The 57,671-nt window shown below is 41.6% G+C and carries 58 protein-coding genes and 1 pseudogene (2 of these 59 only partly in view); 13 read left to right on the forward strand and 46 right to left on the reverse strand.

All coding sequences use genetic code 11. The features are described 5' to 3' along the window. A protein-coding gene (locus IGI50_RS14145; protein ID WP_438777373.1) for a hypothetical protein crosses the window boundary here: on the reverse strand, positions 1-868 show its 5' portion. It extends 161 nt beyond the left edge of the window; 868 of the gene's 1,029 nt are visible here — the first part of the coding sequence; its start codon is at positions 866-868; its stop codon lies off the left edge, out of view. A 261-nt stretch (positions 869-1,129) separates the two neighbouring features. On the opposite strand from IGI50_RS14145, the gene IGI50_RS14150 reads away from it, so the two are divergent. Further along, positions 1,130-1,540 carry a VOC family protein gene (locus IGI50_RS14150; protein ID WP_438777374.1) on the forward strand — a complete coding sequence of 137 codons (411 nt, stop codon included), beginning with the start codon at positions 1,130-1,132 and terminating at the stop codon, positions 1,538-1,540. Positions 1,541-1,601: 61 nt separating this feature from the next. Here the strand turns inward: IGI50_RS14150 and IGI50_RS14155 are convergent, their stop codons facing one another. The 3 genes from IGI50_RS14155 to IGI50_RS14165 are packed head-to-tail and all read right to left on the reverse strand — an operon-like array spanning position 1,602 to position 4,307. Then, a complete protein-coding gene (locus tag IGI50_RS14155; RefSeq protein ID WP_438777375.1) occupies positions 1,602-2,816 on the reverse strand; it encodes an ABC transporter permease in 1,215 nt (404 codons plus the stop codon). After that, positions 2,806-3,492, reverse strand: coding sequence for an ABC transporter ATP-binding protein (locus tag IGI50_RS14160; RefSeq protein WP_438777376.1), 687 nt, complete (start codon positions 3,490-3,492; stop codon positions 2,806-2,808). Before IGI50_RS14160 ends, IGI50_RS14155 begins: the two co-directional genes overlap by 11 nt. Beyond that, on the reverse strand, positions 3,489-4,307 hold the full coding sequence (locus tag IGI50_RS14165; RefSeq protein ID WP_438777377.1) for an efflux RND transporter periplasmic adaptor subunit: 819 nt from the start codon (positions 4,305-4,307) through the stop codon (positions 3,489-3,491). Before IGI50_RS14165 ends, IGI50_RS14160 begins: the two co-directional genes overlap by 4 nt. A gap of 280 nt (positions 4,308-4,587) precedes the next feature. On the opposite strand from IGI50_RS14165, the gene IGI50_RS14170 reads away from it, so the two are divergent. Then, on the forward strand, positions 4,588-5,130 hold the full coding sequence (locus IGI50_RS14170) for a biotin transporter BioY (RefSeq protein WP_010745270.1): 543 nt from the start codon (positions 4,588-4,590) through the stop codon (positions 5,128-5,130). A gap of 105 nt (positions 5,131-5,235) precedes the next feature. Beyond that, entirely contained in the window at positions 5,236-6,393 is a 1,158-nt protein-coding gene (locus IGI50_RS14175) for a macrolide family glycosyltransferase (RefSeq protein ID WP_438777378.1), read from the forward strand. A 22-nt stretch (positions 6,394-6,415) separates the two neighbouring features. On the opposite strand, the gene IGI50_RS14180 is transcribed toward IGI50_RS14175, so the two are convergent. From IGI50_RS14180 to IGI50_RS14215, 8 genes are all read right to left on the reverse strand, one after another. After that, a complete protein-coding gene (locus IGI50_RS14180; RefSeq protein ID WP_438777379.1) occupies positions 6,416-7,300 on the reverse strand; it encodes an ROK family protein in 885 nt (294 codons plus the stop codon). A gap of 46 nt (positions 7,301-7,346) precedes the next feature. Beyond that, complete coding sequence (locus IGI50_RS14185) at positions 7,347-8,246, reverse strand: ketose-bisphosphate aldolase (protein WP_028020028.1); 900 nt, start codon at positions 8,244-8,246, stop codon at positions 7,347-7,349. A gap of 23 nt (positions 8,247-8,269) precedes the next feature. Continuing rightward, entirely contained in the window at positions 8,270-9,121 is an 852-nt protein-coding gene (locus IGI50_RS14190) for a class II fructose-bisphosphate aldolase (protein ID WP_438777380.1), read from the reverse strand. A gap of 57 nt (positions 9,122-9,178) precedes the next feature. Further along, positions 9,179-10,264, reverse strand: a complete 1,086-nt coding sequence (locus IGI50_RS14195) for a PTS fructose transporter subunit IIC (protein ID WP_010745264.1) — start codon at positions 10,262-10,264, stop codon at positions 9,179-9,181. A gap of 38 nt (positions 10,265-10,302) precedes the next feature. Continuing rightward, positions 10,303-10,617, reverse strand: a complete 315-nt coding sequence (locus IGI50_RS14200) for a PTS fructose transporter subunit IIB (protein WP_438777600.1) — start codon at positions 10,615-10,617, stop codon at positions 10,303-10,305. Positions 10,618-10,641: 24 nt separating this feature from the next. After that, a complete protein-coding gene (locus tag IGI50_RS14205; RefSeq protein ID WP_438777381.1) occupies positions 10,642-11,136 on the reverse strand; it encodes a PTS sugar transporter subunit IIA in 495 nt (164 codons plus the stop codon). 1 nt (position 11,137) lies between these two features. Beyond that, complete coding sequence (locus IGI50_RS14210; RefSeq protein WP_010745261.1) at positions 11,138-12,607, reverse strand: BglG family transcription antiterminator; 1,470 nt, start codon at positions 12,605-12,607, stop codon at positions 11,138-11,140. A 322-nt stretch (positions 12,608-12,929) separates the two neighbouring features. Further along, entirely contained in the window at positions 12,930-13,556 is a 627-nt protein-coding gene (locus tag IGI50_RS14215; RefSeq protein WP_438777382.1) for a DUF1054 domain-containing protein, read from the reverse strand. A gap of 267 nt (positions 13,557-13,823) precedes the next feature. Between IGI50_RS14215 and IGI50_RS14220 the strand changes: the two genes are divergently transcribed. Both IGI50_RS14220 and IGI50_RS14225 read left to right on the forward strand, forming a co-directional pair. Further along, positions 13,824-14,831: an alcohol dehydrogenase catalytic domain-containing protein gene (locus IGI50_RS14220; protein WP_438777383.1), complete on the forward strand. Its 1,008-nt coding sequence runs from the start codon at positions 13,824-13,826 to the stop codon at positions 14,829-14,831. 213 nt (positions 14,832-15,044) lie between these two features. Then, complete coding sequence (locus IGI50_RS14225) at positions 15,045-15,776, forward strand: MIP/aquaporin family protein (RefSeq protein WP_010745258.1); 732 nt, start codon at positions 15,045-15,047, stop codon at positions 15,774-15,776. Positions 15,777-15,829: 53 nt separating this feature from the next. On the opposite strand, the gene IGI50_RS14230 is transcribed toward IGI50_RS14225, so the two are convergent. Then, positions 15,830-16,075 carry a hypothetical protein gene (locus IGI50_RS14230; protein WP_438777384.1) on the reverse strand — a complete coding sequence of 82 codons (246 nt, stop codon included), beginning with the start codon at positions 16,073-16,075 and terminating at the stop codon, positions 15,830-15,832. Between the two features lie 294 nt (positions 16,076-16,369). On the opposite strand from IGI50_RS14230, the gene IGI50_RS14235 reads away from it, so the two are divergent. Both IGI50_RS14235 and IGI50_RS14240 read left to right on the forward strand, forming a co-directional pair. After that, positions 16,370-16,621: an AbrB/MazE/SpoVT family DNA-binding domain-containing protein gene (locus tag IGI50_RS14235; protein WP_010745255.1), complete on the forward strand. Its 252-nt coding sequence runs from the start codon at positions 16,370-16,372 to the stop codon at positions 16,619-16,621. Further along, on the forward strand, positions 16,621-16,764 hold the full coding sequence (locus IGI50_RS14240) for a hypothetical protein (RefSeq protein WP_438777385.1): 144 nt from the start codon (positions 16,621-16,623) through the stop codon (positions 16,762-16,764). Before IGI50_RS14235 ends, IGI50_RS14240 begins: the two co-directional genes overlap by 1 nt. Before the next feature lie 499 nt (positions 16,765-17,263). On the opposite strand, the gene gltX is transcribed toward IGI50_RS14240, so the two are convergent. The 3 genes from gltX to IGI50_RS14255 all read right to left on the reverse strand — a co-directional run bounded on the left by gltX (position 17,264) and on the right by IGI50_RS14255 (position 21,978). Continuing rightward, positions 17,264-18,775, reverse strand: a complete 1,512-nt coding sequence (gene gltX, locus IGI50_RS14245; RefSeq protein ID WP_438777386.1) for a glutamate--tRNA ligase — start codon at positions 18,773-18,775, stop codon at positions 17,264-17,266. A gap of 310 nt (positions 18,776-19,085) precedes the next feature. After that, positions 19,086-20,462, reverse strand: coding sequence for a glutamate decarboxylase (locus IGI50_RS14250; protein WP_438777387.1), 1,377 nt, complete (start codon positions 20,460-20,462; stop codon positions 19,086-19,088). A gap of 37 nt (positions 20,463-20,499) precedes the next feature. Further along, positions 20,500-21,978, reverse strand: coding sequence for an amino acid permease (locus IGI50_RS14255; RefSeq protein WP_438777388.1), 1,479 nt, complete (start codon positions 21,976-21,978; stop codon positions 20,500-20,502). A gap of 449 nt (positions 21,979-22,427) precedes the next feature. Here IGI50_RS14255 and IGI50_RS14260 point away from each other — a divergent pair, with 449 nt between their 5' ends. Further along, complete coding sequence (locus IGI50_RS14260; protein ID WP_438777389.1) at positions 22,428-23,936, forward strand: helix-turn-helix domain-containing protein; 1,509 nt, start codon at positions 22,428-22,430, stop codon at positions 23,934-23,936. 533 nt (positions 23,937-24,469) lie between these two features. Here IGI50_RS14260 and IGI50_RS14265 read toward each other — a convergent pair. The 5 genes from IGI50_RS14265 to IGI50_RS14285 form a co-directional block, all read right to left on the reverse strand. Beyond that, the gene (locus IGI50_RS14265) at positions 24,470-25,309 is read right to left on the reverse strand and encodes a hypothetical protein (protein ID WP_438777390.1); all 840 of its coding nucleotides are present in this window, start codon (positions 25,307-25,309) and stop codon (positions 24,470-24,472) included. A 196-nt stretch (positions 25,310-25,505) separates the two neighbouring features. Then, complete coding sequence (locus tag IGI50_RS14270) at positions 25,506-26,255, reverse strand: MerR family transcriptional regulator (protein WP_438777391.1); 750 nt, start codon at positions 26,253-26,255, stop codon at positions 25,506-25,508. A 411-nt stretch (positions 26,256-26,666) separates the two neighbouring features. After that, positions 26,667-27,620 (reverse strand): Gfo/Idh/MocA family protein, encoded by a 954-nt coding sequence (locus tag IGI50_RS14275; protein WP_438777392.1) that lies wholly within the window; start codon positions 27,618-27,620, stop codon positions 26,667-26,669. A gap of 77 nt (positions 27,621-27,697) precedes the next feature. Next, complete coding sequence (locus tag IGI50_RS14280; RefSeq protein ID WP_438777393.1) at positions 27,698-28,312, reverse strand: TVP38/TMEM64 family protein; 615 nt, start codon at positions 28,310-28,312, stop codon at positions 27,698-27,700. 177 nt (positions 28,313-28,489) lie between these two features. Then, positions 28,490-29,362 carry an alpha/beta hydrolase fold domain-containing protein gene (locus IGI50_RS14285; RefSeq protein ID WP_010745246.1) on the reverse strand — a complete coding sequence of 291 codons (873 nt, stop codon included), beginning with the start codon at positions 29,360-29,362 and terminating at the stop codon, positions 28,490-28,492. 116 nt (positions 29,363-29,478) lie between these two features. Between IGI50_RS14285 and IGI50_RS14290 the strand changes: the two genes are divergently transcribed. After that, the gene (locus IGI50_RS14290) at positions 29,479-30,489 is read left to right on the forward strand and encodes an acyltransferase family protein (protein ID WP_438777394.1); all 1,011 of its coding nucleotides are present in this window, start codon (positions 29,479-29,481) and stop codon (positions 30,487-30,489) included. Positions 30,490-30,516: 27 nt separating this feature from the next. On the opposite strand, the gene IGI50_RS14295 is transcribed toward IGI50_RS14290, so the two are convergent. The 13 genes from IGI50_RS14295 to IGI50_RS14355 form a co-directional block, all read right to left on the reverse strand. Further along, positions 30,517-31,704 (reverse strand): iron-containing alcohol dehydrogenase, encoded by a 1,188-nt coding sequence (locus tag IGI50_RS14295; RefSeq protein ID WP_438777396.1) that lies wholly within the window; start codon positions 31,702-31,704, stop codon positions 30,517-30,519. Positions 31,705-31,910: 206 nt separating this feature from the next. Next, positions 31,911-32,663 (reverse strand): alpha/beta fold hydrolase, encoded by a 753-nt coding sequence (locus IGI50_RS14300; RefSeq protein WP_438777397.1) that lies wholly within the window; start codon positions 32,661-32,663, stop codon positions 31,911-31,913. Positions 32,664-32,761: 98 nt separating this feature from the next. Further along, positions 32,762-33,469 (reverse strand): purine-nucleoside phosphorylase, encoded by a 708-nt coding sequence (gene deoD, locus IGI50_RS14305; protein WP_222226044.1) that lies wholly within the window; start codon positions 33,467-33,469, stop codon positions 32,762-32,764. A gap of 51 nt (positions 33,470-33,520) precedes the next feature. Beyond that, the gene (locus IGI50_RS14310; RefSeq protein WP_010745241.1) at positions 33,521-34,339 is read right to left on the reverse strand and encodes a purine-nucleoside phosphorylase; all 819 of its coding nucleotides are present in this window, start codon (positions 34,337-34,339) and stop codon (positions 33,521-33,523) included. Positions 34,340-34,364: 25 nt separating this feature from the next. Next, positions 34,365-35,537: a phosphopentomutase gene (gene deoB / locus IGI50_RS14315; protein WP_438777398.1), complete on the reverse strand. Its 1,173-nt coding sequence runs from the start codon at positions 35,535-35,537 to the stop codon at positions 34,365-34,367. 493 nt (positions 35,538-36,030) lie between these two features. Then, positions 36,031-36,984 (reverse strand): ABC transporter permease, encoded by a 954-nt coding sequence (locus IGI50_RS14320; RefSeq protein ID WP_010745239.1) that lies wholly within the window; start codon positions 36,982-36,984, stop codon positions 36,031-36,033. Further along, a complete protein-coding gene (locus IGI50_RS14325) occupies positions 36,984-38,114 on the reverse strand; it encodes an ABC transporter permease (protein ID WP_438777399.1) in 1,131 nt (376 codons plus the stop codon). The genes IGI50_RS14320 and IGI50_RS14325 overlap by 1 nt, the downstream gene beginning before the upstream one ends. Beyond that, positions 38,107-39,642: an ABC transporter ATP-binding protein gene (locus IGI50_RS14330; protein ID WP_192926093.1), complete on the reverse strand. Its 1,536-nt coding sequence runs from the start codon at positions 39,640-39,642 to the stop codon at positions 38,107-38,109. The genes IGI50_RS14325 and IGI50_RS14330 overlap by 8 nt, the downstream gene beginning before the upstream one ends. 213 nt (positions 39,643-39,855) lie before the next feature. Then, a complete protein-coding gene (locus tag IGI50_RS14335; RefSeq protein WP_438777400.1) occupies positions 39,856-40,953 on the reverse strand; it encodes a BMP family lipoprotein in 1,098 nt (365 codons plus the stop codon). Between the two features lie 59 nt (positions 40,954-41,012). After that, positions 41,013-41,405: a cytidine deaminase gene (locus IGI50_RS14340; protein ID WP_222226046.1), complete on the reverse strand. Its 393-nt coding sequence runs from the start codon at positions 41,403-41,405 to the stop codon at positions 41,013-41,015. A 17-nt stretch (positions 41,406-41,422) separates the two neighbouring features. Further along, positions 41,423-42,085 (reverse strand): deoxyribose-phosphate aldolase, encoded by a 663-nt coding sequence (deoC, locus tag IGI50_RS14345; protein ID WP_010745234.1) that lies wholly within the window; start codon positions 42,083-42,085, stop codon positions 41,423-41,425. A 62-nt stretch (positions 42,086-42,147) separates the two neighbouring features. Beyond that, complete coding sequence (locus IGI50_RS14350; RefSeq protein ID WP_222226047.1) at positions 42,148-43,449, reverse strand: pyrimidine-nucleoside phosphorylase; 1,302 nt, start codon at positions 43,447-43,449, stop codon at positions 42,148-42,150. Between the two features lie 139 nt (positions 43,450-43,588). Beyond that, complete coding sequence (locus IGI50_RS14355) at positions 43,589-44,605, reverse strand: LacI family DNA-binding transcriptional regulator (protein WP_010745232.1); 1,017 nt, start codon at positions 44,603-44,605, stop codon at positions 43,589-43,591. Between the two features lie 151 nt (positions 44,606-44,756). On the opposite strand from IGI50_RS14355, the gene IGI50_RS14360 reads away from it, so the two are divergent. Further along, entirely contained in the window at positions 44,757-45,128 is a 372-nt protein-coding gene (locus tag IGI50_RS14360; protein WP_438777401.1) for a hypothetical protein, read from the forward strand. A 48-nt stretch (positions 45,129-45,176) separates the two neighbouring features. After that, the gene (locus tag IGI50_RS14365; RefSeq protein ID WP_438777402.1) at positions 45,177-45,944 is read left to right on the forward strand and encodes an alpha/beta hydrolase; all 768 of its coding nucleotides are present in this window, start codon (positions 45,177-45,179) and stop codon (positions 45,942-45,944) included. A 123-nt stretch (positions 45,945-46,067) separates the two neighbouring features. Here IGI50_RS14365 and IGI50_RS14370 read toward each other — a convergent pair whose 3' ends face one another. The 9 genes from IGI50_RS14370 to IGI50_RS14410 all read right to left on the reverse strand — a co-directional run bounded on the left by IGI50_RS14370 (position 46,068) and on the right by IGI50_RS14410 (position 53,522). Further along, complete coding sequence (locus tag IGI50_RS14370) at positions 46,068-47,294, reverse strand: zinc-binding dehydrogenase (RefSeq protein WP_438777403.1); 1,227 nt, start codon at positions 47,292-47,294, stop codon at positions 46,068-46,070. A 40-nt stretch (positions 47,295-47,334) separates the two neighbouring features. Then, on the reverse strand, positions 47,335-48,198 hold the full coding sequence (locus IGI50_RS14375; RefSeq protein WP_010745228.1) for a PTS system mannose/fructose/sorbose family transporter subunit IID: 864 nt from the start codon (positions 48,196-48,198) through the stop codon (positions 47,335-47,337). Positions 48,199-48,210: 12 nt separating this feature from the next. After that, positions 48,211-49,023 carry a PTS mannose/fructose/sorbose transporter subunit IIC gene (locus tag IGI50_RS14380; RefSeq protein WP_222226050.1) on the reverse strand — a complete coding sequence of 271 codons (813 nt, stop codon included), beginning with the start codon at positions 49,021-49,023 and terminating at the stop codon, positions 48,211-48,213. Positions 49,024-49,080: 57 nt separating this feature from the next. Then, positions 49,081-49,569: a mannose/fructose/sorbose PTS transporter subunit IIB gene (locus IGI50_RS14385; protein ID WP_438777404.1), complete on the reverse strand. Its 489-nt coding sequence runs from the start codon at positions 49,567-49,569 to the stop codon at positions 49,081-49,083. 1 nt (position 49,570) lies between these two features. After that, a complete protein-coding gene (locus IGI50_RS14390) occupies positions 49,571-49,984 on the reverse strand; it encodes a PTS sugar transporter subunit IIA (protein ID WP_438777405.1) in 414 nt (137 codons plus the stop codon). Between the two features lie 56 nt (positions 49,985-50,040). Then, positions 50,041-50,841 (reverse strand): SDR family oxidoreductase, encoded by an 801-nt coding sequence (locus IGI50_RS14395; protein ID WP_438777406.1) that lies wholly within the window; start codon positions 50,839-50,841, stop codon positions 50,041-50,043. Positions 50,842-51,045: 204 nt separating this feature from the next. Next, positions 51,046-51,519, reverse strand: coding sequence for a hypothetical protein (locus IGI50_RS14400; protein WP_222226053.1), 474 nt, complete (start codon positions 51,517-51,519; stop codon positions 51,046-51,048). 55 nt (positions 51,520-51,574) lie between these two features. Continuing rightward, positions 51,575-52,441, reverse strand: a complete 867-nt coding sequence (locus IGI50_RS14405; protein ID WP_438777407.1) for a helix-turn-helix transcriptional regulator — start codon at positions 52,439-52,441, stop codon at positions 51,575-51,577. 133 nt (positions 52,442-52,574) lie between these two features. Further along, a complete protein-coding gene (locus IGI50_RS14410; protein WP_438777408.1) occupies positions 52,575-53,522 on the reverse strand; it encodes a sugar-binding transcriptional regulator in 948 nt (315 codons plus the stop codon). A gap of 211 nt (positions 53,523-53,733) precedes the next feature. Here IGI50_RS14410 and IGI50_RS14415 point away from each other — a divergent pair, with 211 nt between their 5' ends. Beyond that, positions 53,734-54,855 (forward strand): NAD(P)H-dependent amine dehydrogenase family protein, encoded by a 1,122-nt coding sequence (locus IGI50_RS14415; RefSeq protein ID WP_438777409.1) that lies wholly within the window; start codon positions 53,734-53,736, stop codon positions 54,853-54,855. A 38-nt stretch (positions 54,856-54,893) separates the two neighbouring features. Here the strand turns inward: IGI50_RS14415 and IGI50_RS14420 are convergent, their stop codons facing one another. The 3 genes and pseudogenes from IGI50_RS14420 to IGI50_RS14430 form a co-directional block, all read right to left on the reverse strand. Beyond that, on the reverse strand, positions 54,894-55,493 hold the full coding sequence (locus tag IGI50_RS14420; protein WP_438777410.1) for a class I SAM-dependent methyltransferase: 600 nt from the start codon (positions 55,491-55,493) through the stop codon (positions 54,894-54,896). A gap of 4 nt (positions 55,494-55,497) precedes the next feature. Beyond that, complete coding sequence (locus tag IGI50_RS14425) at positions 55,498-56,079, reverse strand: SGNH/GDSL hydrolase family protein (protein ID WP_438777411.1); 582 nt, start codon at positions 56,077-56,079, stop codon at positions 55,498-55,500. Between the two features lie 54 nt (positions 56,080-56,133). Beyond that, positions 56,134-56,702: pseudogene (locus IGI50_RS14430) on the reverse strand (GrpB family protein). Between the two features lie 397 nt (positions 56,703-57,099). Between IGI50_RS14430 and coaA the strand changes: the two are divergent. Next, positions 57,100-57,671, forward strand: the 5' portion of a protein-coding gene (gene coaA / locus IGI50_RS14435; protein ID WP_010745216.1) for a type I pantothenate kinase. It continues 352 nt past the right edge of the window; 572 of the gene's 924 nt are visible here — the first part of the coding sequence; it begins with the start codon at positions 57,100-57,102; the stop codon falls past the right edge of the window.

Genomic DNA, 57,671 nt, shown 5'->3' on the forward strand with positions numbered 1-57,671 from the left:
CCGATATTCCTACATTTCTTTCAGGAGGACGAACTGCGATCGAACTTCCTGCTAACACATTCGACTCAGGGTTCTCTCCCCTTTTTGGTGCCGAAGCATGGTTCAATCCTTTAAATTCTTCTTTATTTGAATGTACTGGGCTCTTCTTTCGCTCATTCGCTTTTTGCATCGAACTGGTTCCTTTTTGCACATTTATTTTCTGTTCGCTTTTCACAAACGCGTCCTCATCAGCTTCTGAAGGCTCCTCTTGTTCTTCCACATAATGCAGATCCGGAGCGAGCGCATCTCGGAAAACCTCAACAAATTCAGTAAATTTTCGTACGCCATTTGTCTCAAAAATGGTCAGCATTGTTAGAATTTTTAATGCACCTACTAGTTCTTCTTCGTTTCTCACGGGATGTGCATTTTTTAGGGTCCAAATATGCTTTCGGTCATTCGCCCCTTTGAAGGTAGAACGAAGAATAAACTGGTGATTAGCTAATTCATCCGCTCTCATTGAGTCTTTTTCCTTTAAATATCCCTTGCTTGCTCGTGCTTCTGCAGTAGCAGCGAGATAGTCCTGTTCATCTTTATATAAACGGTCAACGACGTTTCTCCATTCTTCTTCGTCAAAATATGCTTCGAAAAAGACACTGAAACGGCGCATCGTTGTACAAGGCACTGCCGTCAGAAATAGTTCTCTGATTAATTCATGACACATAAAAGAGAAATCCGCGACAGACAAAGCATGTCGTACAAGGAGTGCAACTGCATACTCAATAACAGACGGTACATCCTTTGTTTCGCTGTATACTTGTAATATTCTTTTTTCTAAGTTTCCCTTCATCATATTCAGAAGCTGTCTTTGGCCTAATCGTTGTGTTTGCATAATTTCCACTCCTTAATTTTTATGGTGTGTTTTAAGTCATTTCAAGTCGCACTATTTTTTATCCTTCAATTAAAAATACGCTTTCATTTTTTGTTTTCTCTAAATTTTATAAATTAAAATTACCATTAAAAAGAGTCAAAAATGTTTGAGTCCTTCAGTACTATTTTTTTACCAGAAAATCAAAAACAGCTTCTATTCAATCAGGACTTTTTACTCTGCTATAATCAAAGAAAGAATCTGAAGTCAAAGGAGTGAATAAAATTGAAGGGAAAAGAGGTAAAGGTCGGTACTGGTTTATTAGTTGGCGATATGAAAAAGATGGTTCATTTCTACAGAGACCTATTGGGTTTTCAAACACAATGGACCGATGGAGATTTCGCTGAATTTGAAACAGCAAGCGGAGATTTGGCACTTTTTATGTATAGCCGCGAAGCCTTCGTGCAAGCTATCGATGAAAACTACATTCCACCAAAAGGAATCAATCAGACATTTGAACTAGCTCTATGGTTACCCTGCTTTGCAGATGTGGATGCCGAATACGAACGATTATCAAAACTGGGGCTTTCCTTCCCAACAGGAGCCCCCATGACCTTCTCTTTCGGTATACGTAATTTTTATGTCACAGATCCCGAAGGTAATCTACTTGAAATCGGGAGTACCAACGAACAGTAGCCGCAACAAATACCCCGACAAGACAATGATCATCTGACGGGGTACTCTTTCTAAATTTAAATCAGCGCAGCAAGGAGACGATATCCTTTTTTGCGGCACTCTTTGCCGGCAGCCAGCTGAAGACGATTCCGATCACGACAGACAAGCCAAAGGCCAGCGTCACCGTAAACAGATCTGGACGAACCGACAGAGGTGTAAACATACTGATGGCAAATCCTAACAGCATAGCGATTAGATAGCCAATCGTGCCACCCACTAAAGTCAACGAGATACCTTCAAGTAAGAATTGCATCATAATATTGCCCTTTGTTCCACCCATAGCTCGTCGAACACCGATCTCTTTGGTCCGTTCCGAGACAGAGATATAGATCATATTCATGACCCCGATCCCCGAAATAAATAGCGAGATACCACCAATCACTGAGATCAGTAAAGTAATACTAGTCAGCAGCATCCGTAATTGATCCACCTGTCCAGCCAAATCCTGACTCTTATAAGAGCCAAACTCTCGCCATGTTCCGTATTTTTTCAGCGTATCTTCGGCTTCTTTGGAGACATTCTTGATATTGGCCGTTTGGCTCATTTTGACTTGGATCATGCTGCGGTCTTCCGTATTAAAATAATGTTCGTAAACATTTTCAGGAACCTCAGCAACAACATAGTCCTCCGAAGTGGAAACAATAGAACCGCCGTTTCGATCTTCCATAATCCCGACTACCTCAAAGAGATGCCCGCCAATTTTTATGCTTTGGCCAATTAAAGCTTCTGTCTGTTCCCTTTTAATTGCCTTAGCCGCGGTTTGATCAATCACGACTACAGGATTTTCATTATAATAGTCACTATCTTGAATCGGTCGGCCATGAACAACCTTCGTTCCTTGGCCCTTTAATAGCTTAAAGCAATTCCAACGACCGTCATTTCCCACTTCATCAAAGGTTTGATCCGAATATTTGCTGCCGTTACGAGAATCATTGTAATAGTTCACCGATTGGACTCCAGGAATGCTCTCTAAGCGACTAATATCTTCTTCGGTAAAGGCATCTAATCCATTTCCATAGAACGAATCATTTTTTGGTGTATAAGTGTAACCAACACTACCATCAAATTGATCCAATCCAATGAATTCCGAGGCATAATTTTCAAAGGCACGCCCGATTGAAAAGACAGTAATTACCGCAGATACCCCAATTATCAAACCGATCATGGTCAAAAAGCTTCGCCGTTTGTTTTTCCCGATTGCCTTGAAGGAAGTCTTCCATACTTCACTAAACCGCATGTGGAACACCTTCTTCCACTATCTCGCCATCCTTCACCGTAATGATTCGTTGACAATAAGCCGCCGCATCAGGATCATGAGTGACCATCAAAATCGTTACTTTTTCTTCTTCATTCAATCGTTTAAATAATTGCATGATTTCTTCAGAGGTATGACTGTCTAATGCTCCTGTTGGTTCATCTGCTACGATAAATTTCGGGTTTCCGACAATCGCCCGAGCAATTGCCACACGCTGCTGCTGTCCGCCTGAAAGCTGCTTGGGCAGTTTGTTGTATTTATCCGCGATACCAACTTTTCGCAGTGCCTCCATTACCAAAGGCTTGGTTTGCTTTTGCTTCATTCCGCCATATAGCAACGGCATCGCCACATTCTCCATCACTGTATTATTATCAATCAGCTGAAAGGACTGAAAAACGAACCCTACTGACTTATTGCGTAAAGCTGAAAGCTTCTCATCATTGAAACGATAGGCATCTTGCGCTTCAAAACGATAGCTTCCTTCAAAATCTCCATCAAGAAAACTGATCGTATTAATCAACGTCGATTTTCCCGAACCCGATGGTCCCATCACCGCCACAAATTCGTGTTCCTCAATCGTCAAGCTGATTGCTTTTAGGACATGGATGCGTTCTTGATCGGCAGTGTAAAATTTATTGATATTTTCCATCACAATCATTCAACTGTCACATCCATCCCATCTTTCATGCTCTTCGCATCTTTGATAATTTTGTCGTTTTCATTCAAACCTTCATGTAGCAAATAATAGCCGTTTCCTTTTTCAACAGTCACTTCATGCTTTTCAGCCTTATTTTTAGCGACTGTATAAACATAGTATTTCCCGTCTTTTTCCACTACACTTTTCAACGGCAAATGAATCTCATTTCGCGGAATTAATAATTCTACAGAATAGCCTACAGGAATTGCTTCGTCAGGCACTGCTGTATAATTATAGGTGACCAAACTACTAGCATCTTCTTTTTCTGGTTCATTATTCATCTCAGCCAGAGAGGTTACTTTCCCAGTCACTTTCTTTTCATTGTTTCCATAAGTAATTTCTATCGGCTCATTCAAAGCAACCTTCGAGCGATCATATTCCGTTACTTCTCCTTTGATAGCAGATTCTTCGCTCTTCAAAACCATCAAAGACTGCTGCGGATCGTTTTTTGCATCCTCATTTAAAGCGGTCACAACGGAATCATTCGCCGCACGAATGACTTCTCCCCAACGATAGGTCACTAAAATTTGATTTCTTGTCACATGATCCCCTTCACTTACATGAATCGTCTGGACAGGACCTTTTTCCGTATCCACTAGAACCGTTTGTTTTTTCGTTGATTGAACTTGCCCCTTTAAATGCAACGGCGTTTGCTTGTTGACTTGATACATTTCTACTGATGTATCCGCTTTTGCTTTTGCCTGCGTGTTTTGATAGAGAAAAAAGCCTGCCCCCGCAACCACTAACACACCTATACCTATAAATATTTTTTTCATTTCCGACTCCATTCCCTCCGTTATAAAATTAGTGCATTTGTTCTTTACTCTATAAATTTTAGAGGAAAGACCTGTCTGCTACTTCCAACGAAAGTACAAAATCTAGATAGGACTTTAGCCCGAAGAACATTTGTTTTTTTACTAAACAGTGTTTCATGTATTTAACTATGAAAATGTTTAATCGAGAAATTACAAAAAAATTCTCTTTACATCCTGTTAACCATCCAGTATACTTTCGTTAACCAAAACAAAATATTAAGTTAACGAAAGAGTGAGTATAGTGAAATTAACAAGTCGAGAAATTGTTTTAGCCGGATTATTTGCCGCAATCATTGGAATTTTATCTCAATTTACAATTCCTTTTGGACCGATTCCATTAACCCTGCAAACCTTTGCTGTTGGGTTTGTCGTGACGATCTTAGGAAAAAAAACTGGAACCATCGCTGTTGCGATCTATCTGTTAATGGGGATGATCGGCTTACCCGTATTAGCTGGCGGTTCTGCCGGAATTGTTCATTATTTTGGACCAACAGGCGGTTTTTTAGTTGGATTTATCTTTCAGGCCTTCTTTACTGGGTTGATTATCGAAAAGACCCGTTTTAATTATTTTTGGTCAATCCTCGCAAATGTGGTTGGCGCCTTTATTACCCTGTTTTTCGGATCATTATGGTTAAAATATAGCGGCAGCCTTCCTTGGGACGCAGCCTTTTCAGCTGGAATGATTCCCTTTATCCTGCCGGGCTTGATTAAAGCACTGGCCGCGGGCTATCTAGGAGCTCTGATTGGTAAAAGATTATCCTTCACACATTTGGTGTATCGTTAAGTTTCCGATTTTCGGAAACTTTTTTTCTTGACATTTTAATCAGGTAGCCTTATTATCTCTTTTGATAAGGTGCCCTTATAAAAATAATGAAAGAAGCGAGCAACTATGAATAAAGTTTTATTCTTAAATGTAACTACCCACGGCCATGTTAATCCTTCACTTGGTTTAGTCAAAGAGCTGAGCAATCGCGGGATTGAGGTCGTCTATTTTTCAAGTGAAGAATTCCGTGAAAAGATCGAAGAAGCTGGCGCTGATTACCGCGCCTATCAATATGATCTAAATATTTTTAAAAACGGCTTTAATGTATTATTAGACCACGGCTTAGACATTATGCAAGATATTCTAGAGCAGATACAAGACGATTCCTTTGACGCAGTCATTCATTCTGTGGCTATGCCCTTCAGCAAACAGCTCGCTAACTATTTGATGGTTCCTGCTATTTCCATGCTAGCTGTCTTCATGGGAATGCAGGACTTCATGAAACCTGACAAAACGCATTTAGCGGGGAAATTCAAGACGATGAACGACGCTTATCTTTTGGAAGAAAAAAAAATTGAGCAGGCACTGCCTGTATCTATGCCCCCTCGTTTTTTTGATTTGCTTTTTAATATTGAACCAGTAAATATTGTTTTTACCTCTGAATATTTTCTACCTGAAAGTGAACAAGAATTTTTTGATGAAAAGTTTGTCTTAGTTGGTGCAGACAATTATCAGCGTTTGGAAGATACCTCTAATTTGCCAATTGAACGCTTGAAGAAAGCTAAGAAAGTTTTGTATGTCTCCTTCGGCACTATTTTTGGCGACTATGCAAAAGAGATTTATACAAAAGTTTTTGAAGCATTTAGCGACACCGACTACCTAGTTGTTCTAGCAGCCCATCAGGTTAGTCTAAAAGATCTGACTATTCCAAAGAATTTTATCGTTCAAGATTATCTTCCGCAAAATGAAGTGTTGAAATACGCAGACGTAGCAATCACTCATAACGGCTTAAACAGCATGAATGATTTAATCTTAAATGACGTTCCCTTTGTCTCTCTGCCAATGGGCTCGGATCAACCAGCACTTGCTCATCGTTTAGTCGAGCTAAAGGCAGCTATTTGTTTAGATTATCAACAGGTAAGCAGTGATGAATTAAAAGCTGCGGTAGAAAACGTTCAGATTGACCCTAGCTATTTAAGCAATTTGAAGCAAATCAAGCAATCCTTTTTAACCGCTGGTGGATATAAAAAAGCGGCAGACGCTATCGAAGAATATTTAAACTAAATGAAAACCGCAATCCTTCATTTTAAGAAAGATTGCGGTTATTGTTCTTTTCGAGTTCCTTTTGAGCCAACAATAGTGCGCCAATCAGACCACTTTCATTTGGCAAACCCCATCGAAGGATATATTCTTCCGCTTTGGGGACTTCCATATAACCAGCCATTAATTCTGTGAATTGGCTTTGGACCTTTTTAAGTAAATGATCTTGATTCATGACACCGCCGCCTAAAACAATCACCTCTGGCGCCAAAATCAACGTATAACTCATCAATGCTTGTGCTAAATAATTCGCCTGCAAGTCCCAGATAGAATGATCCAACGGCAATTCTTCTCCCTTAATTCCGGTACGCGCTTCTAATGAAGGCCCTGCCGCTAATCCTTCCAGACAATCTTTATGGTATGGGCACGTCCCTGAATAGGTATCCTCGGGATGTCGCTTGATATGCAGATGCCCCATTTCTGGATGAGAGATTCCTTGAAAAACTTCATCGTTGATTACGATACCACCGCCAATTCCTGTACCGATGGTTAAATAAATACAGCTATGTTTTCCTTTTGCTGCACCCTGTTTAATCTCACCAAATGCTGCAGCATTCACATCAGTTGTCCAAGCTGTCGGCACCTGATATCGTTGCTTCATTTGGCCTAAGAAATCCACACCCGTCCAGCCCGCTTTAGGTGTTGCTAAAATATGCCCATAATTTTCTTGATCTGGCTGAATGCCGATAGGTCCAAATGAACCAATCCCCATCGCGTCAATAGAATACTGATCAAAGAAAGCAAAAACCTTCTTAAAAGTCGTTTGTGGGTCAGTCGTCGGTATACTGATTTTTTCTTTTACATAAAACTTATCATCAGCCACGGCACAAATAAATTTTGTGCCGCCTGCTTCGATCCCTCCGTATAACATATTTTCCTCCTAAAAAAACCAAGGGAGATTCCCTTGGCTTTTTGGTTTAATTTTGTTCTTGTCTCCAAGGTTGAACGTTTTCTTTGCGATAAACCGCTGCTTGACCGATTGAATTAAACAATTCCATTTTTTGCTTAACAACCGCCTTCGCTGCATCGATACATTCTGGATAAATCGCATTCGCATCCCATAATTCTGTCGTCGAAAGAATTTCACGACATTTTTTGTAGAATGCATATTTGTAGTCAGAGGAAATATTGACCTTTTGAATACCGATTTGAACAGCTTTAGCGATTTCCTCATCTGGATTGGCAGAACCGCCATGTAGAACTAACGGAATATCCACTCTATTTTTAATGTCTTCTAAAACGTCCATTTTCAATGCTGGTTTAATATCTTTTGGATAAATTCCGTGAGCCGTCCCAATCGCAACAGCTAACGTATCAATCCCAGTTTTTTCGATAAATTCTTCGGCATCCTCTGGTTTCGTGTAGATAACTTCCGATACGCCACCTTCAATAGAAGTACCTGTATTACCGATCGTCCCTAGTTCACCCTCGACAGAAACACCAATCTTATGGCAAACATCTACTACTTCTTTAGTGATAGCAATATTTTCTTCAAACGGTAGCAATGAACCATCAATCATGACTGAACTAAATCCACAGTGGATAGCACGCATGATGCTTGCTAGGTTATCTCCATGGTCCATGTGGATAACAAATGGAACCGAACTATTTTTCGCACGAGAAACAGCATATTGGAAAAACTCATCCTTTGTAAAGTCTAACTCTGTTGGATGTACCGCAATGATTGCTGGTGCATCATTTTCTTCCGCTGCCTCAATAACAACCCGTAAGAAATTACTGTCTGCGACGTTGAAAGCTCCCACAGCGAATTTGTTTTCCTTGGCGATTTCCAGCATTTGATTCATATTAATTAACATTTGACTTTGTCTCCATTCTCTTCTTATGATTTATTTTTAGAACCCGAAAGTTCGATGTACCGTTTGACCATTTCTTTTCCTGCCGCCATCGTTTGATGAATGAGCGTAGGATAATCCACTTCTGGATTTTCTTTAAGTTGTTTCTGAATTTCAGCTTTTTGTGCCTTCATGAAGTCAGAACCAACATTAATCTTGTTAATCCCTAATTCAATTGAGCGCAAAATATTTTTTTCACCCGCACCAGAACCCCCATGCAAGACTAAAGGCAAGTTCGTTGCCGTTTTGATTTTTTCTACAATATCGAAACGAAAAGCTGGTACATAGCCATCTGGATAGTCCCCATGACTTGAGCCATAAGATAATGCTAAGCAGTCCACACCCGTCTCTTGAATAAAGCGAATCGCCTCGTCAGGATCTGTGTACATCTCATCATTTGTGAAATGATCCCCTGCTACAGCTCCCATATCCCCAACTTCAGCTTCTACACTGGCGTTATAAATTTGTGCCAACTCCACCATCGCTTTTGTGATCCGAATGTTTTCTTCCAGCGGATACATCGACGCATCCATCATGACACTGGAAAAACCTTCATGCAGACACTGCTTTACAAACGCAACATCTTGTCCGTGATCCAAGTTGATCGCTACTTCGACCTTCGCATTGTTTGCCATTCGAATGATTGGCTTGGTTAAATAGCGAATATCCAAATGTTCCTTCACATGATCCTGCAGCAGATCAATAATGATCGGCGAGCGCATTTCCTCCGCTGCTTCTATTACTGCTTTAGCCGTTTCTAAGTTAAAACAATTGATCGCCATTACGGCATAGCTTTCACGATTGGCTTTTTGTAACATCTCTTTCATCGAAACATACATGCAACAAGTCTCCTTCTATATTCTAGGAACTTTTACTTCTAACGAACAAATCCTCTGCTACGAAATTTTGATAGAAGAAAAATCTACTTCTTCCTCTTCCTCATCATCCTTGATATCATTTTCAACAGGGGCTTTCTTCAACGCGAACAAAAGAATTCCTGTAATGGCAGAACCAATCAATAAAGCGAGTGTGAATTTCAACGGATCAGTCATCGCCGGGATAATGAAGACCCCGCCTGAAGGAACTGGTGAGCCCACTCCCCATGACATGCTCAGGCCCCCACCAATCGCCGCACCTACTGTACAAGAGAAAATCACACGTAGTGGATCAACTGCCGCAATAGGAATGACTCCTTCCGTGATCATACAAAGTCCCATTGGAAACGCGATTTTGATATTGTCCTGTTCCTCTTTTGAATATTTCGGTTTGCGGAAGATTTTAGACAATACCCAAGAAATTGTTACACCAAATGGCGGTACCATTGAAGCCAATACCTTCACTGCTTCTGGTCCTTGAATACCTTCTAATAGCAGCCCATCCGCAAAGAGTGAAGCCACCTTGTTGACTGGACCTCCAAAGTCGAAGGCCGCCATTCCACCTACAATTGACCCAAACAAGAAATTTCCTGAACCCTGCAGGCCTTGTAAAAACTCTGTTAACGCTTCTGTTGCCCAAACAATCGGCACACCGATGACAAAGAACATCAATAATCCAATGATCAAGGTAGATAAGAGCGGAACGATCATCATCGGCATCAAACCTTGTGCCCATTTTGGCACTTTCAAGTTTTTCACTAGGAACAGGACGAAGAAACCAACCAAATAACCACCTAACATCCCGCCCAAGAACCCAGCACCAATGGAATTAGCGATTAACCCCATAAACAAACCAGGTCCGATACCCGGACGGTCAGCAATTGAATAAGCGATCGCTGCTGAAATAACTGGAGCTAACAGACCCATTCCTAACACACCCAGTGAAACCAGCGCATCTGGAACCGAATAGGCTGCCTTATAATCCTCGATGACACCACCACCAGTCAGATTCCCAATCGCGATCAGCAACCCTGCCGTAACAACAACCGGTAACATGTACGAGATTGCCGTCAAAGCATGTTTTTTCAATTGAAGCTTCTTAAACATTTCATTCATCTCCTTTTTCATATTAATGATTTCATTCTTTATGCCTTAATGATTTCTTCTTCGATCTTGTTGATCAGTCCTTTTGGCGCTTTGATGACCATGCTTGTTGGGACTTCTACCACTTTTTTCCCTTCAAAGCGATCTTTTCCACCAACTTTGATGTCTGCTGCAATGATCACTACATCAGCGTCTTTGATTTCCTCCATAGTCAGTTCGTCTTCCGTACCGATCGTTCCCTGTGTCTCGATGTGGGCCGTGTGTCCGAGAGTTTTAGCGGCCTTTTCCAATTTTTGCTTTGCGATGTACGTATGGGCGATTCCGGAAGTACATGCGGCGATTCCAACAATTTTCATCATCTATTCCTCCATTTTCTTTTTTTACTCTTCTTCCATTGGATCTCGTGATAATAATTCCATCATTTCTGATTTTGTTTCGGCGTTGACCATATTTTCAATAAAATCCTCATCCGCTAAAAGCATCGCGACTTTTTGCAATAGTTTAATGTGCATCGTGTTCGCATCCGTGTTCTTGACTGCAAACAAGATAATCACCCGGACCGGCTCCTCATCCAATGATTCCCATTCTATTGGCGTCTTCGCCTTTCCGACGACTAACGACGTTTTAATTACGCTGTCAGATTTCCCATGAGGAATCGCGATACTATTACCGATACCAGTCATTCCTTCTGCTTCCCGCGCAAACACATCGGCGGCAAATTCTTCCTCGTCCTCAATGTCCCCATTGGCCATCAGTAAACGCGTCAGTTCATAAATGGCTCCCTCTTTTGTTGTCGCTTTCATTTCTAATTGAATCAATTCTTCGGTAATTACATCGGCGATACTGAAATCGTCCATCATTTGCTCTGCTTTCATCTCACATCTCTCCTAACATCTCTTTCACTCGTTTTTCATCTTGTTTGGTAAATACTGAATTAACTAAAATCGTTGGGATCATCATTTCGACTGTCAAATGAACGGTCGTTAAAATCAGATCAATATTTTGGTATTTTTCTGGTGCTTTGGAAAATTTTCGCGCCGATAGGACATCAACAATTTCTAGTTCTGGGAATGCCTTGCGGACCTTCACCTTCAACAGCTCAGAAGTTCCTACCCCGCTGCTGCACATAATCAAAACTCGTTTTTTCGAATGAATCATTTCTTTATACTTCACAAAATATAGGGTTAAAAAGCCGATCTCGTCTTCCGAAATCTCATTGAGCTGATACTCTTCTTCCGCTGCTTTACTAACCTGCCGAACCTGTTGGAAAATCTCTGGATACTCCAGCTTGATGTCTCCCAATAAATCATTCTTAACGATGATCTCATTTTTCAAACGATACAATAATGGATCAATGTGCTCGTATAAATCTTGACGATTTGGCTGCTGATCCACTTTCATCCCCATCAAATGACTCATTTCTTTCGCGAAAAAATCGGTAATTGCTAGCGCCTCTTTGGATTTCCGATTCAACTTGATCGGTTCCTTCTCCATTCGTGAAGAAATCAGATACTGAAACAAGTAAAAGGTTTCGCTTTCCGGTAAAACAATATTCAGGTAATGATTCAGCTTCGTAATGACCATCCTAGAAAGCTGATACAACTGATCATATTGTGTGATCAGCTCCTCTTCGTCAGGGTCTAATAATTCTGCGCAAGTATCCGCGTGAATTTCTCCCTCCCGCACTCGTTTGATCAAAATATAAATGTGGGAAAAGATGTTGCTATTATAGGGGTATGCGATCCCATTCTGTAATTTTCTTTCGATATACTCTAATAAAGAGGTAATAAAATTAATGTCATAGGAACTGATTTTTTCCTGCTGGGTAGAAAAGTCCTCTTCCCAAACTCGATTCGCACTAATCAAATGATTGACGGCCTTGCGAATATGCTTTTCTGTCCCTTCGATTGACACTCGCTGCCCTTTACGAATCAGGGATAATTGATACTTCTGCAAGAATTCGTTCATCCGTACCAAATCATTCGTAATCACCGTATTGCTGACGTAATACTCCTCAAACAGCTCTTGAATCAATACCTTCTTTGGCGATTTGAATAACAAGGAAAGTAAAATCGTATTCCTTCTTTCCAGTGGACCTTGGACCGTATCTCCTCCTCGTTTACGTACACTTTCTTTTAAATAATTGTCATAATCTAAACGAAAACCTTTTCCGACCTCCGCTGAAATCAACTCTCCATCATCCGATGCTTCATTGATTTTTTTGATCGTTCGGTAAATTGTTTTCGTGGAAACATTGGCAAATTCAGCTAACTCTTGAGCGGTAAGTGTCATCCCATGTTTGATAAACAATTCGATCAATTGTGTTTCACGTTTGCTTAGCTGCATTTTGTCAACCTCCTTGTCCTTAATATAGCTCATTTTTTTCTACGTACATTTTTTCTTGTGTCCATTGAAATGGACATTTGCATAAAACGCTTTCAATAACTATTCAAAACTAAAATAGAAAATAACTGATCTTCCAAAGGGCCCAGATATTCTTCTTTCTTTGGGAAACGCCCCAGATTGACCAATTTTCCCGAAATTTTCTTTGGGTCTTGGTTGGATAAAAAAAACAGCGAATAAATCGCTGTCTATCAGTGTGGCTGCATCCTTCGTCCAAAAAAACTGTCTAGCATACTATTTTACGAAAAGAAGAATACACGATTTTTCAATTTTTCACTGGTGTAACACTTGCTTCAATCGCCAATTGATAAATTGGTACCAACTGTTGATAAGTCTCTATCATGAACTGTTGCGCTGCTTCTGGGTCCTTCCATATCGGATCTGACTTTTTTATGATCCGTCCGACCTGGAACTCACCTTTTTTCACATCACGGAATCGTTTCAACAGTCTTTCCAAACTTTCTGAGGATAACGCTTCTACCTTTGATTTCGTGTGATCACCGGATACAACAAAATCTGAGGTTAACGTGTCAAAGGCTTTTTGATTGTCTAGCAAAACTTGAGCGATTGCCTGTTCATTTTTTGGCTGATCGATGCAAGACAACCACATAAAGACATAGTCTGGCCAGATCCCTAATTGGAAATGCGGTTCCATCTTATAGCCCCGTTTTTGTCGGCTCAAGGCAGACCAGGTATTTTCTGGCGGATATGTCGTGCGGCGGCGGTGCTGGGCAATGTGGATAAATAATTTTTCATCCAGCAGCGGTTCCAGCGCTTCTTGAAATACTTCATCTAAGTGTTGAAATGTCGGCTGAATCTCTTCACGAATAGCCGCCATTCGTCCGTCAAGCCCCTCCACTTCAAATACCTCAAAACTCTTTTCTGTGAACATATCATTCCTCCTATTTCCTATTATAGCAATTCTACTCATCTTGTCTTCCCCCCACAAGTCAAGGACTGCCTTTTTCTGATAGAAACGACGAAACACTTTTTTCTTTCTCCGATTTTGACAAATAGACGGACAAAATTTGTTTAAATCTTCCTATTCTTTTCCCATTTTAAAGAAATTATTTCCCTCTCTTTGTTAAATCAAGTATATTATAAGTAGCCATTTTATTATTGGAGATTCAGAAAGTTATTTCTGAGGAGGGTAAAACGAATGATTTCAGACGCAATCGGGTTCGAGAAAAAATTTCGTTTAAAAGAAGATAAAAAATTTGAACACTATAAGATCATGCTTCCGAAATTACGGGAAAATGATGTCATGATAAAAATTGCCGCTATTTCCATCAGCACCTTAGATACACAGATTCGCCAAACGATTAAAGGGGCAAAAAAACCTTATATTTTAGGCTTTGGCGGCGTAGGAATCATCACTCGTCTTGGCAGCAGCAATCCGCGTCTGAATGTAGGAGATCGGGTATTGTATGTAAATAAAGTCGGAAAATATGGCAGCTATAGTAATTTTCAAATCGCGGATGTTCGTTCCATCGTAAAATTGCCAGACTCTTTTCCTACAGATGAAGCCGCCGCTTTCTCTTATAGTTTTTTCTTAGCCTTCGAAGTGCTGTTCAAGCAGCTGCAATTAACGCCAAAACCAGGAAAGAACCAAGGAAACCTGTTGATCTTGAATACTTCCGACGGATTAGGCGCAACAATTATCCAGTTAGCGAAATGGGCGGGACTGAAGGTTGCCGCTACTATCAACAAAAACAACTCTGAAATTTGGATCAAAAACATGGGGGCTGATGTGGTACTGTCACAATCCACTCACCTGTCACGGGACTTAGAGGCTGCAGAGATGACACCCATTGATTACGTGATCAACCTGGATACAGAAAAGGAAAAGAGCTTTGATCATTTAGCCGAATTCAAGGGCACAGCGAAGGTTCTCCTATTGCATTTTATTAAGAAGAAAAGCAAAAATTTTGATCCGGAGTATCTTCATTTCTACTGTGAAGAGTTTTTAGAAGCTTCTTTTACTACGGAGGAAGGCATCGAGTATTCACACAATGTGATGGAGCTGTTGGTCTATCTCTGGGAGAAAAATCAATTGAAATCGATTTTAACGGCACAGCTGAATGGTTTCTCTGACAAAAACTTTTACGGAGCCCATAAATTGATTGAAAACAATCCAAACTTCCGACATCTTGTTTTGATCAACTGACAAAATCTCGTTCCTTTGAACGGGATTTTTTTATTAACTGAAAATTTTGAATAGAAAGCCCATTTCCTCGCCTTTCATAACTTATGTTGTCATTTCTCATAGAAATTTATAGTTTTTCTGAGGTTAACATTTGCTAATTACAAAGATAGGGATTAAGATATAAAATGAAATTTTCATTTACATTTTCATTTCAAATATTTTTAGGAGGTTTTTATGGATTATTCACTGACTACTCGGTTAGCTGCTGAGTTCTTGGGGACTGCTTTGTTAGTAATGCTAGGAAACGGCGCAGTTGCCAACGTTGATTTGAGAGGTACAAAAGGTTACGGTAGTGACTGGATGTTGATTGCTGTAGGTTATGGATGTGGGGTTATGATTCCGGCAATGATCTTCGGCGGTATCAGCGGAAACCACATCAATCCGGCATTTACAATTGGTTTGGCCGTTAGCGGCTTCTTTCCTTGGTCTGAAGTTCTTCCTTACATCGTGGTCCAATTACTTGGTGCGATGGTCGGTCAATTAGTCGTTGTAGCGAGCTACAAGCCTTACTATGATCAAACAGAAGACAAATTACATGTACTAGGAACATTCTCAACAATCAATAGTGTTGGTTCTAAGTTCAATGGATTCGTGAATGAGTTCTTTGGTTCATTCATTTTATTCTTCGGTGCCCTTGGGATTACGAAAGCACCTTTCTTCCAAAACAACTTAGGAACTGCTCACTTGGCATTAGGTTTCTTAGTATGGACATTGGTTGCATCCTTCGGTGGACCAACTGGCCCTGGTTTGAATCCGGCGCGTGACTTAGGTCCTCGTATCATGCACGCATTATTACCATTGAAACACAAAGGCGATTCACAATGGAGTTATTCATGGGTACCTGTTTTAGCCCCTATTGTCGCTTCCATCGTTGCCATCGCATTATATAAAGCACTATTCATTTAAACGTAAAAACACACTGTCGTAAAAGTTGCGACAGTGTGTTTTTTTGCTAATTTCTAGTCGATAATTTCCGTTCTTCTCTTTTCCTTGATAATCCGATCTGTCTCCAAGTCCATCACAACAGGCTTTGGATCTGGGATAACAACTAAGATGTCTTCGTTTTTCCCATTTTTATGCTGCTCCACTCTGATTTCTTTCTGCTGATCTTCGACTGAAAGTTGTTGCGCGGCATGTTGTTCATTCTTGATTTCATCAATAAAGTCATTTGGCTGGATAGGCGGGACGATGTCATGTTCATGCATTGGAACTACCTCCAAAGAATTTTCTTGTTACTAACAGTGTACTCGCCCCTTCTGATATTCGCAATTTGAATTGTGTTCCATTCTTTGACTCATCCTTTCGCAGAATACTTTTTTCATCCATCTAGCAAGCCTGTTTTTCAGTTACTCTTTTAGTTGACTTGACAGAAGCACGCATTATAACATGTTATAATAATTAGGAAGTCACTCTACACAGTTTCGCTAGGGGATATTGCTAACTATTGCGTACATTATTCTTGAAGCAGTTACTTATCTTTCAAATAGGAGGAAGCACGAATGAAGAAAATAAAAGTTCGCAAAATTGGAAATTCAATCGGCGGCATTTTCCCAAAAGAATGGGGCTTGCATGAAGGTGATTTGTTAAACGTTCGCAAAGAAGGACACCTCTTCATTTTGGATGCTGAGGATTCTGCAAAAGAGAAAGATCGTCAACTAATCGAAGAAAGCTTCGCTGATTTTGAGAATAAAACTACAACCACTGAACAAGAAATGGAAGAACTGTTTGGTAAATATGGTTGGGGCGACTAATGATGAATTACACACTTGTTTACTCTGAATCCTTTAGAAAAAGTCTTCAGGAGAACATTTCAGAATGGGAAAAGGAACTGCTTCTTACCGATGAAAAAATCACTCAATTTGTTCATGCCATTTATCATTCATTAAATCGTTAAAACAATTTCCTGAAATGTATGAAAATGTCGCTAGTTTGTATGGTTTCGACAAACCAACCTATCGCATCCTGATTGGAAAAATTTTTGTAATCTTTTATCGAATCAATCAGGAAGAACGAACAATATTTATTGGAAACCTATTTAAACAAAAACAAATGCACCTATATTTCTAATAGAACATCCAGAAGGAAACATGCGCTGCTTGCCGCTTTCTTTCTGGATTTTTTTGATCGTAATTATGTACAGTGATTCGTTCTTGTACGATTCCACTAATCACGCTAAAGACGCGAAGTGGAACTCGCAGCTAGTTCATTTTAATGGATTCATTTTTCTAAAAATCTGAAAAATGAGTTGTATTTTCACTACGCATATCATTCTGCTAACTAGACCGATCAATAGATCACTTCCAAATCAAAATAAGGAACTCGAACGTTTAATTCTGCGAAAAGCAGAACTGACAAAAACTGCAGCCCTCAGTCAAGGCTGCAGTTAGAACACATTATTTATTTAAGTAAGTCAATGCGTTGTCAATTAAATGTTGGACGGTTGCTTTAGGCATTACAGATAGAATATCAGTGATTTGCGGTGCAGATTTGCTGTCGGTAAATACGACGTTCAACGGCATATACAGTTTGCGTCCTTTTTGTTCGGTTTCTTTTTGAACAGTAGAAATAATCGCTGAGTAGTCCACGGGTTCTGACGCCTTGTTCAATTCTGCTGACATGGTGGTCAAAATTTGTTTAACACTTTCGCTATCAAATTCTGCTAAGTCGGTATAAGTGAAGGTCACTTGGTTAGCATTTTTGATAAACAAGATTTTTTCCATAAAGGTCATTAAAGTCTTGGCTTCTGTGTGATAGATATCCACGACTTTTTTAACAAAATCAAGGTCTTGTTCGATTCCCATGGCTTTCAATTGTTCTGCTACATCTGTTTCAGCAGCATCAACTAACAGCATGATTCTTCTTGTTAATTCATCCACAGATGTCTTCTTGATGTATTCCGCATTGGTCCAGTCGAGTTTCTTTTGATCGAAGTAAGCAGGCGAAGCGGACATCCGATTGATATCGTAAGCTTCGATCAATTCATCCCGAGTGAACAATTCTTTTTCTCCGACGGGTGACCAGCCAAGAAAGGCGATAAAGTTCAGCAATGCTTCATTTAAATAGCCGTATTTACGGTATTGGCTGATGAATTGCAGCGTATTTTTATCCCGTTTGCTCAATTTCTTATGGGTATCCAAGCTATAGATCAGTGTGATATGACCAAATAGCGGTTGTGGGATACCTAGAGCTTCATACACAGCGATTTGTTTTGGTGTATTGGCAATGTGGTCATCTCCACGTAAAACGTGTGTCATCTTCATTAAGTAGTCATCAATTACTACCGCGAAGTTATAGGTTGCCATACCATTACTTTTTTCAATAATGAAGTCTCCGCCGATATTATCTGAATTAAATTCCACACGGCCTTTGATCATGTCGTCCCAGCCATAAATATGATTTTCAGGTAAGTGAAGACGAACCGTGGATTTGCGGCCTTCTGCTTCGGCTTGCTTGATTTGTTCTTCCGTTGCGCCATACCAGCGTCCATCGTAATGAGGCGCGATTTTAGCTTCGATTTGTTGATCATGCAGTTCTTTTAATTCTTCTTCCGTCGCATAGTCGCGATAGGCAAGTCCTGCGTCTAATAATTGTTGTACGTATTTATGATACAAATTCACACGATCTTTTTGGTGGTAAGGGGCAAATTCAACTTTCGGTTTATCCGGACCTTCATCCCAGTCGATACCTAACCAATGAAGATTTTCCATCTGGCTTTCTTCACCATGCGGAACATTTCTTTTCAAGTCAGTATCTTCGATTCGCAACACCCAGGTGCCGTTATAATGCTTCGCAAACAGGTAGTTGAATAACGCAGATTGCGCATTCCCTAAATGTAAAAAACCTGTTGGACTTGGTGCGTATCGAACTCGTACGTCGCCGGTAACTTCTACTTTGTCTTTTTTCAATTTGATTCCCTCCAGTTTAGAAAGGCTTTATGAACTCGCTCAGCTTTTGAGCAACAAGACTAAAATTTTGATAAATTGCCAAAAAACACAGTGACCTTAAGGAACTGATGTTGATTGGTACCTACTCGGTGCTTCTCAAATTTACCAAAATTTTCGCTTGTTGCCGAAAAAAGCTCGTTCATAAAGCCAGACAGCGAAAACTTGGTAATACAATGATTTTTTGTGAATCATTTATATTATCGTTCACAGTTTAAAAGCCCTAATAAAAATAATGCTTTATCAGGGCTTTAATAACAGATGCTATTATATGTTAAGATGCGTGATGAATCAAATGATTACGATTTAAATCGTCAATTGCGCGAGTCAAATCTTCAATAAAATCATCACAAATGGCCATTGTCATGGATGGGCGAACAACGATTCGACTAATTGTGACATCTTCCAGACTTACAGGAAGTGGGTAAGCAGGCACTTGCCAGCCGTATTCCTTCAACTTGTCTTCTAAATCATAAAGATTCCAAGTTAATTCCACATTGTCTGCGATTTTCCAGCAATTGATTGGTAATTGTGAACCATCATTGATGATTTCAAAAATACCTAGATCCTTCAATTCTTGATTGATTCGTTGTGATACGCTGCGAACATTGTTCATGATCGCTGTGAAGCCTTCACGACCGAAACGAATCATGTTGTAGTATTGCGCAACGATGTGTGCACCGCTATGTGAGAAGTTGATAGCGATCGAGTCTACGCTGCTGCCAAGATAAGGAACTGAGAAACGCATTTCTGCTGGTAAATAGTCTTCCGTATTTTCGCGCCAAACAATCCAGCCAATACCGGGATAAACCATCCCGTATTTATGCCCTGAAACGTTGATTGATGCTACATTTTTTAAACGGAAGTCCCATGGCTTGAACTCATCAACAAATGGTGCGAAGAAGCCGCCAAATGCTGCGTCGACATGGATCTTGATTGGTAATTTCGCTGTTTTGTTGTATTCAGAAACCAGTTCATCTAATTTTTGAATATCATCTACGCGGCCAGTGTAAGTAATTCCTTGAATTCCTACAATACCAATGGTGTTTTCATCTACATAATCCATGACGGTGTCAGTGTTTAATGACATATGGTTTTCATCCATTGGAACTTCCCGCATCTCGACATTCCAGTACGTACAGAATTTTTCCCATACAACTTGGAATGCTGAGTTGATTACTAAGTTAGGTTTGTGTTCATGTAAGTTGTCGATGTCTAGTCCGGCTGCTTTGGCACGATGTTTCCAGCTATGCAATAATGCAAGTCCGCCTAGCATACACCCTTCTGAAGAACCTACTGTTGAAGTTCCGATGAAGTCTTGGAATAATTTTTTCCCTTCACCGATATTCCACATATGAGCAACCATACTAATGGTATAGTTTTCCATTGCGGTAGTTTTTGGATATTCTGATTTGTCAATCGCATTCGTTTCAAGCGAACCCAACATCAAGCGATCTGCTTGTGGTTCCATTTGAGTGGTACAGAATGTAGCTAAGTTTTGGTCTGCTTTTGCTTCATTCAACCGAATATGATTGACGAGCGTCTCGGCTGTGTCAGGGTTCATACCCTCATCAGGTAATACTTCTTTAGGCATGCTGCGAGCAGCTTCTTTGCTTCCTAAAAATGAACTTTCTAAATAATCTGTTTGCATTTAAAAGATCTCCTTAAAATAGACTTTCTTATATTTTTTAATGAACTTGATGGTGCACATCGCTTCCTGATTTATCATGATGATGCAATGTCCAATTTCCATGGAATTGATACATGATCAACGGAATAAAGAAAACGATGATAAAAGCTGTTAGTAATAACGTTAGATACGTATGTTTTTGTTGCGCGTTGTAGGCAGCTGGTGGGAAGAAAGTAACGATAAACCCAAAAGCTGATAAGACAAAACCTAAAACACCCATGATGACACGCATTACTTTCGATTTTGCCGCACGGAACGTACGATTCAACTCGTTGTGCTTGAAGACCAAGACTAAATAAGTAACGAACATCAGCATATACATTAAGGTATACAAGGCAACAGTCAAACTCATCGCTGTTTGGAATGAAAGGTTCGATTTGTCTCCGCCAGCACCAAAGGTTAAGAGTGCGGCCATGATCGAAACGATCACACCTTGCAAGATCATTACATTGGTTTCAACACCATAAGGATTCGTTTTAGCGAAACGTTCAGGTAAGTAACCTTCTTTAGCCGCTTCATACATCCCTGCATTTGGCCCAACAACCCAGCTGCTGATTTCACCGATAATACCGATTGCAAGTAACAAACCAATTAAACGTTCAATAAAGACCACATTGACCCATGGAAATTGTTGAACCAAAGCCCCATAGGCATAAACAATCCCTGTACTTAATTGGATCTTGGCGTTTGGAATCGTCGCACCGATTGAAATCGTTCCGATAATATCAGAAGCAATCGCGCAGATCGCCAAAGCCATCATGACTTTTGGATAAACAGACGGTTTTTTCAAGTCTTTTACGTGAGTCGCTGATCCTTCAGCTCCCGCAAAGGCTAAGATAAATGGGACAAATCCAACTAATACATTTCCGCTCCAGCTTGATGGCAGGATCGTATGTGGATTGATTTTGATCAGCATCGGATTGCCCTTCACTAGATAAGTGATGGTTAAGAACAGCAATAGGAAAACTGGAATGATGACACCAATTGTAAAACTCCATTGAGCGATTTTCCCTGTGATTTTGGTTCCTCGTTGTTGCGCGAAGATCAAGCCCCACAAGATCACCATCATGATGATAAATTTGAACAATGGATTTGTATTAATGACTGGAACATTGAAAGTGATAGATAAGCAACCGATGATGAAATACATCATGGTACACATCCCAACAGTGATATGGATCCATTGATAAAAGAGTGCAGACCAGCCAAGGCGTTCCCCCAGCATGTGACGTCCCCAAGTAAAGATTCCACCTTTGCTCCAACCATCGACTGAAGCCATTTCACCAGCGGAACGTGTAACCGGAATAAACCATAAAATACCTGCTAAGAATAGGAAGAACAATGCAGTTGGTCCTTGCTTAGCGAAGGCGGCAAATCCATACACCGTCATGACCATTGAAGTAGTCATTGAGAATAGCTGAACACCAGTAAGCTGATTATGTTCGCTCAAAGAGGTGCTCTTCTCTTCATTATTCATTTGTGACACATCCTTTAAATTCATTGCAATCGAAGTGCGCACTTCCGAACTACAGCCATCATATTAGCCTTAAAAAAAGCAAAGTCAAACCGCCTCGCATCCACTAATTAGAACGTTTATTAAAATATATTCTGCCATCATAATGGAAGAAATCCTTTGCTTTCCGCGAATTCCGCACCTCTTTTCACTCAATAAAAAAAGCTTTTTTAAGAAAAAAAGCCCAAGTTCTAAATTGTGTAGCAATTCACTGCAAATTTTTGGATGATACGTGTCATTTTCTTAGCAAATGATAATGATTCACAAATAAAGCGTGCCCAAAAAAGAAGCTTCGCACGTATCTTTAAATCAACTTTCACACAGTCCCTAGCTCTTCTTTAATCCTATGGGCTTATACTGTTGAATTTGAAGGCAATAGGATCATAAAGAAACTGTAAGAGGAGCGTTCAGTCATGAGCATTGATCGATTACTAGATTTTGAAAGTCAGGCACTTTTCGCTATTTTTACCTATTTAAAAGAAAATCCCGGCTTCCACGATATCAATGAGATATCCGAACAAATCGGTTTTGAAAAACGGACCACTTCAAAATATCTAGAGCGTCTTTCGGTACTGTCGGATGAAGTGAAGGAGCGAGCAGGCACTTCTCCACTGACTACCTCAGAGCGAAATTACCAGATCATCCAAACCAATTACGCGGCAAACAAAGAGCTTTGCTTGGCCATCTATCACATCTCAATCAAGATTGACCTGCTAGAAGGACTATTACTAAACGAAGAAAATACAATGAATGCGTTAATGGATAAATACAACCTGAGCTATTCTACCCTGAAAAAGGATGTCTACGAGGTCCGTGATTTTCTTAAAGAAGCCACCATCGACCTCCACATTCGCAATGGCGAACTCGTATTATCCGGACTTGAACCGACTATTCGTTTATTTTTCTTAAGCTTTTTTTGGCAGCTCTATGGCGGCTATGGTCATCCATTTAATATTCAAAGCTCCCAAGAAAAAAACTTTATTTTTGAGAAGCTTAGTTTCCTACTTTCAGATCAAATCGACCCTATTACAAAGATTCAATATGATTATTTAGTGGATATTACCTTGATCCGCTACCTATCTGATCATAAGATTGAAAACAATGAACTACCCGTCGAATCGATCCTGATTGGGAATAAATTCGTGCAGCACTTCCACTTCATTACAGAGGAAAACGTCCTAGCCTATACGAATTTCAAAGATGAACTTTATTTCATGCTATTGTTTTTACAATCAAAAATGGTCTTTTATCGGAACGATCGTTTCTTCCAAGAATTGAAGAAATATCACAAAGAGATTGATTCAAATATTTATCAAGCCAACCAGTTTTTCTTTCAAAATATCGGATTGCTGTTCAATCAATTTCAATTTGACTACGATGAATTAGAAAAAGAGCTCTATGTGATCCACACACGGCTCTTGTTTAAAAGCTTCTATAATTATGTGCCGATTGGTGAGCATCATAATCTTTATCCTGAAGACATGGCGATTGTTCAAGAAAATCTTCGCCTGCGTTTTGAGACTATACAGCCGCGTAATAGCTTAATTTATTCGCAACTGGATTATGCGATCTTCCTTTATGCTGCTTTGAGTATCGCCAATGAATTTTTGACCGGCTATGAATTATCCGTCTTTATTGATGACTCAAAGGGAGAATTCAATTCTATCTGGCTAAAAAAATTATTCATGAAAAGTACCGGCGGCTTGGTCAAAATGCACTTTGTCGATCCGAATCGTTTCTTACTAGCGGATGAAACCGTCGATCTGATTATCAGCACAAACAAATATTTTCCCATCGAAAACAGCCAAAACAAACCGATCCTCTTTTTAGAGTGCAAGGATAAATACGAGGATCTAAAAAATGTCCAAAATATGGTGCGAAAAATTATGATGAAAAAAACGAAGCGGCTGCAATCGAACTAAAATTACGCATACATTTTGAACATTAATCAAACTTTTCATTCATTTGGAGAAGGAATAAACAAAAATCCTTCCCAGCATACAAAGCAAGCTCAGGCAAAAAAATATTTTTGTGCTATACTGACCTCTGTTAGTTTCTCTTTCCAAAAAAAACTAACAGGCAAAGACGATCGACCGACATATTCGATCGTCTTTTTTTTCAATATCAAAAAAAAATCTCTCAGAAACTTTTCTTTGAGTACGAAACAGAAATTGATCAACACTCATGTGAAAAAAGAATTCATTGGAAATCGTAAATATTCATTACTCCCGCGAGTCATAGTAATATCATCAGTTCCTTCAGCTTCATATAATTCCTACCTCCTTGCTTAAAATTTAGCAGGAATGTCCTGTCAAACAGCCAAACATCATCAACAGAAAAGGTTCATTTCAATTGCGCTGGACAGATGAATTATAAAAAAAGGGCTATGACAATAAATATGCCATAGTCCTAACTTTAAAATAAGCTCAAAATTTCTCGCAACTATTCACTCAAATTAAGTGTGCTGTTCTAATTTTATGCTTTCAGCAATTTCTTTTCCATGTTCTTTAGGATCAAAATTTGAAATTTCCATTTCTGATTCGAATGCTTTGATCGAATAATAAAGAATTGTACTGTTCCCCAAATCAAACTCATAATCACAATAAATCGAACGAGCTTTTTCATCGTCTTGTGCCATAAGATAATCATACGTATATTCAAACTCCGCAGCCTTACCGTTCCCTTTGTCTTCCTTTAAAGTCTTATAGTCAACGTCCTTACTTTCCATAGCCATTTCAATACGCTTTTTCTCCGTATTTAAAGGAGTATATAGTTCAAAATTTCCATTAGGATATTGCTCTTCCATTTTCTTTAAATTATCAGTATTGATTAATGTATAGGCGAACCAAGAAGAGCGTTTATTTTTGTCTAAACAAAGAACATAAGCATACGGCATACCTGAATAGCGTTCTGCTTCATCTTCCTGCATCCATTCTTTGACATTTGGACTGCCTTGCCCAGTGTACGTATTTGCGATTGTCTCACCAGAATCGTTCGTTTTTGAAAAAATTGTATTATACGTTAAACAGCCATATGTTTCTGGTACAGTAATCGTTAGAAAAGTCTTGTACTGTCCATTTTCTTCAGGAAGTTTACCAGTATCATCTGCTTCTAAAGATAGAGGAAGAGACACATTTTTGACTGTTTTTTTAGAAGCTTCTTTCTTTTTCTCTACATTTGTCCTCGCTTTAGACGATTCTTTTCCCTTATCATTATTTTCAGAATCACTATTACCACAACCACCAACTAATAAACAAACCCCTAGTAGCAAAAAAATAATTTTTCTAATTTTCATCGTTTACCTCCTTCAATTATATTTTTAATCATAACCTAATAATCTATTAAATTATATGTTTTTTGCTGTATTTCTTAATATTCTTCCTACAAGATTTACCACCTTTAAGGCATATTTCCTAAAAAATCTCTGGATATGCCCTTATCCAAAGTCGTCGAATAAACAAAAAGATCGAGCCGCAGCCCGATCTTTTTGTTTATGCATATTCACGAATAATCTGAACCAATGCCTCCGTGGCTCCTGTCCCGCTCTTTTCATCATAGTATTGTGTGAAGCGTTCATCTGCTAGATACATCTCGCTTAATCCTTTATGGGCTTCGCCCGAGTATTCCTTCCAGCTGAAGCTTATCCACTCTTTATGCAGCTGATAAATTTCTTTTGCTAGTGACGGATTCTCCTCCGCTAAGTAGTCCCTCAATTTTTCAATTAGCATCGCTTCAGTTGCTTGCATCTTTTGATACTCAGCTTCACTCATGTTTTGCCATTTTTGATTGGAGGCTTCAACGGCCTCTTCTCCATATTTTCCACGGATTTCCTGACCATAATTCGCTTCGTTTTCCGTTAGTTTCTCTTGTTTGAATGCTTCAAATTTTTCTTTATTCGTCATTTCTATCTCTCCCTTATAGTAACGCAAGGTTTTATCAATGGTTTCCAGCAGCTGATCCAGTTCTTCGCGCTTTTGCTGCAAATGTTTCTTTTGCTGAACCAGCGTATCCTCGATTTTTTCGTCAGGTCGGTCAACCAGCTCCTTGATCGTTTTCAATGGGATGCCCATCGATCGATACAAAAGAATCTGCTGCAGTCGATCAATTTCTTTTTCAGTATACATGCGGTAGCCTGCTTCACTTAGAAAAGCCGGCTTTAATAATGAGCGCTCATCATAAAATCGCAGGGTCCGTGCACTGACTCCTGAGATTTCCGCCATTTGTTTAACTGTATAATTCATTTCTGCACCTCCTGACAAAATTATCTTACACCTTGACGTAACGTAAAGGTCAAGTGCTCATTTCAACTTGATTGAGTAACGAGCTCAAGTTAAATGTTTTTCACACATAGGATTCCGCTAAACATCACGTTTATTAACTAGTTCAAACGATAGAAGCAATCACCTTTTCCTATTTAAACTGCAACAAAGCGTGGCTCACAAAAACCCCTCTTAGAATATCATTCTAAGAGGGGTTCTCCCAGTATCAACATGTGATAGAAAGGTTCTTCGTCCACTAAGCTTCTTTCCGACACCCTGAAATCCGACAGGTGACCGAAGTCGTGTGCCTCTGGTATCGAAGGATCAATCTTTCAGATCCACTCGACTCGTCGCATGAGACACACTATAGCACATTGGCTTAGCCTTTGACAATCATTTTTGATTGTTTTTATAAATTGCTTCCGTTATCTCGACCGTTTTTAACGTCAATTCTTTCGTCACAACAGGACTTTCTAAGCGCCCTTGCTTCAAGCAGTCATTTACATGCTCCACCTCAAAGACAAACTCACTGTTTTGGGTACTGTGGAGGGTTTCCTTTTCCCCATCGTTGTAGTGAATCTCTGCCGTATCAGTTTTCCAAAAATCAGGAACGATTATTTTCCCTTTTTCCCCATAGATAATCATTCGCTTCGGCAAATCTAGATCAACCGTTAAGAAAATAGTGCCTAAAACACCTTCAGGAAAATTTAGCGTTACTTGCGCCTGTGCGTCGGATTGTCCTTCTGGGAACACCAAGGTTCCCTTGTACTCATCTGGTGACGCTGCCAGCAGATGCTGCATATACTCTAACGGATAGGTCCCAGCTCCACGAAAAACCCCGCCACCTGCACTTAAATCACGGAACCAAGAAATATGATCAATATTAGGATAGGCCGTCACAGAATCCAGCCAACGGATCGCCCCAATCTTCCCAGCTTGAATAACCTGTTGAATTTGTTTGGTGATTGGCAAGAAGAGGGCTTTTTGAGCCTCCATCAAGAAGAGATTGCGCTCTTTCGCTATCGCAAATAGCTCTTTTGCTTGTGCCAGCGTCATCGTAAAGGGCTTTTCTAATAGCACATGTTTATTATTCAGTAACGCCAACTTCGCGGCATCATAATGGCCTTTATTATAAACAGCTACATAAACAATATCGACCGCTTCGCTTTGGCACAATTCCTCATAACTGCCAAAAGCCGCAGGGATTTCTAATTCCTGCGCCATCTTTTGCGCTTTTTCGATGCCGCGAGAAGCGATTGCGGTCACTTCACCCTCATGACTCTCCTTCACCCCCGCCACGAAACGAGGAACGACCTGCGCCGTACTTAAAATACCATAACGAATCATATTCTTTTTCCCTCCATGAACAAGGAAGGAACTGATTGAAAAAACCAGCTCCTTCCGTTTTTTATTCTCACTATTTACTAAAGACCAGCTATCGTTTTATTCAAAACGAACAAACAGAAGTATCCATAGGAAGCTACTGACCACAGCTTAAAAATCAAGATGATCTTGAGATACTCCCGAAAAGAGAGATCCGTCATCCCCGCAACCAAACACGTCAAGTCGTCAGGCAAAAAGGGGAAAATAAAACAGACAATCAATAATTTTTTAATATCCTGTGTGTGGTCCTGCAAGGTCGTTTCAAATTTTTCATAATTTTTCTCCGACAATACAAGACGAGCAAACTTCGGACCAAAGCGACGTACCAATAAAAATAAGCCGACTTCTCCTATGACTAGTCCAATATAACTATACAAAATCCCTGGGATATTGCCAAACATCAGCATCCCGACAATCGTTGCGAAACCACCAGGCAGGAAAGGGATGATTGGCTGGATCGCTTGGACGATGATAAACGCCGCAATAGCGAAGCTCCCAAAATTTTTGATAAAATGCTGCAAATCCGCCACCGAACCGAACATGCCCGATCGCCGAGTGTAGACTAATATCAGAATAAACGCTGCCAAGCCAACAATTGGTAATGCTTGAATTACCTTCTGCTGCCAAGGTGCACGTGAACGTGATTTTTGTGCCATCCTTCCCCTCCTTATCAAGTGCATAAGTGTGAAATTTAAATAATTATTTTCTTGCGGTACTTGATTGACGCTAATTCCTATTAAAGAAATCATTTTTCTAAAATCATGAAACATGATTCCAGTCGTCTTCACGTGAACCATTTTACTAACCTACTAAAAATAGGTAGTAAAACTAACTTATTGATAGAACTCGCCGATTTGATCAACAAATGGAAGTGATTCTTTTAATGGATAAACGACAAAATCATGCATCATACCTTCCACAACCTCAAGCTGCATCGTCGTTCCTTTGCTGCGCTTGATTCGATCCTGCAAACGCAAAACATCGGGATACAAAATTTCATCGGTTCCTGCCACCACGAATAATTTACCTAGCTGATCAAAATTTCCATAGATCGGTGAAACCATCGGATCGGTCAAAGGAAGCTCTCCCGCGTAATTCTCACCGGCTTCTGCCAGCAGGTCTTTTTCTAATAATACATCTTTTTCCTGCAATTCTTGTGACCGGGGATCGCTTAACGAAGCATCCAGCCACGGAGATGCCAAAGCAATCTTTTTGGGACGCTTCGGTAAATCGATATTTCGCAGATGCTGGGCTAAGCTCATCGCTAAGCCGCCGCCTGCTGAATCACCAAACAAGAAAAAGCAATCATCAGGATACAAGTAGGTTAATTGTCGGAAGGCCTTTTCCGTTAACGGAACGGTTTTTTCCGCTGTATTTTCTGGCGCTAGCGGATAATCAAAATAGCTTACTTTTAAATTATACCGTTTGACGAACCGCTCCTGAATTTCCTTATGAAAAGGTGACGCCTCTAATGCATAACCGCCCCCATGTAAATAGAACACATGACGTCTTGTGGGATGACCAGGAAATAACGTAATCAATTGATGTCCATCAATTTCTGAAATCTTTTGCGGAATATCCGTTTGCGAAAGCTGGCGGCTGATTAATCGTCTTCGCTTCGGCGGATCTACCATCGTTGCTCCCACCAGTTTTTTCATATTGATCACTTTAAAAACATTTTTTACAAATTTTGCTGAATAGCGCATCGCTGTATCCTCCAAATAAATTCCTATATCATCGCATAGAATTCGTCTTTTCGTGCTACAATAGACACGGTGGGCTATCGCAGTCTGCCTCTTAAGCATAACGGAATCTAAAGGAGGTGTCCACAATCACAAAACCGAATCGCGAATACCTTTACGATAATATTCGCGGCATCTTGATCCTACTCGTAGTATTGGGGCACGCGTTGGAATATTTTCGTTTAGATAACAAGGTTGGCGAATTTATTTACGTCTTCATCTACTTATTCCATATGCCGGTATTTATCTTTATTTCCGGTTATTTCTCAAAAAATCTGAAGAAGGGTCGTTCCACCGCAGTGGAGACTTTCCTTGTCCCTTATTTGCTGCTAAATTTAATTTTGACCCTAATTATGCTGGCCATCGGTAAAATCGATCAGTTCATGATATTGAGTCCAGGATGGACCCTTTGGTATTTATATTGTATGTTTATCTGGCGTTTATTGCTACCAGACCTCGTAAAAGTACGAAGAATCTTAATTTTAAGTTTTATTATCGGTATTTTCTCTGGCTTTTTAACTGAGTTTGGAACCTATATGGCGATGGCACGTACTTTAGGCTTTTTGCCGTATTTCTTAGCGGGGTATTTCACCACTCCCGAGTTAGTCTCTCGAGTACGCAAGACTCCCTTTAGAAAAATAATCAGTATAGGGATCATTCTTTTTGGGCTAGTGACCGCCTTCTTTTGGACAAAGAATAATTTGCCACCAGAACTTTTATGGCGAGATCGAGCTTACGCCTTCTTTCCCGTCCCTTTACTGCAAAACCTATTGACGATCATCTTTTTATACGGCATTGGCTTTGCGTTCATCTTCGTCTTTCTAGCTCTCGTCAATAATAAGCCACACTTTTTCACTGCATGGGGACAGCGCACTTTGGCTATTTATTTACTTCATGTTTACCTAGTGGCGCCATTAGTAGAATTTACGCAATTTGAAGATAATGCTGCCCTTCATCTAATTCTCTTAGTAGCAGGTAGTGGTTTTATCACTTATCTGCTATCACATCCCAAAGTAACAGAGATTCTGCGGAAAACACTTTCTCGAATTTTACATTTTATTATGCCAAACAAAAACGGCGACCCGTCATGAGCCGCCGTTTTTGTTTCTTCTATTTTATTACTCAAAATTACTTTCAGTTAAGCATGCGGTGTAGATTTCTTTTACCGCCGCTTCATCCAATGGAACGAAAGCATCGGTTTTTATAGTACTGTGAGCTACCGCTTGTTTTGCCATCTCATCGAATTTTTCTTCATTGATGCCTACTTCTGGTAATGTCATTGGAATTCCGCAGGCTTTGAAATAATCGTATAATTTTTGGATACCGATACGTGCGGCCAGCATTGGAACCTTCTCTTCTACATTCCAAACATTCCATGCGAAGTTCGCAAATTTATCAACTGTTTCATCATTCAAGGCATATTCCATCCAACGCGGTGTCAGGATCGCTAAGCCGACACCATGAGTGATATCGTAAAAGGCACTCAATTCATGCTCCATCGGATGACAAGACCAAGCACCTGGCTTGCCGTTTCCAGTCAACCCGTTCAGAGCTAACGTGCTCGCCCACATCAAATTAGCTCGTGCATCATAATCTTCCGGATATTTCAGGGCAATCGGACAGTTTTTAATCACTGAACGCATCAAGCCTTCTGAAACAGAATCTTGTACGTCGGTTCCTTCTGTCCGTTTGAAATAATTTTCAATCAAATGACTCATGATGTCCGCGGAACCCGCCGCTGTTTGGTATTTATTTACACTAAAGGTGTTTTGCGGATCTAAGAAAGAAACTTTTGGCAGCATTGCTTTACTACCGGTACCTAGTTTTTGATGCGTTGAAAGATTTGAAATCACTGCGCCACTATTCATTTCACTACCTGTTGCAGCCAATGTCAAAATCGTTACTAATGGCAAGGCGCCACCTTGATATTTCCGACGCTGTAATACTAAATCCCAGGCATCGCCATCAAATTTTGTGGCCGCAGCGACTACCTTCCCACAGTCAATCGTTGAGCCGCCGCCGACAGCCAAGATCACATCAACATTTTCTTTGCGACAAATTTCTGCTCCGCGACGGACAGTTTCCACTCGTGGATTCGGTTCTACCCCAGCTAATTCAAAGACTTCGTTGCCATTTGCTTTTAACTGCTCCATCACTTTATCGTATAAGCCGATCTTCTTGATGCTGCCGCCACCGTAAACGATCAGTACTCGTTTACCATATTGATTCAATACTTCAGGGAGTTCAGACAAACGATCCTTACCAAAACGAATATCCGTCGTTACATGAAAATCAAAATTTTCCATTTAAATTCCTCCATATTCATATTAAAGAACTAATTTTTCCTAGGAAAAATCACTCTTATCTTCAAGCCATAGACCATTTCATTAATACGTTGAGCCTTAGTTTGCTATAGTAATTTGGGTGTTTTTCGAAACAAACTGTGACCAGCAGATCAGATACCTTGTTTGCCCCTATTCATTATCATAAGCCAAAGTTTTCCAGAAGGAAACTATCTTCCCTCAATATTTTCTAAGTTAGCCGCAAAAAAATCTGTGATCTGATCCATCGTCGCGATCTGAACAAAATGGCGCTCCTTTGCACTGATGAACGTGAGATTGTCTTGTGGATTCGCTTTGATAAAATCCGCGGTATGCTGATAGGGAACTTTTTCATCCTCTGTGCCATGCCAAAAGAAGACTGGGCGACCAGCAATTTTTTCAGGCGCTAAAGATAGATCATACTTTTCCAGCCAAGAGGTTAACTCTCGGTAATCCTTTGGTAAATAGAAGCCTAATTCGCCAGCATGCATGGCAATTCGTTCGCGATATTTGATTGGTGCAGGAGACCCCATCACACAGGCTGCCACATTAATCTCAGGATGCTGTGTCAAAAGCATGCAAGTCGTGATCCCGCCCATCGAGATACCACCTACACCGATTTTATCCCTCACCAATCCCAGATTTTCAAAGTAATCAACTAGATAGCCAAACTCATAAAGATTCGTTTGAATACTGTCCCAAAAAGTCAATGAAGGAATCTCCGACGTTTTTGTTTTACGTTCGCCATGATTGACCGCATCCGGCAGCAAGACCCGAAAATTTTGCGCCGCTAATTTTCGCCCCTGCGTCAACACAAGTTCCTTCGCCGTCTGCCAGCCGTGGTAATAAATAATCAGCGGCAGCGGGTCATAGATTTTATCCTCTGCCACGACTTCCAGTAAAGGAATATTGCCTACCATGCGTTTTCGTACCACTACTTTCATTTCGTGCCTCCCATTCAGTCTTTCCTTCATTATACCTAGTCCTTCGAAAATACACGAAAATACCGCCCTTCATGAGATAAAAGGGCGGTACTATAAATTTATTCTGCAATTAATGTCTCTAATCCTACATACATCATGTCTTTAAAGGTATTTTGGCGTTCTTCTGAAGTTGTTTCTTCACCCGTTACCATGTGGTCGCTGACCGTCATGATGCCTAGTGTTTGAACATGGAATTTCGCCCCTAAGTAATATAAGATCGCTGCTTCCATCTCAACACCCATTACTCCGTATTCAGCCAAATTAAAGGTTGGAGCTAAATCATCTTTGTAGAAGGTGTCTTCTGACAACACATTTCCAACATGGGTCGTAAAGCCTTTTTCCTTCGCCACTTCATAAGCCTTCATCATCAGATCAAAATCTGCGATCGGCGCAAAGTGGAAACCTGGAAAATGTTTTTCCACCATAGAAGAGCTCGTCACTGCCCCTTGAGCAATAATCAAATCACGGACATGAACGTCTTTAGACAATGCGCCGCATGTTCCCACACGGATCAATTTTTTCACCCCGTAAGATTGAATCAGCTCCTGCGCATAGATTCCAGCAGAAGGCATGCCCATCCCTGTCCCTTGGACAGAAACGCGTTCGCCTTTGTAAGTTCCGGTATAACCTAACATGCCTCGCACGTTGTTATAACATTTCGCATCCTCTAAAAAATTTTCCGCGATAAATTTTGCTCGCAATGGATCTCCCGGCAGTAAAATTTTATCCGCAATTTCACCTTGTTTTGCTTCAATATGAACGCTCATTGTATTCCTCCTCGATCAATTATCATTATGTCTATTATATTAATAAACGTTTTATAGAACCGCTAGTGTTTCTTTGATTAATTTCTTGAAGTCTTCTTTGACACGTTCTGTGGTCTCCACTACTTCCGCGTGGTTCAAGTTGGCTTGCATGCCAGCCGCTAAGTTGGTAATACAAGACACACCCAAAACTTTCATACCGCTGTGAGCCGCTACGATAACTTCTGGAACCGTCGACATACCGACCGCATCTGCGCCAATCGTGCGAGCCATGCGAATTTCCGCAGGGGTTTCATAGGTTGGACCTGTCATTCCAAGATACACGCCTTCTTGCAGATCAATCGCTAATTTGCCTGCAACTTCTCGTGCTTTTTCTTGATATTCCTTCGTATAAGCCGCACTCATATCTGGGAAGCGAGGGCCCATGTTTTCATCATTTGGTCCGATCAATGGATTGGTTCCCATAAAGTTGATATGATCCGTTATCAGCATCAAGTTGCCTGGTTGGAAGCCTTCATTTACACCGCCAGCCGCGTTTGTTACGACAACTGAGTGAATTCCTAAGGCCGCCATCACGCGAACAGGGTAAGTCACTGTCTCCATCGTGTTCCCTTCATAATAATGGAAACGTCCTTGCATCGCCAACACATTTTTTCCAGCTAATTGTCCATAAACTAATTGCCCGGCATGGCCAATCACTGTTGAAACAGGGAAATGTGGAATCTCGTTATACGGGATCACAACAGGGTTTTCGATTTCTTCTGCTAGTTCGCCTAGTCCTGATCCTAAGATCAAACCAAAGGCGACATCCGCTACTCCTTTGTCTTGAATGTAGCTGGCTGTTTGTTGGATTTTTTCTTGTACGTCTGTCATAAAATGCTCCTTTTTCTGAGTATTTTTATTTCAATAATTTTAAGAAACTTTCGCCATTTTCAGTAGCTGGCACATCAAAGTTTTCCGCGATTGTCGCAGCGATATCTGAGTAATAACCTTGTGGTAATTTCCCTTGTGCCGCCATTTTTTTGCTATAAACCAAGAATGGAACGTATTCACGGGTATGGTCTGTCCCTGTGAAGGTTGGATCGTTTCCGTGATCAGCGGTAATCATCAATAAATCATCATCCTGCATCGCATCTAAAATTTCTGGAATGCGAAGATCAAATTCTTCGATTGCATGAGCATAGCCTACCACATCCCGACGATGTCCGAACAACGCATCAAAATCAACTAAGTTCGTGAAGCTCAAACCTGTAAAATCTTTCTTCATTACGTCCAATAATTTATCAACGCCATCCATGTTGCTCTTCGTGCGAACGGCATCTGTAATTCCTTGTCCGTTAAAGATGTCATTGATTTTACCAACGGCGATCACGTCTTTTCCGTTGCCCTTCAATGAATCCAAAACAGTCTTACCAAATGGATCAAGAGCATAGTCGTGACGATTGCTAGTCCGAGTAAAGTCACCAGGTTCGCCGATATACGGACGGGCAATAATTCGACCGATCATGTAAGGATCATCCTTCGTAATATCACGAACATACTGACAAATCTTATAAAGCTCATCCAACGGAATAATTTCTTCATGAGCAGCAATCTGCAACACTGGGTCAGCCGAAGTGTAAATGATCAAATCCCCTGTCTTCATCTGCTCTTCCCCAAAATCTTTGATGACTTCTGTTCCGCTATAGGGTTTGTTGGCTCCCATAATAATACCACGACCAGAAAACTCAGAGATTTTATCTAGCAATTCTTGCGGGAAGCCTTCTGGGAAAACACGAAATGGGGTTTGAATATTCAACCCAGCAATTTCCCAGTGACCTGTCATCGTGTCTTTACCAACAGAAATTTCTTCTAATTTTGTCGCATAGCCATCGTGATCAGCGACATCCTTTACGCCCTTCAATGGACGAATGGTTCCAAGTCCAAGCTGTTCCAAATGCGGGATATTCAATCCAGCTTCTTCAGCAATATGACCCAAGGTGTCCGAACCAACGTCTCCAAATTTTTCAGCATCCGGTGCTTCTCCGATACCGACAGAATCCATAACGACTAAGTGAATACGCTTAAACATTTCTATTCCCTCTTTCTATTGATTTATATCCAATAAGCAAGATGATTCCTGCTCATAAATTTAACAAAACTAAGGTATTGCTAAAAGATCTAACTCAGCTTTAGTATATTGGGTTCTTAAAGTCCCGTAAACTAAAAGCCATTGTGTTAGTGCGTACTGGACTGGCAGCTAATTCGCTTTAATGTAATAACTTTTTCAAAAATCGAAAAAGTTAATCTGATTCTCATCACGCATACCATCCAACTAAACAGCGCGTCAAAATAAGCTAGTTTGGGGCTTTATTTTGCCAGTCCGACTTTGAGCAACTGCGAAAAGTTGGACTGGCAAGCTAGCTCATTGTAGATGAAATAATTTTTCTAAACCCGTGAAAAATGAGTTTTATTTTCGTACGCATACGATTCCACTAATCGCGCTAAAGCGCGAAGTGGAACTCGCAAAAAGGGCGTGACTAAGAAACGCTGTCCCATAGTCCCACCCTTTAATAACAAAAGAATTATTTTGATTTGATGTAGTTGACGCCATCGGCTTTTGGTGCGGCTGATTTTCCTAAGAAGAGAACCAGTACGATGATCGTCAATACGTATGGTGCTGATTGCAGATACACATCTGGAATTTGTGAGATGATCGGCAGATTAGACCCTGCGATACTCAAGTTTTGTGCAAAGCCGAAGAACACTGCGGCTCCCATAGCACCTAACGGATTCCATTTACCAAAGATCATCGCTGCTAATGAAATGAATCCTTGTCCTGCGATGGTTGTTGCCGCGAAACGTCCCGCGATGGATTGTGCAAAGACTGCTCCGCCCATTCCGCCTAAGAAGCCGGAAATCAAGACTCCTGAATAGCGCAACGCGTAAACATTGATCCCTAACGTATCCGCTGCTTGAGGATTTTCACCAACAGAGCGTAAACGTAAACCAAAGCGCGTTTTGAAAATGACAAACCAAGAAATTACTGCGACTAAAATCGCAAAATACGCTGGTAAGCTAGTGTTTTTAAAGAACAACTCGCCTAGTACTGGGATTTTACTCAAACCTGGAAAATCAAAGTACCCGAATTGCTGTTGAATGGTATCTGTTTGCCCTTTTCCATAGATTACTTTAATCAAGAAAATCGCTAATGGCGGCGCCAATAAGTTCATTACAGTACCACTAATGATATGATCCGCACGGAAGTTGACTGTCGCTACTGCATGCAGCAGTGAGAATGCCATTCCTGCTAGACCGCCGACTAAAACGCCCAGCCATGGTGTCATCGCACCGAACTGATCCGCGAAAGCTAAGTTGAATACCACAGAACTGAAGGCACCTGCAACCATGATTCCTTCCAAACCAACGTTAACGATCCCGCTTCGTTCAGAAAACACCCCGCCAAGTGCGGTTAAAATTAACGGTGCAGAGTACACAAGTGTCTGAGCAATAATTGAAGCTAATAAATCCATATTCATTAGACTTTGCCCCCTTTTTCAGATTCTTCGTTCGGAGCACTCTCTATTTCTTGGACAGTTTCCACTTCTTTTTTACCGCCCATTACTTTTGCAAGACCCACACGTACGATGTAATTGATCGCTACGAAGAAGATGATCAACGGAATTACACTATTGGCTAATTCACTCGGAATACCTGAGAACTGCATCCCTTGTCCGCCTAGTTTTAAAATACTGAACAGCAATGCCGATAATAGGATACCGACAGAGCTGCCGTTTCCTAATAGCGAAACCGCCATACCATCGAATCCGATGCTGAGTGATGACCCTTGAACAAAGTAGTTCATGAAGGTTCCTAGACCGTAAACAACGCCACCAAGACCAGCCAATCCGCCAGAAATAATCATCGAAATGACAATCGTCCGCTTGCTGCTCATCCCAGCGTATTCTGACGCGAAAGGATTCAACCCAACAGAACGAATTTCAAATCCTAAGGTTGTACGTTTCATTAAGAACCATACAAGCACTAAGAAGACTAACGCTAGAATAATCCCCATATTGACACGTGAACCGCCAAATAGATTGGTCAACCAGGGTTCTCTTAAAGAAGCGTTCAAGCCAACAGCTTTAGTAACTCCTTTGTTTGAGATAACATCTGGAGACATCACGTGATTGACAATATGATTGGCTACATATAGGATCACATAGTTCATCATAATTGTAACAATAACTTCACTTGTTCCAAAGAAGGCCCGCAATAAACCTGGAATCGCAGCGGCTGCCGCTCCGGCTAAAGCACCTGCGACAATTGCTAGAGTTAAAACAACAATCTTTGGTGAATCCGGCATGCTTAAAGCCACCCAGATACTTGCCACCCATCCGCATAACGCTTGACCAGAAAGCCCGACGTTGAAGAATCCTGCGGAATTGGCAACTGAAAACCCTAATGCGGTAAAGATCAATGGTCCAGCACCAACTAAGATTTCACCAATCGACATCTTGCTCTGGAACGCCGAGCTAAACATCGCATTGTAGCCTTCAATCGGATTAAAACCAAATACCGCCATCAAAATGGCACCAAGAATAAATCCTAAAATAACTGAGATAACCGGTACTAATATATTTCTAATTTTTTCTGAGCGATCATTCATTTGTCTCACCAGCCTTTGCTAATTCTGCTCGCGCTTCTTCTAAACTGTAGCCGGCCATCAATAAACCAAGCTCGTTTTCAGAAGTTTCTTTCGGATCTACGATACCAACGATCTCCCCTGCATGAATAACCGCGATACGGTCAGAGACATTCAAAATTTCATCTAACTCAAAGCTTACTAGTAACACACCTTTTTGTTTGTCGCGTTGTTCCACCAAACGTTTGTGAATATATTCGATCGCCCCGACGTCAAGTCCGCGAGTTGGTTGAGAGACGATCAGTAAATCTGGATCACGATCGACTTCACGAGCGATGATCGCTTTTTGCTGGTTCCCACCTGACAGAGAAGCTGCCGGTGCTTTTTCACCAGTCGTCCGCACATCGTATTCTTCGATTAAGCGTTTCGCGTAGCGATCGATTTCACCGTAATTCAAAATACCATTTTTACTAAATGGCGCATGATAATAAGATTGCAAAGCGATATTCTCAGATAATGGCAGCGGCAAGATCAATCCATATTTATGACGGTCTTCTGGTACGTGACCAACACCTGTTTCAGTAATCTGGCGTGGTGCTTTGCCTGTTACGTCCTCTCCATTAATGGTGACTGTTCCGCTTTCGACTTTTCGCAAGCCCGTTAACGCCTGAATCAATTCTGTCTGTCCATTGCCATCAATCCCGGCAATTCCGACAACTTCACCGCGATGAACATCCAGCGACAAGTTTTTAACCGCTTCTATTCCGCGACTTTCTTTAACAACTAGATCTTTGATCGAAAGAACGACTTCCCCTGGTTTCGCTGGGACCTTGTCTGTCTTAAATGAGACAGAACGTCCAACCATCATGTCGGCCAATTGCTGTGAACTGACATCCTTCACATCGACCGTTCCTATGTATTGCCCCCGACGAATAACCGAACAACGATCCGCAACTTTTTTGATTTCATCCAATTTGTGGGTGATCAAGATAATTGATTTCCCTTCATTGATTAACCCTTCCATAATGGTGATCAATTCATCAATTTCTTGCGGTGTTAATACTGCGGTTGGTTCATCAAAGATCAGAACGTTGGCTCCACGGTATAACGTTTTTAAAATTTCAACCCGCTGCTGCATCCCTACTGAAATATCACGGATATACGCGTCTGGATCCACCTTCAAGCCGTATTCTTCGGATAACCGTTGAATTTCAGCCTTGGCTTTCTTTTGATCCAGCATGCCGTTCTTCTTCGGCTCGCTGCCTAAAATAATGTTTTCTGTAACGGTGAAGGCATCCACTAACATAAAATGCTGATGGACCATCCCGATTCCTAGTTGGTTGGCTCTAGTTGGACTTGAGATATCAACCTTCTGACCATCCATCAAAATCTCACCAGAAGTTGGCTGCAATAGCCCTGACAAAACATTCATCAGTGTCGATTTACCGGCACCATTTTCACCTAAAAGTGCATGGATTTCGCCTTTTCGGATCTGTAAATTGATGTTGTCATTTGCTTTAAACGTGCCAAATTGCTTGGTGATATTGCGCATCTCAATGACATATTGTTCTTCTGTCACTTTCTTTTCACATCCTATCGCTTTTTCAAACCTGACAAAACATTGCAACGTTAAGGGCGTTCTTCCCTTAGCCAAATCTAGCACAGGCTGTGACTTGGCTAAAAAAAGAAGGCTTCTATTCAAACTGTATTTTTTTAAAAGAGGACCATAGCCTCGCGTAGTTGGAGACTATGGTCACCTGAATGATTATTTCTCAGGAGTTTCTGGAACTTTGATGTCGCCAGCAGAAATTTGATCTTTTGCTTCTTTGACAGCATCTTTTGCTTCATCAGAAAGGAATCCGTCAGTTAGAGAAACACCGCCGTCTTTCAAACCGAATGTTAAGTGTTTGCCACCAGGGAATTTATCATTTAATGCACGAGTAGAGATATCTTGAACCGCTGCGCCTACACCTTTAAGTGTTGAAGTTAAACAGAAGTTGCTTTCTTTACCGTCTTTAGATTTATATTCGCCTTCTTTTTGTTGGTCGCTATCTACACCGATAACCCAAACTTTGTCTGCTTCATCCGCTTTTTCATTACGCGCTTTCGCTTCTGAGAAGACCCCTTGACCAGTACCGCCTGAAGCATGATAGATAATATCTACTCCGCCATTGTACATGTTTGCTGCCAAAGCTTTCCCTTTCGCTGGATCACCAAATGAAGCCGCATATTGTACGTCTACAGAAATGTCTTTGTCTAATTTTTTAGCAGTATCCGCTACACCTTTTTCAAAACCAGCTTGGAAACGGTCGATTACGGCACCTTCTTCACCACCAACAAAACCTAATTTATTTGATTTTGTTGTTTCAGCAGCTGCTACACCTGCTAGGTAAGCTGCTTCTTGGTCTTTAAATGTTGCTGAAGCGACGTTGTCTTTGCCTTCAATCACTGAGTCAATGATAACGAAGTTTGTATCTGGATTTTGATCTGCTGCTGCTGAGATTGGGTCAGCTAACAAGTAACCAATCCCGAAGACTGTTTTGAATCCGTTAGTGACAGCTTGTGAAATATTTTGTTCATATTCAGAAGCATCGTTTGATTGGATATAGTTATATCCGCCAGTACCTTTTTTGATATCGTGTTCTTTACCCCATGCTTGAAGACCTTCCCAAGCACTTTGGTTAAATGAACGGTCGTCCACTCCACCAATGTCTGTTACGATTGCTACGCTGTGTTTCGCATCGTCTTTAGCCGCTCCACCTGAAGAATCAGTTGAACCGCCGCCTCCGCCGCCGCAAGCTCCTAAAGTCAGCAACGCTGCCATTGCCACGGTACCTAGGCCAAATAATTTTGCTTTTTTCATTTCTGTAAAGCCCCCTAAATATGTTTTTTTCAACAGTCCTGCGACTGAATGAACATGGTTTATAAATCTTTGTCAGTAAAGGTATACGGCAGTAAGCCTTCAACGGTCATTTCCTTAACTACACCGTTGTCACCGACTAAGGTTACTGGCATCGCTGGATCACAAAATTCTGCCATAACCTGACGGCATGCGCCGCATGGTGAGATAGGTTCTGGTGTGTGTCCCGCAATAACTAAATGACTAAATTCTCTTTCGCCTTCCGATACTGCTTTAAAAATGGCTGTGCGTTCCGCACAATTGGATAAGCCGTAAGAGGCGTTCTCAATGTTAAGTCCTTGGTAAGTTTTCCCTTCCTTCGTTACAAGGCATGCGCCTACGGGAAAGTGAGAATATGGGACATACGCTTTGTCGAGTGCGTCGACTGCGATGTCGATCCATTCTTGTTTATTCATTCAATGGTCCTCCGATCTTAATACCCCGTACCGGATAGTCCGTTCATAATAGCAACCCCTGAGCTGGCTCCTAAACGCGTTGCGCCTGCCTCGATCATTGCTTCTGCTTCTTTCGCGTTGTGGATACCACCGGAAGCCTTGACACCCATTTCAGGCCCCACTGTTTCACGCATCAAGCGGACGTCTTCCACTGTTGCTCCACCCGTTGAAAATCCAGTCGATGTCTTCACAAAATCTGCTCCTGCAGCTTTTGCTAGTTCGCAGGCTTTGATTTTTTCTTCATTAGTAAGAAGAGACGTTTCAATGATCACCTTTACTAATGCTTTATCTTTTGCTGCCGCCACTACGGCTTCAATATCCTTTTGAACCTTTTCGTCGTTGCCGTCTTTTAGCTCGGCAATGTTGATAACCATATCGACTTCATCCGCACCATTGGCAATGGCATTGGCTGCTTCAAAAGCTTTCGTTTCTGTTGTGTTCGCTCCAAGAGGGAAGCCAATCACTGTACAAACGGCAACAGGTTCACCCTGTAATTCCTTTGCCGCAAGCGCTACCCAGGTAGGGTTGATACAAACAGAGTAGAAGCGATATTTCTTAGCCTCTTCAATAATTTTCATTACATCTGCTGCTTGCGCGTCTGCTTTTAAAATGGTGTGGTCGATCATTCGATTTATTTCCATGTCTAATCCTCGCTTCTCTTATTATAATATATTTTTTATTGTTATAAAAAAGTTTTAAATACTTATTCCGTAATGATATCGTGGATTAAAATAGGTTCTTTTGGCGTATCTCCGATGAAAATATTTTGATAAAGTAATTTTTCCACCGCATCAATTTCCTTGGAATTTGAATAAATGGTTAATAAGGATTCCCCTTCAGCTACTTTATCCCCAATTTTCTTGTGGAGCTTGATGCCTACTGCGTGGTCAATATCGTCCTCTTTCGTTTTGCGTCCTGCACCTAACAGCATGGCCGCGATTCCGATTTCATTGGCTACTAGTTTGGTTACATAACCAGACGTTTTCGCTGGCAGTTCGATCTCGTACTTAGCGGTTAAGATTTTTTCGGTTTGATCAATCACGCTTGTATCGCCGCCTTGATCTTTGACCATCTCACGGAATTTTTCTAAGGCTTTGCCAGAATGAAGCGCTTCTTCCAACATTCCTCGAGCTTCTTCCAAGGTTTCTGCTTTCTTCGCTAATACAACCATTTGACTACCTAGGACATAACACATTTCCGTAAGATCCGCTGGGCCATTTCCCTTTAACGTGTCGATCGCTTCAACGATTTCCAAGCTGTTTCCGATTGCTTCACCTAACGGCTCGGACATATCTGAAATAACAGCCATTGTTTGACGACCTGCTAATTTTCCGATGCGCACCATTGTTTTCGCCAGGCGTTTCGCGTCTTCGATGTCCTTCATGAAAGCTCCGTCGCCAGTCGTTACATCTAGGACAATCGCATCCGCTCCAGCCGCAATTTTTTTACTCATGATCGAGCTGGCAATCAATGGAATCGAATCAACCGTCGCAGTTACGTCACGCAGCGCATAAAGCTTCTTATCCGCTGGAGCCAGATTTCCTGACTGTCCAATGACCGCAACCTTGCTCTTGTTCACGATATCAATAAATTCTTGATCCGATAGTTCGATCTTGAAGCCAGGAATAGATTCAAACTTATCTAGGGTCCCACCGGTAAAGCCAAGTCCTCTTCCAGACATTTTCGCTACTGGTACACCAACACTTGCCACAAGGGGCGCTAGAACCAATGTCGTTGTATCTCCGACGCCGCCAGTTGAATGCTTGTCCACTTTGATGCCATCGATAGAAGACAAATCAATGATGTCACCTGAATTCGCCATAGCTAAAGTCAGATGAGAGATTTCCTCGTCTGTCATGTCCTGGTAAAAAATAGCCATCAGCAAGGCACTCATTTGATAATCAGGAATACTTCCGTCAGTGTAGCCCTCAATAATGAAGTCCAGTTCTTCTTTTGACAGGACTTTTCCGTCTCTCTTTTTCTCGATTAAATCTACCATTCTCATAGGTTTTCCTCCAAGCTTCAAAAGATATTATACAATAAAATGGCGAAAGGTAAACCACTTTAGTAAAACAGTTTACTAAATATAGAAGCGCTTTCTGTTAGCGCTAACATCGTTACTATAACGGGTACTCAACCCGTTGTCAACCCTCATTTACATTCTTCACACTCTCACGAATAATTAATTTAGTTTGGAAGATTTTATTCGGGATTCGCTGAGAAGGAAAATTAATAGCATCGACTAAAAATTTCGCTGCGGAAAAACCGATTTCGGTACTTGGCTGAAAGACCGTTGTCAATGGTGGAACCATATACTGACTAACCTCTAATCCGTCAAAACCGACAACTGAAATATCCTCAGGAATCTTTAATCCCGCTTCATAAATCGCTTGATAGCAACCGATCGCCATTTCATCGTTTCCGCAAAAAATAGCGGTAATCTCCTTATTCTTTAATACTTCTTTCGCCGCATGGTAACCACCAGAAATCGTTAATTGCCCCGAACAAATATAACTTTCTTCAAAAGGCAGCTGGTATTCAAAAACTACCTGACGATAGGCCTTCACACGTTCAGTCAATTGATAGTAGCCTTGGCTTTCCTTCAGCATTCCTATGTGTCGATGACCTTTTTCTACCAGCATCCGCAAGACATCTTGCGCACCAGCATATTCCTCCACCAGCAGCTGGCCCCAATCGCGGTCATTTAAGCCCCGGTCGATTAAAACGATGGGACGTTTTCGATAGAATTCACTGCCTAGCTTGTGCTCCCCCTCCAGATGGTTCGGAGTCGCTAACAGGATGCCATCTACTGAGCGATGCGACAGTTCATTTAAATAACGTTTTTCTTGTTCAATGTCGTGGCGTGAGTTACACAAAATAATCATATAGCCTAATGGGTTTAAATAACTTTCTACCCCTTCAATCACTTTTGAAAAGAAAAAGTCTGTCACATCCGGCACGATCATGCCGATTGTTTTTGAATGACGATTGATCAAATTCGCTGCAAAAAAATCTGGCTTGTATTGATACTCATCCACGATCGCCAAGACCTTTTGCCGCGTCTGCTCACTGAAGCGACTGCCCTTATTATTCAAGATTTGCGAGACGGTTGTTACCGAAACACCCGCCATTTCAGCGATTTCTTTAATGGTGATCTTCATCATGGACCTTCTCTCTATGTTTTTTTTAAGTGTAGCAAAGGAAAATTTAGAAAGAAAGTCTTTTTCTTCAAAAGGTAAGACTTCTTACTTGCTCTACAGAAAAAAGAGCGTAAATTAAAGACTATAAAGAGTTCCAAGGCAGGTGAGAAAAATGCTTGATGTGATAGGAGCCGTTAAAAATCTACAATGGACAACCGAACACCACTATCTACACATAAAAAATCAACACGATTTCATGCGTGCTTGGGCCGTTCAGTTTGAATTAGCTTATACGGATTTTCGTATCATCCAAATGGCGCTGCAATTAGATGGTCAAATGGACTTGCTTCAACGCTTTACCAAAGCCTATGATGCGGTCTACCAATACGAATACGCCTTTGTAAAGGGTGGTTTAGCAGAATTCAATCAAGAATTCGGCGACCAAATGGACGACTATGAGGCAGCGCAACAAAATCTACTGGCTATCTTAGCTGAATTGATGATGCAACAGCCCAAACCAACCAAAGAAAATGACTTGATTTAATAGAAGCCGTTTGCGAATCTCATTTATTTAAAAAAGGAGCGCAACACTATGATCAAAGATTACGTGTACGATGAAAAAAATCAATTAACCTTAGACATTTATGAACCAAATAAAATAGAAGCCGCCATTATTTTGATCCACGGCGGCGGCTGGTTTCGCGGAGACAAAAGTAAAGAGACTGCCTTGGCAGAACGTTTGACCACTGACGGATTTCTTGTTGTCGCACCGAACTATCGTTTAGCACCCGATCATCTCTTTCCAGCGGCAATGGATGATTTACTGAAGGTCTATGAGTGGTTGGCAGCCAGTGACTATCCGGTAAAGGGGAAAATTACCGCCCTTGGTTCTTCAGCCGGCGGCAATTTATCTATTGAATTGGCCTTGCAAAAGGGGATTCCAGCAGCTTCCTGGTCTGGGATCATCGATCTCTATGATTGGGTACAGCAGCACCCTGAGGTTGTTCCAGCAATGAACCAAAAACCTGATTTTGATAAACAAGCCAGTGGAAAAATCGACCAAGATGGCGCAAACGACGCCTTTTATAAATGGTTCATCTTAAATTACGTCGGTCAGGATATGGAACGGCTGAAGCAGGCCGATCCATTGGCTCGCGTCTCAAATAACAGCGGCACACTTTTTATCGCCAACTCACTAAATGAATTGGTTCCATTATCAGGGGTCTATAAATTACAAGCGGCCCTGGCTGAAAAAGGCATCCCTAGCGAAAATAAACTAATCAAAGGGACCGTCCACGGAGAAGGTTATTCAGACATCGCTTACCAAGCCACCGTTCAATTTTTAAAGGCAAATAGTTAAAAAGATCGTCGCAGAATCAACTTCTTCTGCGGCGATCTTTTTCCTTTTATTCCTTTAAAACACGAACATTTGATATTCGGAAATCCTTCCAAATGCGTATTAATTCATTTACTAAATAAAATATTAAATATTTGGGTAATTCTTCAAAACATAATTTTCTGCTTTTTTGCTCCAAATTCCGTCTGTTTCAGCGAGAATTTTTCCTAGTTCAGAGTCTTTTTCGATCTCTGATAACTTCTTTAATTCGGATTGCTTGTGGGTATATACCAATTTCTTTCCACCACCGATAGCCGGCTGATTCAGTGTCGTTTCTCCCACAGCGTCTAACCCTAAAATATGAGTAACGACATTCGCCACTTTCACCTGCTTGTCTTCAATCAGCTTCACCGCTTTACGCATGTCTTCGGTATTTCCCCCAGAGGTTCCGACAAAGTGAGTGAATGAATAGTGTACGTCATAGAAGTTTACGTTCGCTGAAAATTCCTTGTCCTGTGGTCCGGCGAAGAAATTCAAACAACCGTCAGGATTTAGCATCACTGCCGCGTCACTTACCACTGGGCCAACTGGTACCATGACGAAGATATCATCGAAGCCGCCGCCAGCTGTTTCCTTCAATACGCTGACTTGATCTTCCACATCCGCCACATTAACATAAGAAACCTCAATCCCATCATGACTAGGATAAAGCTTTGCCGCACGAGCTAATTTTTCTGCGTCACGGTCTGTGACCACTAATTTTTTAGGTTTGATAGGGCCATGCAGCGCATAATCAATCGCCAATAAGCCCATAGGTCCGGTACCGCCCATGATCAATAAATTGCCATCAGGCTGAATGCCCATCTTGTGTTCATAAGACCCTTCTTTTAAATGGTAGTTTGCTTCAAAGGCACCGATCACACAAGACAAGGGTTCAATCAATGACCCTTCAAAGTAGGTGTCTCCTTTATATGGAATCAGACAATCCTGATTCATGACATCTTCTGAAATTACGATGTAGGTAGCGTCGCCGCCTATGTAAGGATACGAATACCCTGGACAATCTGGGCGATCCGGCAGCTGCAGGTTCGCCTGCAGAACATAACGTTCACCCTTTTTATATTTGTGCGCCCATTTTCCGCCTACTTCCAGCAGTTCGCCGCAAAATTCATGGCCGATGATGATAGGATTTTCCGCTAGATCGTTTGGTGCCTTCTTATGGTCGGCCCCTTGATTCGCTAATTTCCACGTCGACATGCAAATGCTGTCGGTAATGACAGATGCCAAAATTTCATTTTCTTTAATTTCAGGTAATTCAAATTCCTCCAAGCGCAAATCTTTCTTACCATATAATCTTACCGCTTTCGTTTTCACTGCTGTTCCTCCTAAAATCCTACTATATTATGAAGCATTATTACGCTAAAATACCTAACCAATAACCAACAATCCCAACTGCAAACAAGACAAAAATCAAGACGATTGGGCTAACTTTTTTCTTCAATAGATACATCATCAATAGAGTCAAGCCTAAAGCTGGTAAGCCAGGTACCAAATCATCCAAGACATTTTGAACGGTCGTAATGACTGTTTTGCCATCCGCACCTGGTGTTTTTGAGACAACCAATGGAATATTGACGGTCGTCCACTTCGTTACCAAGACACCCATGATAAACAAACCTAGGATTGTCGCGCCTTCGGTTAATTTTTGCAACAGATTTCCCGACAGGTCTTTTACGATATCCATCCCTTTGCTGAACCCATAGGTCAGGCCAAACCATTTCATGGCTAACCGGATCGCATTAAAGGCCACGAAGAATAGGATTGGTCCCATGACATTGCCGGATAGCGCCAAAGAAGCACCCAAAGCTGCGGTGATTGGCCGCAATGTTCCCCAGACTAACGGGTCACCGACACCAGCTAACGGTCCCATCAATCCAACCTTCAAGCTATTGATTGTTCCATCGTCGATATCCGCGCCGCTTGCCCGCGCTTCCTCCATCGCCATCGTTACACCAATGACTGGTCCACAGACCGCTGGTGTCGTATTGAAAAAGGTCAAATGGCGTTTCAAAGCTTCCGCCTGCTCTTCCTTTGTTTTATACACTCGGCGAATCGTTGGGATCATATCCACACAGAATGCCAAGGCATGGATTCGTTCAAAGTTAAACGACGCCTGTTGGAAATTAGAGAAGACAAACGTCGTCATCAAATCTTTTTTCGTCAATTGTGATTGCGCGTAAATATCTTTTTTACTCTCTACCATTGAAGTATTTTCCATTTTCTTTGCCTCCTAATCTTCCAGTTCATCGTCAGCCAGCTCACCAGCAACGACCGCCGCAACCTGATTGCTTTGGACTTCATTTTTCTTAAAGTTCGGATTCAACTGCACATAGATTAGTGCGGTAATCAATCCAATAATCCCGAAGGCCAGCAAACTGAATTCTAGATAACCGCCCATCACAAAGCCAAGATAGAAGAATGGCATCAAGTAAGCGACACTCATCATGTTCAATACCATCGCGTACCCGACAACCACGATAAATCCGCCGGCCACTGCCAAACCACCAGTGATTACGTCTGGGATCATATCCAGCATTTTCGTTACCATCTCTGCACTAACAAAGGCCGCTACGATAGTCGCTGGAATCGCCACACGCAACGCCTGAATGAACAAGGCGCTAAAATGCAGAAAGATGATCTTGTTGAAATTCGCTTTTTCCGCCTCGCGATCCGCCGCATGCTGGAAAGCCACGGTGATCGTCCGAGCGATAACGGTTAATACTTGCCCGGCTGCCGCGACAGGTAAGGCAATAGCGATCCCTGATTGAATGTCCTGCTGACCCACAACTACTAATATCGTTGAGATCACACTGGCTAGAGCCGAATCCGGCGACTGTGCCGCACCGATATTCATCCACCCTAGCGCGATCAGCTCCAACGTTCCTCCTAAAATAATGCCCGTTGTCACATCCCCTAAGATCAAGCCAACTATCGTACACGCGATCAACGGTCGATGGGTTTGAAATTCATCCAACACACTGCCCATCCCGCACACACATGAAAAAAGAAAAATAAGTACAATCTGTAAAGCTGATAATTCCATTTTTTGTGTCCTCCTTGTTTGTTTGAACGTAGTTATTTCCTACTATTTGAATACTGATTAAAATCCCGCTTCCTTCAGCTTTTCCTCAAAATTTCCTTTTGGATCTGTTGCCACGACGCGTAAATCCAGCTCTACACCTGCCGCTTCTAATTTTCTGAATGCATTCGCTTCAGTCTGATCAACGGATACGGCTTTTGTGATTTGCGTTCGACCTGTTTTGAACTGCATGCCACCAATGTTGATAGACTTGATAGGGATTTGCATTTGTACCAGCTCTAAAACCTCCATCGGATTGGTGAATAGATAGAAGACCGTCTCATCCGCGTATTTCGGATTGTTATAAACCTTTACTGCCTTTTCCGGATCAACGATATTCACTTTGATACCCGGAGGCGCCGCTTGTTTCACCAATGTCTTGCGAATGTCATCGTTCGCGACTTCTTTACTGACAACGATGATTCGTTTCGCACCTGCTTCCTTTGCCCAAACTGTCGCTACTTGCCCATGGATCAATCGGTCATCGATCCGCGCTAAGTTGATTTTCATCTTAAAAATCCTCCTCTTCTTCAATTACTTGCTGTTTAAACGCTTTCACTGTATCGCAAGGAATACTTGTTGCATGATTCACAATATCCTGCAAATTATTCCCTAACATACTTGCCACCTCTAAAACGATCGGCAGCGACATTCCCGATACTACGTCGATCTCGCGTTCGGGATTTTTCATAGCTAAGGCACAGCTGGCATTATAAGGTGTGCCGCAAAACAAATCGGTCAAGATCAAATACGAAGCCTCATCATCTTGCATAGCTGCAGTGATTTTGTCCTGAATCGTATCTAAGCCCTCCTCCTTCAAAAATTCCACTGACTCAAAATTTGGCAGTCCGCCGAAAATCATTTCAGCGGAATTTTTCATTTCATGTGCCAACTTTCCATGTGCAACTAAAATTACCTTGTTCATAAGTCCCTCCTCGTTCCTATTTATGTCCATGTCCTTCAAAAAAGGAAACAGACGATTTATCCTCTCGTTTTCCCACCGGCAACATTCACCGTCACACCATCCACATAGCTTGAGCGTCCCGAAACAAAGTAAGCAACCAAATCTGCTACTTCACTTAATTTTCCATCACGTCCCAGTGGAATTGTTTTTGTATTGCTGTAGCCTGCACGTAATTGCTCCACAGTGATACCGCGTGTATAAGCCAACGCTGTTTCATATTCGATTGTGCGCAAGCCCGTTTCTTCCATAATCCCAGGTGCGATCCCTACTACCCGAACGCCTTTTTTTCCTAACTCTTTTGCCCATGAACGAGTAAAGCTGTTCACCGCCGCTTTTGTCGCCGCATAAACACTTTGACCTTCCGAACCTTCTAGGCCGCATTCTGAGGACATATTGATAATGACGCCGTAGCCCTGCTTGACCATCACACGACCAACGGCTTGACCCATCAGGTAAACACCCTTTTGATTAATGGCGATCATCTTATTAAAAATTTGCTCGTTGATTTGGAATTTCCCGCCTTCAGTCAGTTCTTCATCCACCAGTAAAGCTGGAATGTTGATCCCAGCATTGTTGACAACCGCATCAATCGTTTGAAATTTTTCTACAGCTGTGGCAACTGTCTGCTCCACAGATTCAGGTGACGTCACATCTGTTTGACTAAAAAGTAGATTTTCATGCGTGAAGCTTCCTTCTCTAAGATCTGCATTCACGACATTGATCCCTAATTCACATAACTCTTCGACAATGGCCGCTCCAATTCCTGATGACCCGCCTGTGACAATAACCGTTTTTCCTTTTACTTCTAACCAATCCATTGCAAACGCCCCTTTTAACATTTGTGATTTATTTTTAACATTTGTTGCACCTTCATAGTAACCGCACAAGAAAACGTTGTCAACAACTTTTTGCAATTTATTTAAACATGAATCACAAAAGTGCAAAAAGAAAAACCCAAGCAAAAGTGCCTGGGGTCGTTAAAACAAAAACAGGACAAGCTTTTCAACTTGTCCTGCTGCTCACTATTCGTAAACCAATTCCATGATCGTTTCCTGCTGTTCTTCTGGGATCTCCTCATCACTAAGATAATATTCATAAGAAATCCCGCTAAAGGTTCCGCCGATCCGTTTAATCTCATCCATCATCGCAAAATAGGGTTCGGTCATCTCTTCATATTTGCCTACATAAAGACCAGATAACGCTTTATAGGAAGGCAGAAAATAGCTGTCGCTGTCAATTTCCGCAGCATTCTTCACTTCCTCCGCTACTGGAAAGCCCACCTCCATCTCGATGGCAGACTCATCTAACCCGCCATTCTCATCCATATTTTTATAGGACACAAAAGGGGTACTCAAAATTGCGATTCCTTGCTCTTGGACGAAGCCGCCCAATTTCATAAATGTTGGTCCAATGACTTGCGGAATTTCTTCGACTTTCACAGTAAAGCTTTGGGAAAGAATCCACTGATCCGGTTTAACAATTGGTTCGAATTGCATAGTTATCTCCTCCTTTTCTCTACTCTAACGGAAGAAGCTGCCAGAACCTGTCATATTAAAAATGATTTTCGTAAAAAGCCGCAACATAATTCAGGACCTTCTCACGAATCCAGCTAGGTCCACGTATTTCGACATTTTTTCCCAACGGAATCAAAAAACGGTACAAATCATCAAATTCCGCAAAGGTCAATGAGGTATCAAAACTGCTGTCCGCATTATCTATCCAATCAAAATCAGCAAACTCCGCATATTTTTTATAGGCAATTCGTTTACTGAAGCGTAAGTGCACCGTTAATTGCGGAAATACTACTACCTCTTCAGGAAACGGATAATGAATCGGTTCTTTTAAAACAACATTTCTGATTTGTTTAAGCGGAAATAAGCCCCACGCTTCTTTAGGCAATTCCCATGCAAGCAAATACCAAGTCTGATACTTGTATACCACTCGCTTTGGCGCCAGTGACAACAGACGGGTCTGTCCATATTCCGTATGATAAATGCAGGTGATCTCGCAATGATTGAATAACGCTTTTTTGATTTGCTCAAAGGTTTCACTGGAGATCTCCGTCTGACTCAAATCAACGTCCAGCCACTCGCTCCAATCGTAAACAGTACCCATTTTCTTCATCAGCTCATCCGTATCCGCTAAGCCGACCGATTGCAATAAATGCAGCGCTAAAAAAAGGTCATCCTGTTCTTCTTTGTCAATCAACGCATGACTGACATGGTAGGAATCATCCAAAAATATCCCGCCATTTCGTCCCTTGTTCGCATAAACAGGTACACCCGATAAGCTCAAGGCGTCAACATCGCGATAGATCGTCCGAATAGAAACCTGAAATCGCTCCGCTAATTCCTTAGCGGTCACCTGTTTGCGGCTCAATAAAATTAAGGTCGTTTGAAGCAAACGAATAACTTGCATGGTACCTCCTCTTGGAATGACTCGATGATAAGAAAGGCTTCGCAAACTGGCTCAGCATATTACCGACAAAGCTCATTTGCGAAGCTGAACTTCAATTTACAGCTGCGATTGAAAAGTTTATATTCATCCAGACCTATCGTTTCAATACCTCTTGTGCCGTCTCTTCTGTCGTAACCAATACATTGATGTAGCCTCCCTTTAAGGCGCTGGCGATCGCATCGGCCTTATCCACGGCTTCCGCCACACCGATTCGGTAAGGAGTACGCTTCAAATCAGAAATGTCGATCCCGATTAAGCGATCATCCAAAGTATTGTCAATGTGTTCGCCCTCGATATTATAAAAGCGGGACACGACGTCTCCGACAACTTTTTTTCCTTCTAAATAAGCCAAAACATCTTCGCCATAGAACTGCTTCCAGCTCTCACTAGCCTTCAACGTAGGAGAACCGATCCCTAAGATGGCGATATCGATCTTCCGCCAATAATCGATCAGTTCTTGATTGAACTCATTTTCCATCAAGGCCTTCTTCAACGCGACCGTTTCAGGAAATGCCGGCGAATCAATCAACAATGCTCGGCCATTGAGTTTTTTCGACGCTTCATAGGTAATCGTATTTACATGATAATCACTGATGAGACGCCCAGAAGGTCCGCCGATCATAGGAACACAAAGAATATTTTGTACATCATAATTGATTAACCCCTCAGGAATCGCGGACATCGTCTCTCCCCACGAAAAGCCAAAGATCATATCATCCTTGATAATTTCCGTCAGGTATTCCCCCACACCTTGCGCCAATAATTTGTCCTTTTGCGTTCGACTGAGATCAGCACCCGCCTGTACGATGATCGCTTTTTCCAGGTCGAACTTTTCCTGCAGCTCCTTTTCGATGCTGTAGGTCCCCGCCTTGTCGTAATTAATGGAAATATTCACGATTCCTTCATTTCGTGAACGCTTCAGTAACCGACTGATCGTACTGCGGTGAATGTTTAATTCTTTAGAAATCTGGCTTTGATTTTTATCTTCTTGGTAATACATTTCAGCAATTCGAACCAGTAACTTATCTTCTTCTTTTTGCATATACTCCCTCTCCTTTTATCACATTTGTGAAAAACATGAGTCAATGTGATTATACCTTTACTTGTTCCTCTTCTGCAAGGGATTACAGAAGATCCGCTGAAATAGCTCTTTTCTAACTATATATAGGGAGAATAAGCGAAATAGACATTGCTTTAGACTCGGCTTAGAAGGTACTATAGATGTATAAGAATAGAACAATGGAGGGATCGCTATGGTAAAGGTCATTGTCTTAGGTACCGGAAGCATCAGTTCAATTGCCGTCCGCTGCATGTTCGATCGTTCTGATTTTGAGGTTATTGGTGTGTGGGCACATGAGGAAACCGCTGGAGATAAGGTTGGAACAGATGCTGGTCTGCTGTATGGTGACAAGTCGATCGGGCTTACCATCTGCAATGATATCGATCACTTAATCCAGCTGAAACCTGATTGCGCCGTTATTGGATTAAATCCCCCTGCAAACAAAGCCAATGAAATTCTGTTGCCTCTCATTGAAAAACTATTATTAGCTGGTATCAACGTTGTTGGTACATCACTCGCAAACCTTGTCTATCCATCATCTCCTACCAATCAAGAGATAACGCCGCAGCTTTCTGAAGCCGCACGCAAAGGAAATGCCTCCCTATATATTTCTGGTATTGAACCTGGTTTTGCTGCCGACCATCTGTTAGCCCTCGTCTTGACCTGCTCTAATACTATCAAACAAGTTCGTACCCAAGAAATCTTTATGTATGATACCTATCCTGATGAAATGACAATAAAATATGCCTTTGGCTTCGGAATGCCGATGGACTACGAGCCAGTGATGAGCGGCGAAGGAACACAGCTCGTTTCGTGGGGACCGCCGATCGCTTACATCGCTAATGCTCTAGGTTACGAACTGGACGGATATCGCCAGACCTATGAAAAAGTGATTACTGAAAAAGAACTGCATGTCGCTAGCGGCACGATTCCTGCTGGAACTGTTGGCGCGGTTCGCTTTGAAACCATCGGCATCGTCAATGGTGAAGACAAGATCATTATCGAGCACGTCAACCGGATGGATAAAGACATAGCGCCACATTGGCCAAAAGGGCCGCGAGATGGGACCTACCGTTTGGTTGTTGAAGGCGATCCTAATATGTCCTGTGAATTCTTCCCCGGGAAAAATGAAATAACCGCTGGCTATGAAGGTATGGTGATCACCTGTATGCGGGCCGTCAACGCCATTCCCTATGTCGTTGAAGCAGAAGCCGGCGTGCTAGACTCCATGACTCTTCCTCTAACACTGCCAAAAGAAAGCTTCCGCAGCGATAGAACCGAACCTGACATGAAGGGGTATGGCGATAACACGTAAAAAAAATGCCACAGACCCAATCGGTTTGTGGCATTTTTCTATTCCTTCACACTGCGGATGATATAGTAGCCTTTGTCCTTCGCTACGATCTCCGCGTTGCCGAAGACTTCTTCCATTTTGCTTTTCGCGCTAGGTGCTCCTTGTTTCTTTTGGATCACGATCGTCAAGGTACCGCCAGTTTTTAATAAAGGCTCCGCCTCACTCAAAATCTGGTGGACGACCTTTTTACCCGCGCGGATTGGCGGATTACTGATGATTGCCGCATACTCTGTCTGATGCAGGGTTTCATAAATGTTGGATTGGTGGATATCCGCATCGATCCCATTGCGCTTGGCATTGCCTTGCGCTAGCTCGACCGCACGATTGTTCACATCGATCATTTCAACGGGACGCTGGGTTTGATAAGCTAACGCCATGCCAATCGGACCATACCCGCAGCCGACATCCAGCAAGGTTCCCTCTGGTAAGTCTGATGCGCCAAAATGCTCAATTAAAACACGTGAGCCAAAGTCCACCGTGTCTCGAGAAAAAACACCGCTGTCGGTCACAAACTGAAAATTTTTCCCAGCCAATTCAAACGACCATTGATGCAGGTCATGAGCGGTCTCGGGATTTTCGGAATAATAATGATTTGCCATATACTTACCCTTCTGCTAATAATATTTCTTTAATATCTCGTGCGATCAAGGCCCCTAAGAAATGATAGCCTTCGTCAGACGGATGGATGCCGTCAAAGGTTTGCACGAACTCATTTGGTTTTGGATAAACCGTCATGTGATGATACAGATCGATCACGTTGACCCCAGATTCCGCCGCTACCAGCTTCGCCTTCTGCGCGAAGAGCTGTTGCCGTTCGTTGTCCCCTTTCGGATAAACCTCTGTATTGATATACCCTGTAGTCAATAGGATGACTTTGGACGCATCAAAAGATTCGATAATTTCCTTTAGATTTTCACCAAAGGCTTCTAGTGATGTCTCGCGCTTCAATGAATCATTCGTCCCAAAGGAAATGACCACAAAATCACCTTCTGCATCCACGGCTTCACTCACTCGTGCCAATCCATCAGAAGAAGTCTCGCCGCGTTTGCCCAGCTTGACTAATTGATAGCCGGGAAAGCCCATCTCCGTTAATTCATCAAGAATATACGTATCTAAAATATCGCTGGTTTCTCCATTCATCACACCAGTCAATAAGCTGTCGCCAAATAAAACGATCTCTTTCATACCTTCATCCTCCTCACAATTCTATCGGTTCTATCATAGCATGAAACACGAAATTTATTTAGCCAAATAGCGCGTACCAAATTCCTGGCGAGCTGCTTGACTATACTGCTGAACAAATGCTGTTTTTGCCTCTGTATACGCGTCACGGTTGTGTTCGTATTTTTCTTTTAATGACCGCTTCAATTCTTCATATTGTCGAGCAGCTTTCGGATACTTTCGCAAATAATCTCTGAAATACAGCTCATCCCAATCACCAAGCGCTCGTACATGTAAATGATAGACTTTTTCCGCAAAGCCTGCTGGTGTATAGTCCTTATTCAAATCCAACGTCTGCTTTTCGTCATCTCTAATCATCAAAATCCAACCAGCATTTTGTAGCAGCTCTGCTACACGATCCAGTTCATAATACTCTGGCAATTCCAATAAAATATCTACAATTGGTTTTGCGATCAGCCCCTCCACTGAAGTACTGCCGATGTGATTGATCCGTTGAAGTCCAAAGTCAGCGAGTAATTCCGTTAAATTCTGCTTTTCTTCCTCGTACCATTCGGACTATGTTCCTTCAAAACAATCGGAAACAATTCCCACAGCTCTGCCAAAGTCATATCCTCTAGCTTTTTCATCTCAGCACCCGCTCTCATAAATCTGCTACTTCTATAATACACTTTTTACCACTGATTCTTAACATCTCGCGAATTTTCACATCCCCATCTAAAAAAACAATGAAACTCCTATCATTACAATAGCTTTTTAGGGTTTTTTTCAGCTAAAATGGCATATAACGTTTTATGTTAGGAAATTATTCGGATTTCTTGAAAGCAGAGCACGTTCCAACACTGTTTTTTATGGTAGAATAAGCGCAGTTGCCCGTCTGATTTCTTGCGATGGCAAGATCATCAGGAGAGTGAACTTACGAGAACCTTTTGACTGTTCACGTTAGATAAATTCATGGGGATTACCGAGCTTGCTGGGAGCTATCCTCGTAGACTAGACGCTATAAAAATGAATAAGGAGGTTATTATGAACGAAAGAGGGAACTATTTCCGGATCGCCCGTGACCAGTGGCAGGATTTCTACACACCGGGAAACACACCGTTGACCCAAGCAGAGCTTGATAATATCAAAAGTTTGAACGACCAAATCTCAATGAAGGATGTGGCCGATGTCTATGTACCTTTATGTCATTTGATCCATCTTTATATGAAAGATTTTGAGTCGCTAACTTTAAGCAAAGGGTTGTTTTTGCATCGCTATGTGAAGATGCCGCCTTTTATTATCGGGATCGCCGGTAGTGTGGCTGTCGGAAAAAGTACCACCGCTCGTTTATTACAGACCTTGTTGGACCGCCTGTTCAAACACCAAACGGTTCAACTAATCACCACAGATGGCTTCCTCTATCCAAATGCTGTTTTAGAAGAACGAGGAATCATGGATCGCAAAGGATTTCCTGAGAGCTATGACATGGAGAATCTGATCGATGTCTTGAACGAAGTGAAATCAGGGAAGGAAAATATCCCTATCCCAAAATATTCTCATGATGTGTATGATATCGTGGAGGGTGAATACGAGATGATCGATTCACCGGATATTTT

Source organism: Enterococcus sp. DIV0170 (genome assembly GCF_051710765.1).
GTDB lineage: Bacteria > Bacillota > Bacilli > Lactobacillales > Enterococcaceae > Enterococcus_A > Enterococcus_A raffinosus.

Coding starts and splice junctions, on each gene's coding strand:
- IGI50_RS14425 (WP_438777411.1), bottom strand. CDS start 56,079: ATGAAAGAGATCGTTTTATTTGGCGACAGCTTATTGACTGGTGTGATG.
- IGI50_RS14360 (WP_438777401.1), top strand. CDS start 44,757: ATGCTTGATGTGATAGGAGCCGTTAAAAATCTACAATGGACAACCGAA.
- IGI50_RS14195 (WP_010745264.1), bottom strand. CDS start 10,264: ATGTTTAAGAAGCTTCAATTGAAAAAACATGCTTTGACGGCAATCTCG.
- IGI50_RS14395 (WP_438777406.1), bottom strand. CDS start 50,841: ATGGATTGGTTAGAAGTAAAAGGAAAAACGGTTATTGTCACAGGCGGG.
- IGI50_RS14415 (WP_438777409.1), top strand. CDS start 53,734: ATGGTAAAGGTCATTGTCTTAGGTACCGGAAGCATCAGTTCAATTGCC.
- IGI50_RS14285 (WP_010745246.1), bottom strand. CDS start 29,362: ATGCGCTATTCAGCAAAATTTGTAAAAAATGTTTTTAAAGTGATCAAT.
- IGI50_RS14175 (WP_438777378.1), top strand. CDS start 5,236: ATGAATAAAGTTTTATTCTTAAATGTAACTACCCACGGCCATGTTAAT.
- IGI50_RS14180 (WP_438777379.1), bottom strand. CDS start 7,300: ATGTTATACGGAGGGATCGAAGCAGGCGGCACAAAATTTATTTGTGCC.
- IGI50_RS14350 (WP_222226047.1), bottom strand. CDS start 43,449: ATGAGAATGGTAGATTTAATCGAGAAAAAGAGAGACGGAAAAGTCCTG.
- IGI50_RS14340 (WP_222226046.1), bottom strand. CDS start 41,405: ATGAATAAACAAGAATGGATCGACATCGCAGTCGACGCACTCGACAAA.
- IGI50_RS14365 (WP_438777402.1), top strand. CDS start 45,177: ATGATCAAAGATTACGTGTACGATGAAAAAAATCAATTAACCTTAGAC.
- IGI50_RS14250 (WP_438777387.1), bottom strand. CDS start 20,462: ATGCAAACAGATTATTTAGAAAGTTCATTTTTAGGAAGCAAAGAAGCT.
- IGI50_RS14335 (WP_438777400.1), bottom strand. CDS start 40,953: ATGAAAAAAGCAAAATTATTTGGCCTAGGTACCGTGGCAATGGCAGCG.
- IGI50_RS14235 (WP_010745255.1), top strand. CDS start 16,370: ATGAAGAAAATAAAAGTTCGCAAAATTGGAAATTCAATCGGCGGCATT.
- deoC (WP_010745234.1), bottom strand. CDS start 42,085: ATGGAAATAAATCGAATGATCGACCACACCATTTTAAAAGCAGACGCG.
- deoD (WP_222226044.1), bottom strand. CDS start 33,469: ATGAGCGTTCATATTGAAGCAAAACAAGGTGAAATTGCGGATAAAATT.
- IGI50_RS14205 (WP_438777381.1), bottom strand. CDS start 11,136: ATGAAAGCAGAGCAAATGATGGACGATTTCAGTATCGCCGATGTAATT.
- IGI50_RS14325 (WP_438777399.1), bottom strand. CDS start 38,114: ATGAATGATCGCTCAGAAAAAATTAGAAATATATTAGTACCGGTTATC.
- IGI50_RS14165 (WP_438777377.1), bottom strand. CDS start 4,307: ATGAAAAAAATATTTATAGGTATAGGTGTGTTAGTGGTTGCGGGGGCA.
- IGI50_RS14420 (WP_438777410.1), bottom strand. CDS start 55,493: ATGGCAAATCATTATTATTCCGAAAATCCCGAGACCGCTCATGACCTG.
- IGI50_RS14160 (WP_438777376.1), bottom strand. CDS start 3,492: ATGATTGTGATGGAAAATATCAATAAATTTTACACTGCCGATCAAGAA.
- IGI50_RS14375 (WP_010745228.1), bottom strand. CDS start 48,198: ATGGAAAATACTTCAATGGTAGAGAGTAAAAAAGATATTTACGCGCAA.
- IGI50_RS14255 (WP_438777388.1), bottom strand. CDS start 21,978: ATGAATAATGAAGAGAAGAGCACCTCTTTGAGCGAACATAATCAGCTT.
- IGI50_RS14220 (WP_438777383.1), top strand. CDS start 13,824: ATGATTTCAGACGCAATCGGGTTCGAGAAAAAATTTCGTTTAAAAGAA.
- IGI50_RS14155 (WP_438777375.1), bottom strand. CDS start 2,816: ATGCGGTTTAGTGAAGTATGGAAGACTTCCTTCAAGGCAATCGGGAAA.
- IGI50_RS14240 (WP_438777385.1), top strand. CDS start 16,621: ATGATGAATTACACACTTGTTTACTCTGAATCCTTTAGAAAAAGTCTT.
- IGI50_RS14270 (WP_438777391.1), bottom strand. CDS start 26,255: ATGAATTATACAGTTAAACAAATGGCGGAAATCTCAGGAGTCAGTGCA.
- IGI50_RS14380 (WP_222226050.1), bottom strand. CDS start 49,023: ATGGAATTATCAGCTTTACAGATTGTACTTATTTTTCTTTTTTCATGT.
- IGI50_RS14400 (WP_222226053.1), bottom strand. CDS start 51,519: ATGCAATTCGAACCAATTGTTAAACCGGATCAGTGGATTCTTTCCCAA.
- IGI50_RS14275 (WP_438777392.1), bottom strand. CDS start 27,620: ATGATTCGTTATGGTATTTTAAGTACGGCGCAGGTCGTTCCTCGTTTC.
- deoB (WP_438777398.1), bottom strand. CDS start 35,537: ATGTTTAAGCGTATTCACTTAGTCGTTATGGATTCTGTCGGTATCGGA.
- IGI50_RS14330 (WP_192926093.1), bottom strand. CDS start 39,642: ATGCGCAATATCACCAAGCAATTTGGCACGTTTAAAGCAAATGACAAC.
- IGI50_RS14390 (WP_438777405.1), bottom strand. CDS start 49,984: ATGAACAAGGTAATTTTAGTTGCACATGGAAAGTTGGCACATGAAATG.
- IGI50_RS14260 (WP_438777389.1), top strand. CDS start 22,428: ATGAGCATTGATCGATTACTAGATTTTGAAAGTCAGGCACTTTTCGCT.
- IGI50_RS14190 (WP_438777380.1), bottom strand. CDS start 9,121: ATGTATGTTTCGATGAAAGAGATGTTACAAAAAGCCAATCGTGAAAGC.
- IGI50_RS14295 (WP_438777396.1), bottom strand. CDS start 31,704: ATGGAAAATTTTGATTTTCATGTAACGACGGATATTCGTTTTGGTAAG.
- IGI50_RS14280 (WP_438777393.1), bottom strand. CDS start 28,312: ATGGCACAAAAATCACGTTCACGTGCACCTTGGCAGCAGAAGGTAATT.
- IGI50_RS14405 (WP_438777407.1), bottom strand. CDS start 52,441: ATGCAAGTTATTCGTTTGCTTCAAACGACCTTAATTTTATTGAGCCGC.
- IGI50_RS14215 (WP_438777382.1), bottom strand. CDS start 13,556: ATGTTCACAGAAAAGAGTTTTGAGGTATTTGAAGTGGAGGGGCTTGAC.
- IGI50_RS14200 (WP_438777600.1), bottom strand. CDS start 10,617: ATGAAAATTGTTGGAATCGCCGCATGTACTTCCGGAATCGCCCATACG.
- IGI50_RS14410 (WP_438777408.1), bottom strand. CDS start 53,522: ATGCAAAAAGAAGAAGATAAGTTACTGGTTCGAATTGCTGAAATGTAT.
- IGI50_RS14355 (WP_010745232.1), bottom strand. CDS start 44,605: ATGAAGATCACCATTAAAGAAATCGCTGAAATGGCGGGTGTTTCGGTA.
- IGI50_RS14300 (WP_438777397.1), bottom strand. CDS start 32,663: ATGAAAGTAGTGGTACGAAAACGCATGGTAGGCAATATTCCTTTACTG.
- IGI50_RS14230 (WP_438777384.1), bottom strand. CDS start 16,075: ATGCATGAACATGACATCGTCCCGCCTATCCAGCCAAATGACTTTATT.
- IGI50_RS14185 (WP_028020028.1), bottom strand. CDS start 8,246: ATGTTAATTAATATGAATCAAATGCTGGAAATCGCCAAGGAAAACAAA.
- IGI50_RS14225 (WP_010745258.1), top strand. CDS start 15,045: ATGGATTATTCACTGACTACTCGGTTAGCTGCTGAGTTCTTGGGGACT.
- IGI50_RS14310 (WP_010745241.1), bottom strand. CDS start 34,339: ATGACAGACGTACAAGAAAAAATCCAACAAACAGCCAGCTACATTCAA.
- IGI50_RS14385 (WP_438777404.1), bottom strand. CDS start 49,569: ATGAAAATCAACTTAGCGCGGATCGATGACCGATTGATCCATGGGCAA.
- IGI50_RS14320 (WP_010745239.1), bottom strand. CDS start 36,984: ATGAATATGGATTTATTAGCTTCAATTATTGCTCAGACACTTGTGTAC.
- IGI50_RS14265 (WP_438777390.1), bottom strand. CDS start 25,309: ATGAAAATTAGAAAAATTATTTTTTTGCTACTAGGGGTTTGTTTATTA.
- IGI50_RS14210 (WP_010745261.1), bottom strand. CDS start 12,607: ATGCAGCTAAGCAAACGTGAAACACAATTGATCGAATTGTTTATCAAA.